Here is a 52,148-nt window from a genome sequence, read left to right on the forward strand (position 1 = left end):
CGACGCGGCTCATGCGTTGGCCCCTCGTCGCTCGCACACCGTCAGCGGACAGACGCCCGGAACCCGTGCCGCGTCGTCCAGCGCGTGGCCCCTCATGCAGTACCAGCGGTGCGGGTGTGGGTCCTTGCACACCGGGTCGGGCGTGCAGATGACGATTGGTCCACCTCCCGCGCTCATGCGTCGGTCCCGATGGTCGGCGCGACCTCGTGCTCCTGGCAGCGGAAGCACCATCGGCGGGCCATCGGAATGCCTCGGGCGTCGCTGACCAACCAGTCGGCCCAGTCATGGCCGACCGTGGCGCAGGCCCTCTTAGCTCGACAGTGCGGGCAAGTGTGCTCGCCAGCAGCCATGAGCCAGTCGCTCTCCTCCGACCCGCCCAGGAACTTCACCGCCTCGTCCAGGTTCTCGAAGTGGATGGGGTTGTCCTCGATCTCACCTACCCTGGTGCAGGTGTCGCACTTGATGATCAGGCAGGTCACCTCCGCCGCGCTCATGCGTCGGTCCCGAACGGGATCAGTGTCGAGTCGCCCGGCATGTAGAGCGGGTGCCTCGGTGCGCCGGACTTCGTGAGCCCGAGCGCCTGCATTCGATCGGCACCCGGCAGCGACAGCACAGCGTCCACCCGGTCCTGTTGGGCGTTCGCACCCCACGCGGCAACGACCGGGCCAGCCGTCACCCGGAGCGCGTGCTCGATCCACATGTCGTTCTCCGGCCCAACGATGTCGATGCCGACCTCGGCTCTCGCGTTGAACATCGCATCCGGCTTCGTCGCCCTGTAGGCGTAGAGGTTCACGACTCGCAGGCGGACGCATCCCCACGTCTGGGCGAACCCGATGCAGCGACGGATCGTGGGGTCATCCGTGGTCGCGTCGGCTGTCGAAGGGTTCAGCATGATGAACGTCGCGCCGATGCGACCACGGCCCGGCGCGGTCGGGTCGGACCAGCCGCGGCTGAGCCAGTACCTGTAGACGCTGTCGTCTGAGATCAGGGCGCCGCTAGAGGCCACGGCCGGTGGTGGCGCAGGGAACAGGCCCTCCGACGCGCTCATGCGTCGGTCCCGTGCGTGCGGACGTCTCCAGGGGCAGCGGGCTCGGACCAGTGGTACTGACAGGTCGGGCACGTGAACAACGTTCGTCCGTTGAACTCGTAGGACTGTGATCGGTCGTGCCCGCCTGCCGCCTCGCACCGATCGGCGGCACCTTGGTCCCGTCCGTTCACCATCCAGTCGCGGTAGGTGTCGTGTCGGTCGCTGCGTGCCTCGTAGTCGTCGCCCAGCAGTTGCCGGATAGCCGACGCTGCGTGCTCCCACGCGCCGGCCGCGTCGCGGTCGTGGCGACTGTGGGCGCCTTGGAGTCCCATGCACCTGTCGCGCTTGCGCAGCCAGTCGTCGTCACACAGTGACGCGAGACGGTTGATCCAGGACAGCCGCTCGACCTCGATCGCTTGCGCCAGTGCATCGCGGTCCACGGTCGGCACGGGCTCGAATGTTGCGGGGACCTGGCGACAGCGGGCGTCGTGACCGCGCCATGCGTTCGCGTGGGGGCCGCACTCCCAGGTCAACCCGGTCGGCACGGGCTCGGACGGCAGCGCGAGGTTCTCACGTGCGATCGGTTCGGCACTGATGTCATCCACGATCTGTCCATGCCTCAGAGCCTCGGTCTGAACGCGATCTATCTCGGCACGCACCGCTGCCCGCTCACCACCCGGCAGGGAGTCGAGGATGGCGCGGAGATCGGACAGTCGCAGCGCCGGGGAACCGCTGCCCCCATCGACGTAGTCCAGCACGTCGTCCGGCTTCTCGTCGTCGCCGTAGAAATCAGCGATGCCGTCGACGTACCTACGGATCGGCTCCGCCAACTCCCGCAGCGGCTTCACCACCTCGGCCACCAGCAACGGCAACGCGGCGGTCAGGGCAGCCCGCTGTTCATCGATCCGCTCGATACGTGCAGCCGCCCACAGATCGTCCCAAGACAGGTTCGGCAGCCACTCGACTGCCGCCCGTGCTCCCGCCTCGACCGCAGCCTCCGACGGCACTAGGCCCTTCGTCTCGTTCGTGGTCATGACTTCTCCTTGGGGGTGGTATTGATGAAGTGGGTGCGGATCCATTGCTTCTGCCACGTGGCCAGCTCGACGTCGGCGAGGGCGCCGAGGGCCTCGAAGCGCGAGGGGGCTTGTTCGGCGACCTGTGCGGCGCGTTGGGCTTCGATCTGTTCGCGGACGGCGAGCCAGTAGCCGCCTTCGCTGTAGCGCCAGTGGCAGCGGGAGCAGACGTAGGTGTCTGCGCGGCCGCCCTGATTGCAGGACTGGTGCGCCTTGTACTCGGCCGGGTGCCACTGCTCGAGATACCTCATCGCGTGACGGGTCGTGAAGTCGGGCTCCTCCCAGTGAGCTGCAGCCTGGGCTGCGAGGCGCGCGTGCGCGCAGGGCTTCGGGTCGGCCGCGGACCGGACGAGGTCGCCGGCGCAGCGGAAGCAGGGTGCGTTGCCGGCCTCGTTGCGGGCTCCGTCGTGCAGGATCCGCTCGAGGACGGCGACCTGTCCGCCGAGGGCGGTGACGTAGCCGGGGAAGTTGGGGTCGTGGTTCGCGGCCCATGAGGTGTAGGTCATGAGGAAGTCGACGGTGCCGAGCAGGTCGGGGGTTGGGCGGGCGAACGGTGTGATGCCGAGGCGGTCTGCCCAGCTCTTCGCCCACTCGCGGAGCATGTGCTCGGTCGGGACGGGGTCGGTGTCGCGCTCGAGTGCCTTGTGGCTGGTGTCGAGGCGCTGCTTGGGGTTGGTGACGCTGCGGTTGTATGCCTCGCGCCAGTCGACGGCGCGGCCGTCGGAGGCGCCTGCACGCAGGACGACGGCGTCGCCGCCTGGGATGGGTGCGCCGGCGACGAGGCGGCCGTCGTTGCCGCCGAGCACGGCTTGGGTGGAGAGGTGCTTGTGGAGGCCGTAGACCTCGCGGAGTCGCTTCTTCGCGATGGCGATGCAGTCGGGGCAGGTGGACTCGTGGACGACGTGCTCGACGTGGCAGACCATGCAGTGGTCGTCCGGGCACGGGAGGCAGCCTGGGCAGTCGGGGTCGTGCTCGAGCGTGTCGGCGGCATCCGAGTCGGTGTGGCGGCCCGGGAGGACGCGGGGCTGGCCGTTGCCGGCATACGTGCAGGTGGTCATGCAGCTCCTACAGTGGCGCGCACGATGTCGGGGGTGAACGCCTCGACGCGTGGCGGGGTGGTGATGACGTCGCAGCCGCCTGGGCGCGAGCAGACGAACACGGGGCCGAGCTCGGGTGGCGGCTTGTCGTGGAGGAAGAACGCGACGGGGTAGTCGGTCAGCTGGGCGAGGCGCTGCAGTTGCTCCCATGTGGGGTACAGGACGCCGGCCTCCCACCAGTCGACCTCCGGTTCGGTGGCACCGCACGCGGCGTCGACGTCGGGCCCGTGGAGGCTGCGCGTGTCGAGTGCTTGGGTGATTCGCCAGGGGCGGACCTCGCCGGCCTCCCACAGCAGGCGCTCGAACTCGGCGTGGTCGCTCACTTGGACGTGACCCATTGGACGAGCTCGATCAGCGCCCAGATCGTGACGGCGACGATCGCGAGCCGGACCAGCAGTACGACGGCGCCGATCCCGACCATCAGGCCGCTGAAGCGGTCCGCCGAGGCGTCGTGGTTGAAGCAGTAGTCGCTGTCCATGAAGGTGCGGTGGCGGCAGCCGGCCTTCATGCAGGTGCCGATCACGATGCGCTCCCAGCGAGCACAGCCTTGGCGGCCTCGTCCAGCTGGTTCTTGAGGTACCAGACGAGCCGGCAGCCAGGCTTGTCCTCGTCGCCGTGGAGGGGGCAATCAGGTGCGAACTCGAGCAGTGCAGAGGCCGCGACAGCGCGGTCGTGCTCGAGCGCCGACTCGTTGGGCGGGGCCGGCTGGTCGGGGTCCCTGGGCTCGGTGTGGAGGACGACTGGCCCGTCGACGAGCAGAGGAAGGTGCACGATCGACATGTCGCTCGCGCCCTCGACGGGCTCGATCGTGATGCCCGATTGGTCCAGGTAGAACGGGAACTCGTGTCCGGCGATGCGGATCTGTGCTCGGTTCGCGACGAAGCTCGAAGCGAGTCGGTGGGTACTCATGAGGTGGTGACCTTTCGACGGTTGCGGTAGCGGTTGCGTTGGAAGGCGCTCTCACCGACACGGCAGGCGTAGCAGGGTTCTTCGCCGTGGCTGCGGTGCCGGTTGAACGCTGCGTGGGTTCCGCACGGCAGCAGCGGGGTGCGGGGCTTCGGAGGCTCGACGGGCTTGGGTGTCTCGAACCACACGAGGGTTGGGCCGCGGCGCGCCCACACCCCATCGGCGTGCTCGAGCGGAGCTGCCATCACCACCGACGGCGCGGTCATGAGGTCAGCCCCAGCACTCGTGCGGCTTCCTCGTCGTGGGTCATGCCGCCGAGCGCGATGCCACCAGTGCCGGCCCGGGAGGGCGGCGTAGCCGGCGTACTGGTCGCCGCCTTGTCCGACCTCGTACCGGTCGACCTTGCGGAGCTCCTCGAGCGCGAGCGCGATCGCGCGGACGTTGTCCTGCCACTTCGTGAACGCGTCCGTGGCGTAGGTCAGGTGACCGTGGGGGGAGTCGAAGTGCAGCCGGACCGCGGGTGTGCGGGCCTTCGCCGTGGCGTACAGCTCGCCGTCGAGCCGGATCTGGCCCGGGAGCACGTCGACCTCGAGGACGGCGTTCGTCGCCTTGAGGCTCCTGAGCTCGCGTGCCAGCAGCTCGCGGGTCTCGGAGAACGGGATCGACTCACGGCGCCACGACCCGTCACCGGCGCGGCGCGTGAACGCCGACGGCTTGGGCTTGCCCTTGAAGCCGGTCCGGTCGTCGAGCGGCCTAATCGTGTAGAGCGACATCAGACGGTCTCCTTGAACAGGGTCGGGCTGATGGCGTGGCGTGCCCGGTAGCGGGCTCCGACCGGCTCGAGCTTCCCGCTGCTCGTCGACTGCAGCGGCAGCAGGCGGGCCGTAGGCGGCGAGCTGCTGCAGCTGCTCGTCGAGTGCCTCTCCGGGGAGCAGGCAGCGGCTCGGCTCGCCTGCGTTCGCTTCACGCCAGGCGGAGCCGGGCATGTTGCAGACGGACCCGAACTGGTGGGCGTCCTGGGTGTGGCCTTCCTCGACGGCGGCGCGGTAGTGCTTCTCGCACAGTGGCGCGGCGGCGCAGACGCCGAGGGTGACGCGGACCTCGAACAGGACGTGCCAGACGGAGTAGACGGTGCAGTCGGTCGCGTGGCAGCGCGGTGACCCGTTCGGCGTCGAGATCGGGCCGATGAAGTCGGGCTGCGGCTCACCCATTGGGCTCACCTGCATCGCCACCGGGGTTCAGCATCTTCCCGAGCACGGCGTCGACGAGGTCCTCGACGTTGTCGACCAGAGGCGAGTCGGGGGCGACCTCGGCGGCTTCGGCGAGGCGCTGCGCGAACCCGAGGAACGCATCGAGCGAAGCCTTGGTCTGCTCGAGCTCGGCAGCCAGAGCTTCGTCGTCGACCTTCGCGTCGAAGTACCCGCCGGCAGCGACCGCTTGAGCGATCGCCGGCGCGAGGCTGTACTGCTCGAGAGCGTCATAGAGCCCGACACGGTCCGGGCCGGTCAGGTCAGCGGACTGCGTGTCGGCGATCTTGTAGGCGGCCTGGTGGATGACCTGTACGACGGCCTCGTCGGGAACGCTGGTCATCAAGCCACCTCCCGCGGGAAGCGGTCTGACAGGTCGCCGTAGGTGAACCCGAGGCGAGTCGTGTTGGCCGCGGGGTCGTGGGTGGCGGAGACGCAGGTGAGCAGCTGGTGGGAGCCGAGCATCGGCCCGACGACCTGCCCGGGACCGGTGGCCTCGAGGTTGCCGGGGTAGGTGGCGAACTGGACCGCGGCCGGGATGGGCAGAGCGGGCAGTTCCTCGGGGATCCGGTCGCTTCGGCGCGTCACTGGACGGCCCTCTGGGTGGTGTCGGTGGTCATATGGCTTCCTTCCCTTGGGTGCATCTGTCGGCGGGTGAGAGCTTGAGGTTGATCGCGGTGCAGGCCGCGAGGGGCTGCTGGCACTCGGGGCACACCGGGCCGGCGGGACGCAGCGAACGAGGTGGGGCGTGGGGCGCGAGGCCGCGCCACGTCTCGAGGAACGCGGTGACCCGGCGCACGGGGCCGGTCTTGGTGTCCTGGGCGGCGCGGACGAGTCGCCTGCAGCCGTGCGTGCGGACGAGGCCGGCGATCTCGGCGCGCTGCTCGGGGCGCATCGTGAACGCGATCGAGTCGAGAGCGGACGCTGCCGCGAAGTGGCTGCGGAGCTCGTCGACGAGCTCCGCGTCGGAGTCAGCGTCGGCGCCGCCGCGCGCTGCTGCAGGTTCTGGTTGGTTCTTGGATGGTTCGGGTGCAGGTTCCTGCACCCCGTCAGTACGTGATCCTGTACCCCGTACGACGTGATCCTGCACCCCGTCGATGTGACGGGGTGCAGGAACCTGCACCCCGTCAGTCGGGTTGTCCACAAGCCGGTGCTGGCGGGATCCGTCGCACTCGGGTGGGCACTCGAGGGTGATGGTGTACCGGTTGGGGCGCTGGTCGTTGCGGGTGCGATGGGTGCCGCCGGCGTTCAGGTCGACCTGCACTTCGCCGAGCTCGACGAGGGTGCGAATGTGCGCCTGGACGGACCGCTCCGAGGTGTTCGCGACCCGCGCCAGCGTCGCGATCGACGGCCAGGCGCCACCGTCGCCGTCGTGGTTCGCGATCCCGAGCAGCACGTTCCTCGCGGTGCCCTTCGACGCCGAGTGGTACAGCACGACCGCCATCGACTCGACGCTCATGAGTCGCCACGCCCAGCGAAGCGCGACGGGCAGAGGTGGCGTGCGTGGGTCGGCATCCCACGGGTGCGTTCGGTCGCGACGTCGGTGGACACGTTCAGCTCGGCCTTGATGGCGTCGAGCAGGCGTCGCGGCTCCCACGCGAACGCGCCGACGAGGACGGCGACGATGCGCGGCTGGGACGTTCCCACCGGTACGGCCTCCAGGGCCGTGTAGCCGCCCTCGGGGCGGGCTCGTGGCGCGATGAGGATCGGGGCGCCGCAGGACTCGCAGTCCTTCTCGATCGGCTTTCTCATGAGGTGCTCCTGGGGGCGATGTTGCGGGGATCGGTGGTCGGGTACTTCGACGCGCACGAGAAGCACAGACGCATCGTGTGGGGGCGGCCGTCGTCGGCGGCCCCGGAGTCGTGGCCGGGGAACGCGACCGCGCGGACGTACTTCTGGCCCGGGCGGATCCCGCCAGCCAGATGGCCGCCGCCGTCGCAGGGGTGCAGCTTTCTCGCGGTCCGGATCGACGCCGTGGCGTTGGGGTTGGGTGGGTCCGGCAGCTGTCGCTCGACCAGCACCAGGTCGCGGGGGCTGGCGCGCACGAGGGACCGGTCGTCGGTCGCGACCGTGAGCCCGATGAACCCGTCGGCCTCGTCGGGAATGTCCCAGACCTGGCCGGTGCGGCCGTCGGTGAGCTGCACGGTGTCTCCGAGGCGCAGCGGCCCCTGGTCGGTGATCTTCATCGGCGTCCACCGCTGCGGCGAGTTGCGATCGCGTCACGGGGCATGTCGCCGGCGACGACACGAGACGGCAGGTGGCCGATGTGGAAGTACTCGCCACACCGGTAGGCGGACATCCGCTCGCCGGGGAAGTCGACGCGGATCTTTGCTCGCGCGTCGCGCCGTGACAGGTACCGGCGCTTCCCGCATTCGGGGCAGAGCGCGACGTAGCCGCCGGTGGCGTGTGCGCGCGCGTCGTTGGCCGTCACGCCGCACCACCGCCGGCGATCTCGTCGAGGCGGATGATCGCTTCCCAGCACTGCCCGCACCCGGTCATGCCGACCTTCGGCCGCGTGGAGTGGTCGCAACGTTCGGTGACCTTGGCGGCGAGCGGGTGGCTCCTCGTGAAGTGGGCCAGCTCGACCTGCACAGGTCGTCCCGGGGTGGGAGTCCCAGCAGATTCACGCGCCTGCGCGCGGTTCGCTCGGACGGCCTCCCGTGCCTTCATCACAGGCAGGTCGCCGGTCTCGATGGCCTCGAGGTCGGGGGCGTCGAGCTCGAGCAGCATCAGGTACGTGTTGACCGTCGGAGGCTTCACCCCGATCCGGCGTGCGACCTCGGACTGCGTCAGCCCACCGTCGATCAGCTTCTTCAGCGCCCGGGCCTTCTCGACCGGAGAGAGGTCGCGGCGCTGCATGTTCTCCACGAGCATCAGCTCGAGCTGCTCGTCCGGCTCGTACACGTCATGGCGGATCACCACGGGCACGCGAGGGAGGGCGGCGAGGCGGGCTGCGGCGTGCCGGCGGTGCCCGGCGAGGATCAGCCACCGGTCACGCACGCTGGGGTGCTCAGTCACGACGAGCGGCTGCAGGATGCCCTTCTGGCGGATCGAGGCGGCGAGCTCGGACACGTCGCCGACCCGGTCGCGGACGTTCTCGGTGTGGGCGAGCAGGTGGTCGACCGGGAGCATGCGCGCCGACTGGCGCTCGCCGCTCACAGCACACCGCCAGTGGTCGTGTTCGTGACGACAGCGCGCGGGCCCAGGTCGACGTGCACCGGCCACGACTCGTCCTCGGCGGCGATCGCTACAGCATCGTGGGCGCCGGCCACGAGCCCGCGGACCTCGGCGGGGGTCGGCCCGGCGCCGAGGGCACGGTTCGCTCGGGCGGTGAGAGACTCGGCCGCCGCGATCGCCGCCTCGCGCTGCAGGTCGTCGGCACCCGTTCGGAGGCCGCGCAGGACCGCGAACCAGTCGTTGGACTCGGTGATGTTCACGCGACACGCTCCTCGACGTTGGCGTCCTCGATCGGGTCTCGGGTGCGGCCGGACCACCCGCGGGACTGGACTAGGTAGTCGTGGAACGTGAGCAGCGGGTTGGCCTCGAGGAACTCCGCGTACTCGGCGTCCCACCCGTTCGCTGTCTCGCGGGCGTGGTCCTCCTGCCTGATTCGCTCGTCCTGGTACGCGCGGACGTGCGCCCGGTGCAGGCAGCCGGCGTAGCACTTCGACATGCGTGGCGAGCAGGGCATCAGCGCACCGCCTGGAGCGAAGCGGGGCCGGTGACGTCGTCGGGAATCACAGGGCCACCTGCCTCGCGCGCGTCGGGTCGGCGCCGTGAGGGCAGCGGCGGGCGAGCTCCTTCATCTGGGGTTCGGCTTCGATGGTGGCGGCCCACTCGTCGGGCTCGAGCACGCCGCACCAGCAGCGGACTCGCCACCTTCCGTCGAGGCGTTCGAGCCCGACGCTGTACGCAGCGATCAGTGCGTCGCCGGCGGCCTCCTGTGACGGCCAGGTCGTGGTGGACATGCCGCCGGTCAGGGGCCAGACGATGATCCAGCGGCGGCTGCGCGGCAGCTGCTGCGGCCTCGCGATCGTGACTCCGCCGATGAGGATGTCGCCGGTGTCGGTGCACAAGGGTGCGCCGGGTGGGCGGCGTCGCCACGTGGTGTTTTTCGACGTCAGCACGACGGTCACCCTCGGCGTGCCTGGATCGCCTCGGCGAGGCTGTCGCCCTTGGCGATCGCGATGACCTTCCAGGCGGGCTCCTGATCGAGGGCGTAGTCCGCGGCCGGTTCCTTCCGCCCGTAGATCCGCAGATCGTCCAGAGCGCCGGACTCGGTGAGGCGGTAGGCAACGAACAGGGTGTCGGCCGCGCGGCGACGGGGTGCGGTGTTGGCGGGGGCCGCGGTCGGCTCCTGTGGCGGCTTGGTGCTGGCGGTCTTGGACGCTGGCTTGTCGGTGGCCATGAGTGGGTCCTTTCAGTGAGTGGTGGTGGTGCCAGACAGGGAGAACCCGTCGGTGAAGTCGCGGCGCAGCTCGAAGGGTCGGCTGGCGTTGTGGGCGTCGGCCATGTGCTGGTCGATCAGCAGGACCTGCTCGGATGCGATCGAGACATTGATCCCGGTCTCGCCGTCGGGCTCGGCCGACGCAGTCGCGACATGCGCGGCGCACACCGGGCACGCGACGGGGACGGTCGCGGGGAGCTCAGCCACGGGTGACCGCCCGGTAGGCGAGGGCGCACACCGCGACGAACGCAGCGGCGCCGATGGCGGGGGTGGTGCTGTTCTGGACGACCTGCCACATGGCGTCGGCGACGATCAGCAGCTCAGTCATGGAGAACCTCGATGAACAGGGCGAGCACCGCGCCGGCGAGCAGGGGCATTGCGACTGCGACGGCCGCCGTGGTCGGGAGGGCCCCGAGCGTGCCGGCGGCGACGGTCGCGACGCCGCCGATGAACAGGGGCCACGTCAGCCACCGGGCCAGCAGGCGGGTCATGCGCGTGCCGCCTTGGCGAGTCGGGCGGCCTCGCGACGGGTCCGCTTGGGCGCGAGAGCGGCCATGTCGTCGGAGCACTTCTCGCACTCGGCGCCCTCGGGCGGCGTCGCCGGCTCGAGGCGGACACGCCATGCATGTCGGCCCTGGGAGTGTGCGGTGGCGTGCGCTGCGCCGATCGTGAGGCGCCGCTTCGACACCAGCGCGATGTGGCCGCAGTGGGCGTGCTGCAGGACGTAGCGCTTCGGTTGGCCGTCGGCCCGAGTCTCGGTGCCGGTGTTGTTCAGCGCGTTGCGCATGGCCTGGACGACGTTGGGGATCTGCATGGTGGTGGTGCTCCGTTCTGGGGTGTGGGTCAGTCGGCGACTAGCCCGCGGGTCGCGAACACGTCGGACCACTCGGGGTGGCGCTGCCGGATCAGCCGCGCGTACCGGGAGGGGTAGTTGTTGTTCAGGCGGAACTGGTCGCCTGTGGTCTGCATGTCGAAGTCCCAGCGGAGACGCTCGACGAGGGCCTTCATCCCGCAGCGGCGGCGACCAGCGGCAAGGCGGCGACGGATCAGTTCCTCGAGGGCATCGAGGACCCACGGGTTCAGGGCGTGGAACGCTTCGAACCGCTCCTGGATCGTCGCGCCCTCGACATGTGGCGGGACGACGAACGGACGAACATCAAGCTCGAAGCTGGTCCCCAGCGACGACCGCGTTCACACGAGGCTCCGGCGCCCAAGGGTGGACCGAGTCTCGGCGGAGTCACCCTCGTTGCTGACCGCCATGAACGCGACCAGGTCGTGCTCGGTGATTCGCCATTCGCGGCCGAGCTTCTTCGCCCGGATCTCACCTCGGGCGCACCGTCGCGACACGTTCTCGGGCGACTCCTGAATCGCTTCGGCCACCTCCGCCGTCGTCAGCCACTTCATGGTCAGGCCGACCTTGAAGGCGCAGAGTTGACGATTTGACTACGAGATCCCGACAGTGATGGCACGAAAAGGATCGACAGGGGCACCTCGAGGGCCTCCGCGATACGAGTGGCAAGTTCGGGCGTGCAGGTGGCCTTTCGGCCAGCTGTCAGGTGACTGATGAAGGACTTGCTGCACCCGGCGTAGCGGGCGAGTCTCTCCATCGAGAACCCCTTCTGGGCCATCAAGGCCCGCAGCGTGTCGCCGGACATCAGTCGCATCCAGGTACCCCTAGGCCATCGCTTCTTGCGGTTCATCGGTCGATCACACTCTCTCTTGGTAGACGGCATGATGTCAACAACATCCCGACAAGAATGAGTCATTAGGTAGACGGTTGTCAAGAAGTAGACGCAGCAATTTCCCGGTGCGCCCGCTGATACGAGCGCGATTTCGGCACTACTCTTGGTAGACGATTTCTTCACTTCGGGCGTCTACGTTCGGTAGACGATTGAGTCAACCGGTTTGTTGCTCCGATCGAGCAAGCGCGGAAAGGATGCTGAGCATGAAGAACCTGCCGCGCCTGCGCGAGATCGTCGAGCGCTACACCAGCGAATTCGGATCATCGGATTCCTGGGTGTCCAACGAGATCGGACTCTCGCGTCAGGCGCTGAGCTCATGGTGGGTCCGTGGCTTGTCAGAGATGCCGAGCGCGTTCCTTCTCCATCGCCTCGCGGTCGTCACCAGGACGCCCTACCGCGATGTTCTCGACGCGGCGCTGCACGACTTCGCCTACCTGCCCGAGTCAGGGCTCTTGAACCTCGAGCCGCCGGCGCGCATGCAGCGGAAGGGGCAGTCGACTGGCCGAGCTTCTAGGTCGGCTCAGGACGACGCGGCCACCGCGCCAGACGTCGAAGGACCAGAGGGAGGAGCCTGATGACGACGAGTGCCAACGAGGTGCCGATCCTGTTCTTCCAGGCACACGTCCTCGACAAGGCCGAGAAGCGGTCATTCAACCAGGACTGGCGGCCTGCCCTGGAGGAAGCAGCGCAGCTTCCTCTGGTCGAGCGGACTCACGACGATGATGTGTACGACGTGCAGGTCGGGGGTGACCTGATCCTCGTCGGCGCTCACCGCGTGTTGAACACGGCGTTCATGACGGCCATCGATCGGACCAGCGAGCAGATCACTGATCTGATGGACGATGCGGCGAACCAGACCGACGTGAAGCGGTTCGCTCACACCACGGTGATGGCGTTCATGCCACGACACAACGCGATCGCGATCGCTCGCGGTGGGACCAACGCGCCGCGGCACAAGTCGGCCGCGGAGTCGTTCTTGGAGCGGCACGTTCCGCTCGAGCGGGGCCAGCACTGGCAGGTCGACCCGGTGTACGCGCCGGACCAGACGCCTGACCTGCGGCGAGCCAAGGGCGTGAGCATGCTGGAAGCGCGGTACGAGACCCTCCGGATCCTCGATGACATGGAACCGGGGCGCGCTGGCTTGGCGGCCCACTTCGACCAGCTGGCCAGCGAGCTCGGTGGTGAGCTCGTCGTCGACGTGACTGTCCGCCTGCGCGCTGACTCCCAGCACACTGGCAGTTTGGCCGGGTTCAAGAGCCTGGTGTTCAACGACCTGCCGAGACTCACTGGCCGACGCAAGCGGGTGCGTGCGCAGGCGGTCTACGATGACGACAGCAAGGAGATCATCGACTTGGTCGCTGGGAAGTTGGCCACTTCGATGGAAGCTTCCAGAGGATGGGACCGAGAGCCGTAGGTACACGGCGCTGGTCCAGGGTCTGCGAGATGTCGGTGTCGAGATGCAGGATCGGTTGGACAAGATCCTGGGAGGGTGACTCACGTGGCCGGAACGTCCTACAGTGTGCGGGACCTTCTTGCCGAGCGTCCCGGCCTTGACCACGCCGCTGGCCTGATCGCCGCCGGTGTGTGGTTCGTGGGCCTGCGGCAGATCGACGTGTCCAACGTTCCTGAGTTCCTGCTCGGCCTGGCTACTGTCTCTGCGTTGGTCCTCGCCGCGGCGACGTTCGTGTGCACCCTGACTTACCAGAGCCAGTCCGATCGGATCGAGGACGTCCGAGTCATGTACGGGACTGAGCTGCGCCGGAACTGGGTCTCGATCTTCCGGATCATGTTCGTGACGTCCACGGCGCCTCTCGTCGTGCTCCTCCTCGTGGGGCAGGTCGGAGTGGTCGTCCCGCTCGTGGCCACCTGGTGCTCCGGGATGCTCGTCGCGAAGGCCGCGAGGACCGTGTACTGGCTCGAGAAGATTCTCTTCGCTCAGAACGTCGACGACCGCCGCCCGCGCGCGGTCAAGGGCCCGACCTCGTTGTCTGCGTGACGTTCTGTCCGACCGGGTACGTAGGTTCGCCAGATCATGTCGTTCCATCCCTGGCGGGCGCTCCGTGCGCTGACCCACATCGACCAGGTGTGGCGTGACCTCGGGGACGACCAGCTCGGCCACTACGACCACGGGTGTCAGCGGATCACGCTGAACGTGGGCCTCACGCAGGCCGAGCGGCGGTGCACGCTGACGCACGAGCTGGTGCACGTCGAACGCGGGCCTGTGCCGGTGGCGATGCGGGAGCGGGAGGAAGCGATCGTCGACGAGCTCGCCGCGCGTCGGCTGATCAGCATGGACGCGCTGGTGAACGCGATGCTGTGGTCGTTCGACCACGACGAGCTCGCCGAAGAGCTGTGGGTCGACGTCCCAACCGTGCTGGCCAGGCTGACGACGCTGACCGCTGGCGAGCGGGCCCACGTCGAGGCCGAGCTCGACCGGCGTGAGGCGTCGCTCTAGTCCTCGAGCTCGGGTGGCAGGTCCACCGGTCCGAGGGCGTCGGTGAACACCATGCCGGCGGCGTCGGCCGCCGCGCGCTGTGCCTCGTTCGAGAGGTGGCCGTAGGTGTCGACGGTGACCTTGATGGAGTGGTGGCCAAGGCGCGCGGACACGACGTAGAGGTTCACCCCGCGCTCGATGAGCCACGACGCGTGGGTGTGGCGGGCGTCGTGCGGGCGCGGCCGCGGGTCGTTCAGTCCGGCCCGCTCGCACGCCGGCACCCACGCCTCCCAGAACGCCTTGTGTCGCAGCGGCCCGCCGCGCGGTGCGACGAACAGGCGCGCGTTCCTCGGCCGGCCCAGCGTCAGGGGCAGGAGCGCGGCGAGGACGTAGTCGTCGATCGTGACGGTGCGGTCACTGTTCTTCGTCTTGGTCGGGCCGACGATCCGGGTCGTGGACCGGGTGTCCCACTTCGCGGCCTTGCTGATCCGTAGGGTGCGGGCCTTCGGGTTGAGGTCACGCACCTCGAGGGCCTCGGCCTCGCCCCACCGGATCCCCGTGCCGAACAGGGTGAGCACGAGGGGTCGGTAGTGCTCGGGGATCTCGCCGAGGAGGCGGACGAAGTCGGTCTCGGACATCAGGACCATCTCGGCCCGCTCGTGCGACGTCGACCGGCCCAGCTTGATCCGCGCGCACGGGTTCGCCGCGATCACCCCGTCGGCCTGCGCCTCCTTCAGCATCGACGCGAGGAGGCCGTGGGCGTTCGCGATCGTCTTGTCGGAGTACCCCTTGTCGTGGCGGCCGCCGCGACTGCGCAACCGGTTCAGCGCAGCCGCGATCTGACCACGGTCGAGATCGCCGATCGGCACGTGCCCGAGCAAGGGACCGTAGTAGAGGGCATGGGTGCGCTCGTAGCCGTGGCGGGTGCCGTCGGTCACCGCGGTCCGCCCGGTGATGTAGGTCGCGGCCCACTCGTCAAGCGTCGGGGTGGTCTGCTGCGCTGCAGGCCCGGCTTCCTCATCGCGGACCCACTGAAGCGCTTCGGTCGATGACGAGGCGTCGAGTCGCTTCGCGAACTCGACGGCGCGCTTCTTCGCCGCGGCCGGATTGCCGCGGAAGGTCAGCGTGGTGTGCTCGCCGTTGTGGCGGAACCGGACACGGTAGGTGACCGTCCCGTCCTTCGCCTGGTGCTTGATCGGCGTCCTCATGGGGCGAACCTAGGGTCGACCTCTGACGTTCGCGTGCGCGATTTGGGCACACCGTGGGCACACGGTTTTGGGCTATGGCCGTTTCTTGCTGCCATTGTTGAGCACCCCCAACGGGATTCGAACCCGTGCTACCGCCGTGAAAGGGCGGCGTCCTAGGCCGCTAGACGATGGGGGCCGGGACCCGAACAGCATACGGGGTGCCGTGGGGGAGGATGGCTGCATGGTCGAGGTCAGCGAGGAGCGGTTCGCCGCGTTGGCCGAGCAGGCACTCGCCGACGTGCCCGACGAGCTGGCCGCGCTGCTGGACAACGTCGTGCTGTTCATCGAGGACGACGCCCCCGCCGACGAACCCGACCTGCTCGGCTTCTACGACGGCATCCCCCTCACCGAGCGCGACACCACGTACGGCGGCGCGCTGCCCGACCGCATCGTGGTCTTCCGCAATCCCACCCTCGCGATCTGCGACACCGAGGCCGAGGTGGTCGCGGAGGTCGCGATCACCGTGGTGCACGAGATCGCCCACCACTTCGGCATCGACGACGACCGCCTCCACGACCTCGGGTGGGCCTGACGTGACGAGATGCGAGATCCACGTCGTCCGCGACGCCGAACGATTCTGCACCGACGCCGGCGACATCGTGACGCGGCACAGCTTCTCGTACGGTGCGCACTACGACGCCGAGCGGACCGGGTTCGGCCCGATCCGCGCGATCAACACCGAGCGCCTGGAGCCCCGGGCCGGGTACGCGGCGCATCGTCATGCGGACGTCGAGATCGTGACCTGGGTGGTCGAGGGAACGCTGCGGCACGCCGACAACACCGGTGGTGGGGGACTCGTGCGCCGCGGCACCGCGCAGCGGCTCAGCGCAGGCACGGGTGTGGAGCACTCGGAGGTCAACGACTCGACCTCCGAGCCACTCGTGTTCGTGCAGATGATGCTCGACAGCGACCACGACGGCCGGCCCGCGTACGAGCAGGTGGAGGTCCCGGACGGTGACGGACTGCTGCGTTCGGTGACCGTCCACTCGACCGCCGAGATGTTCGTCGCGCGACTCGCTGCCGGGCAGTCGCTGCCCGTTCCGGCCGCAGCGCGAAGCCTCGTGCACGTCGTGCGCGGCGCTCTGCGCCTGGGCGACACCGATCTGTTCCCCGGCGATGAGGCCCACCTGACGGACGCCGGCCCGTACGATCTGAGTGCTGCCACACCAGGCGGCGAAGCCCTGATCTGGCAGCTGGAGACCTGATGACCGTCCTCGTCCTCAACGGACCGAACCTCGGCCGCCTCGGCGTGCGCGAGCCCGACGTCTACGGCACGGCCACCTACGCCGATCTCGTCGCGCGGTGCGAGCAGGTCGCCGCCGAGGTCGGCCTCGAGGTCGAGGTGCGTCAGACCGACGACGAGGCCGAGATGATCGGCTGGCTGCACGAGGCCGCCGACGCGCGGTCGGCGGTCGTGCTCAACGCCGGCGCGTGGACCCACACCTCCGTGGCCGTCCGCGACGCCGCCAGCCAGCTCGGCGAACCGCTCATCGAGGTGCACCTGTCGAACGTGCACGCACGTGAGGCGTTCCGCCACACGTCGTACCTCAGCGACATCGCTGCGGCCGTGGTCGTCGGCATGGGCCTCGACGGCTACTCCGCGGCTCTGCGCCACCTCGCCGGCTCGGGGTAGCTCTCGGTTGCGGAAGGCAACTCACCCCCGGGTCTCTCATCGGATCTTCAGGTCTAACCTGTTCAGGTGAAGGATTGGGAGCAGCACGCGCAGGCGGTTCAGGCGCTGGTGGCCTCGTACGCCGCCATTCCTGCAGGCGAGCGCGTGCGCCTGGCGAAGAAGACGTCGAACCTCTTCCGCCCCCGCTCGTCCTCGGACACCCCCGGCCTGGACGTGTCCGGCCTCGACGGCGTCATCGAGATCGACACCGTGGCGAAGACCGCCGACGTGCAGGGCATCTGCACCTACGAGCAGCTGGTCGACGAGACGCTGCCGCACGGCTTCATCCCCTACGTGGTCCCGCAGCTGCGCACCATCACCCTCGGCGGCGCGGTCACCGGCCTCGGCATCGAGTCCACGTCGTTTCGCAACGGTCTGCCGCACGAGTCCGTGCTCGAGATGGACATCCTCACCGGCGCCGGCGACATCATCACCGCGACGCCCGACAACGAGCACTCCCAGCTGTTCGAGGCGTTCCCCAACTCCTACGGCAGCCTCGGCTACGCCACCCGGCTGAAGATCAAGCTGGAGAAGGTCCCGCCGTTCGTCACGCTGCGGCACGTGCAGATGGCCGACGCCGCGGCTGCGGTCAAGGCGATCGAGGAGATCTGCCACAGCGGCGAGTGGCACGGCGAGCGCGTGGACGGGCTGGACGGAACCGCCTTCAGCCCCGACGAGATCTACCTCACCCTCGCGCACTTCACCGACGAGCGGCCGCGCGTGAGCGACTACACCGGTCAGCGGGTGTTCTACCGCTCCATCGCCGAGCGTGAGACCGACGCACTGACCATGAACGACTACATCTGGCGCTGGGACACCGACTGGTTCTGGTGCTCAGGTGCCTTCGGCGCGCAGAACAAGATCGTGCGTCGGCTCTGGCCCAGCCGCTGGCGTCGCAGCGACGTCTTCCACAAGATCGTGGGCCTGGACGAGCGCTTCGGCATCATCAGGACGCTCGACAAGATCAAGAAGGTGCCGGGCCGCGAGCGCGTCATCCAGGACGTCGAGGTCCCCGTAGCGCGCATGCCGGAGTTCCTCGAGTGGTTCGACGCCGAGGTCGGCATGCGTCCGGTGTGGCTGTGCCCGCTGCGCACCACCCGCGCGTGGCCGGTGTACCCGCTCGCCGCCGGCGAGCCCTACGTCAACATCGGCTTCTGGGGCACCGTCGTGGTGCCGGCCGACGCACCGCCGGGATTCATCAACCGCAAGGTCGAGGACGCCGTCAGCAGCATGGGCGGACACAAGTCGTTGTACTCCGAGGCGTTCTACGACCAGCAGACCTTCGACACGATGTACGGCGGCGAGCTCCTCGCCGCCGCCCGCCGTCGGTACGACCCCGACGCCCGACTCAGCACCCTGTTCGAGAAAGCAGTGAGGAACTCATGACCGACACCGCAGTCGCCGCCAAGCTCAGCATCGCCGAGGCTCTCGAGCGCCTGATGAAGGACGGCATGCCGTTCCGCTTCGAGGCGTTCGACGGCAGCACCGCCGGGCCCGAGGACGCCACGCTCACGCTGCGCCTCGTCAACGAGCGCGGCCTGGCCTACCTGATGACCGCCCCCGGTGATCTCGGCTTCGCCCGCGCCTACGTGTCGGGCGACCTGGAGGTCGAGGGCATCCACCCGGGCAACCCCTACGCCGCGATGGTGCTGATCATGAGCCAGCTGCGCTTCAAGGTGCCGTCGGCCGCCGAGATGCTGCAGATCGTGCGCAGCCTGGGCTTCGGCAACCTCAAGCCGCCGACGCCGCCGGCCGAGGAGCACCTGCCCAAGTGGCGCCGCGCCTTCGAGGGCCTGCGGCACAACAAGAAGCGCGACGCCGAGGCGATCCACCACCACTACGACGTCTCCAACCGCTTCTACGAGCTGGTCCTGGGCGAGTCGATGACCTACACCTGCGCGGTGTTCCCCACGGCGGAGTCCACGCTGGAGGAGGCGCAGTTCGAGAAGTACGACCTGATCTGCCGCAAGCTCGACCTGCAGCCCGGTCAGCGACTGCTCGACATCGGCTGCGGCTGGGGCGGCATGGTGCGCCACGCCGCCAAGCACTACGGCGTCACCGTCGTGGGCGTGACGCTCTCGCGCGAGCAGGCGGCGTGGGCGCAGGAGGAGATCAAGCGCCAGGGCCTGGACCACCTCGCCGAGGTGCGCTTCGGCGACTACCGCGACGTCGTCGAGACCGGCTTCGACGCCGTCAGCTCGATCGGCCTGACCGAGCACATCGGGGTGCGCAACTACCCGGCGTACTTCCAGTTCATCCACGACAAGCTCAAGCCCGGCGGACGCATGCTGAACCACTGCATCACCCGCCCCAACAACAAGACCACCAGCACCGGCGCGTTCATCGACCGCTACGTGTTCCCCGACGGTGAGCTCACCGGCGTCGGTCGCATCACCGTCGCGGCGCAGGAGACCGGCATCGAGGTGCGGCACGTGGAGAACCTGCGCGAGCACTACGCACTGACGCTCAAGGGCTGGTGCGAGAACCTGGTCGAGAACTGGGACGCGTGCCTCGGCGAGGTCAGCGAGGGTCGCGCCAAGGTGTGGGGCATCTACATGGCCGGATCGCGTCTGGCGTTCGAGCGCAACGAGATCGAGCTGCACCACGTGCTGGGCGTCAAGCCAGCTGCGCACGGCGACGCGCACTGGCCGCTGCGGCCCACCTGGCTGAGCTGATCAGGCGCGGTTGACCGCGATCGCCGCCTGCACCAGCGCGGTGAAGGAGGCGGCGTCGACCTCGTCGCCCTCGAACACGTCGATCGCGCGTCGGGTGCCGGCGGTCAGGCTGGCGTTGAACACGCCGGCCGGGTCGTCGAGCGCGGCGCCGCGGGCGAACGTCGTCTTCACCTTGTCGCGGTAGGTCTCCAGGGTGCAGACCAGGCCGTCGCACGAGAACGTGGGCACGCCGTCGGGGTTGCTGGGCTTGCGCCACTTGACCTCCTCGACCACGTCGGGGTCGGCGGCCAGGATCAGGGTGCGCAGGTGCTGCGCCACGTCGGCGCGCCAGTCGGTCGTCACGTTCCGGAGCGTACTGCGGCCGTGCCGCGATCAGTCAAGGTCGACCACGACGGGAGCGTGGTCGCTGGCGCCCTTGCCCTTGCGCTCCTCGCGGTCGATCCAGGCGTGCCCCACGCGAGCCGCGAGCGCCGGCGAGGCCAGCGCGAAGTCGATGCGCATGCCCTCCTTCTTGGGGAAGCGCAGGCGCTGGTAGTCCCAGTACGTGTACGTTCCAGGCCCGGGCGCGTGGGGGCGCACGACGTCGGCGTACCCGGCGTCGACCACGGCGTGGAACGCTGTCCGCTCGGGCTCCGAGACGTGGGTGTGGCCCTCGAAGGCGGCCATGTCCCAGACGTCCTCGTCCTGGGGAGCCACGTTCCAGTCGCCGGTCAGTGCGACCTGCGCATTCGGATCGTCGGCCAGCCACTGCGCACCGGCGGCCCGCAGGCTCTCGAGCCACTGGAGCTTGTAGTCGTAGTGCGGGTCGCCGAGCTCGCGGCCGTTGGGCACGTACAGGCTCCAGACCCGGACGCCGCCGCAGGTGGCGCCGATGGCCCGCGGCTCGAGGATGGCGGGATCGCCGAACTCGGGCTGGTCGTCGGCGAACCGGGTGGCGACGTCGTCGAGCCCGACGCGCGAGATCACGGCGACCCCGTTCCACTGGTTCACGCCGAAGTGGGCGACCTCGTACCCCATCGAGCTCAGCTCGAGAGCGGGGAACTGGTCCTCGCGGCACTTGGTCTCCTGGATGGCCAGCACGTCGACGTCGTGGCGCTCCAGGAAGCCGGTGACCCGATCGATGCGGCTCCGGACGGAGTTGACGTTCCAGGTGGCGATGCGCACCTCGCGAACCTATCGCGCCCGGACGACGGCTTCGGGCGCGGCCGGGTGCCATGATGTCGCCATGGCTCGCGACGACCAGCATGACGAGAAGACCTCCCGCGCCGGAGCACCACGCGACGGGGGATCGGCTGCCGACAACCCCGAGCACGAGGACGACGCGATCGACCGGCGGATCAGTGACCAGCCCACGGTGGCGCCGGGGCGATGGGTCCAGCGTCTCGTCCTGGCCCTCGTCCTGCTCGTGGTCGCGTACGTCGGCTGGCGGATCTCGGCCGCGTTCTTCCCCCGCTGGTGGGCGCAGCGGATGGCCGACCAGGTGCAGGGGCGCTTCATCGCCGGCACCCTCTGGGGCCTGTTCTACGGCTTCACCTTCACCTTCGTGCCCCTGCTGGTGCTGTTCCAGATCCGTCGCAGGTTCTTCTCCTGGACCTGGCGCGCCGTGGTGGCGATCGTCGCCGTGGTGCTCGCCGCGCCCAACTGGCTGACGCTCTCGGTGGTCGCCGGCACCAGCAACGCCGCCCACGCCGGCGAGCGCATCATGGACGTCGACGCCCCCAACTTCCGTGCGGCCTCGTTGATCGGCGTCCTGATCGGGGCGCTGCTGGCGGTGGCGATCACCGGCACGAGCATGCGCATGAAGCACCGCAAGAACCAGGTCGAGAAGCTCAAGGGCGAGCGCGACGAGCTACGCGCTCGCGACGGCGACGGCGACCAGGGGTGAGTCAGCCCGTTGCGGCCGCCGTGAGGACCTTCGAGAACCGCCGGTTGAGCCGGCGCATCACGCGCTCGTAGGCCCACGGCGCGTAGCGCTGCAGGTACCAGCCGGCGCGGATGTCGCGCGAGGTGAAGACCAGGTAGCGGCCGCGTTCGACGCCGTCGATGATGGCTCCGGCAGCGGCCTCGGGCGTGACGGCGTGCCGCTCGAACTGCTCGACGGTCCGCGCGACGGCCGGGTGGTCGCGGTCGACGCCCACGATGGTCACGGTGTCGACCAGCGGGGTCCTGACGCCGCCGGGGCACACCAGGGTGACGCCGATGCCGTGCTGCTCCAGGTCGAAGCGCAGCACCTCGCTGACACCGCGCAGCCCGAACTTGGCCGCACTGTAGGGCGCGTGCACCGGCAGCCCGAACAGTCCGGCCGCGGACGACACGTTGACCACGTGGCCGCCGGTTCCGTGCTCGATCATCGGCGGCACGAACGCCGAGAGCACCGCGATGGGCGCCATCAGGTCGATCTCGACGCAGTCGCGCCAGTGGTGGGCCTCCAGGTCCTGGATGCGCCCCCAGGTGGAGATGCCGGCCACGTTCATCACCACGTCGACCGCCGGCACGTGGCGGTGCACCTCGGCGGCGAACATGTCGAGGGCGTCCTGGTCGCGCAGGTCGAGCGCCGACCGGTGCAGGACCGCCGACGGGTCGGATAGCCGGGCGACGGTGGCGTCGAGGCTGTCGTCGGTGAGATCGGTCAGCACCAGCCGGGCACCACGGCGGGCGGCGAGCTCGGCCACGGCCCGCCCGATGCCGCTGCCGGCGCCGGTGATCACGGTGACGGCGCCGTCGAAGGAGAAGGAGGTCCGCGTCATGTCGAGATCGTAGAGCGATCGCGCCGTGCGAGGGCGCTCCGTGTGTCGTCACGATGATTGTCGGTGTCGCCACCTAGCGTGGTCTTCCGTGAAGACCAACTCCCTCGATGCCGCCTGCGACACGTGCTTCACGCACCTCATCGCGGGCAGCGGACGGCTGGTCGGACATCCCGGAGCCTGGCGGACGCTGTGCCTCACGTGCGAGCCGCAGCCTCCGGTCCGCGGGTCCCACCGGGGCTGGTTCGAGCGGCCGCTCGCGTCGCTGGACTTCGAGACCACCGGCGTCGACCCGCACCACGACCGCGTGCTCAGCTACGCGCTGCTCGATCCAGCGGGCGACCGATCAGGTCTCGTCGACGCCGGGGTGCCGGTGCCCGAGGCGTCCGCTCGGGTGCACGGTCTGAGCAACGCGGCTCTCGTCAGCGCGCCGCCGGCTCGCATCGCCATCGCGATGATCGCCGACTGGGTCCAGTCGCTCGTCGAGCGCGGCATCGGACTCGTCGTGTTCAACGCCCCGTACGACCTCACCATGCTGCGTGCCGAGGCCGAGCGGCACCAGGTGCGCCAGCCCGCGTGGGACCGGTTGATGGTCGTCGATCCCTACGTCATCGACTGGGGCCTGGAGCGCGGGGGGCTCGGACCGCGCCGCCTCACCGACGTCGCCACCTACTACGGGGTGCTGCTCGACCACGCTCACGACGCCACCGCCGATGCCCGCGCTGCCCGCGACGTCGCCGTCGAGATGGGTGCGCGGCACCGCGACGCCGGCGACTGCTCCCTGCCCGAGCTCATGCTGCGCCAGCACCTGTGGCACGCCGAGCGCGCCGCCGACTGGAACGCCTACGCCGCCATGGTCGGCCGCGATCTCGACGACCCCACCGGTTGGCCGCTGGTCTCCGCCCCCCGCGTCGAGCGCTCCGCCACCGCCTGACAGCGGGTCGCCAGGGAGCGGAGCGAGGTTCGCTGGCGCCTCGGTCGCTGGCGCTCCCTCACAGTCGGCCGCGGGCGGCCTCCTTGGCGACCGGGGTTGTTCGCCAGGGAGCGGAGCGACCGTGCCCTTCGCTCCGCTCACGCTCCGCTAGGGCCCGCTTCGCGAGGCGAACGACAGCCGACGAGCTTGCGGTGGTCTCGCCTCGGTCGCTGGCGCTCCCTCACAGTCGGCCGCAGGCGGCCTCCTTGGCGACCGGGGTTGTTCGCCAGGGAGCGGAGCGACCGTGCCCTTCGCTTCGCTCACGCTCCGCTAGGGCCCGCTTCGCGAGGCGAACCACAGCCGACGAGCTTGCGGTGGTCTCGCCTCGGTCGCTGGCGCTCCCTCACAGTCGGCCGCAGGCGGCCTCCTTGGCGAGCGGGTTGTTGGGCTTGCTGGCGCCTCGGTCAGGGGTCCTCGTCAGCTGACGCGGGCGAGGATGGCGGCGGCGAGGGCTTCGGGGGCCTGGTCGGGGATCCAGTGGGTGATGTCGGGCAGCTCGACGAACCGGTAGTCGGCGTCGACGAAGTCGCCGCACATCTCGGCGCCCTCGCGGCCCAGGGCGCGGTCGTCGGTGCTCCAGACGTAGGTGGTCGGCACGGTCACGGCGGGCAGGTCGCTCATCCACGGGGCCATCGCGCGGTAGTAGCTCAGGGCCGCCGTCAGCGCGGCCGGCTCGGAGAACCGCTGCACGTACTCCGCGACGTCGCCGGCGGGCACCTTGCCGTCGTAGAAGTCGACCAGCCGGTGCGCGCCGTCCTCGAGCAGCACCTCCTCGGCCCGCCCGCCGTCGCGGCGGAACAGCTGCATGTAGCGCGACATCTCTCGCTGGCGCTCGGAGGTCTGCAGGGCCTTGCCGAAGGCCGCCAGGTGCGGAACCGAGACGGCGGTGAGGCTCCGCAGGCGGTCGGTGTGGCGGGCCGCCACCACCCAGGCCACGGACGCGCCCCAGTCGTGCCCGACCAGGTGGAAGGTGTCGAGGCCGAGCACATCGGCCAGCTCGGCGACGTCGTCGGCCAGCACGTCGCTGCCGTAGTGCTCCACGCCGACAGGACGAGCCCCGGGCGAGTACCCGCGCTGGTCCGGCGCGATGACGCGGTACCCGGCGTCGACCAGGTGTGGAGCGACGCCGGCCCAGCTGAGCGAGGTCTGCGGGAAGCCGTGCAGGAGAACGACGGGCTCGCCGTCGTCGGGTCCGTCGACCCGCACGTCGAGGGTGCCGACCGTGATGTCGGCCGTGATGTGCTGTCCCCAGCTCATGGCGTTCCTCCAGCTCTCGTTGCTCGGCTGCTCACTCGAAGCTGTCGCCGATGCGGGCGACGGCCTCCCGGTCCAGTCTGGCGGCAGTCTCCACGTCGGGCGCGGTGCCGCCGTGGTCGAACGGCAGCCACCAGCGGTCCTCGTCGTCCCGCGGCGCCTCGGGGTAGGAGGTGATCGCGTCCTCCAGCAACGCCTCCATGACGGTGTGCAGTCGCGCCGAGAGCTCGTCGACGCTCTCGTCCGCGCCGGCGTGCAGCGGCTCGCCGACGGCGATCGTGATGGGGATGCGGCGGCGCAGGCTGCGGTGACCGTCCACGGTGAAGACGCGATGGCCGCCCCACACGATCACCGGCACGAGCGGCACCCGCCGGTTGACCGCGATCCCGGCGGCGCCGCGCTTGAACGGCTTGAGCAGCCACGAACGGCTGATCGTGGCCTCGGGGAAGACGCCGACCAGCTCGCCCTCGTCGACGAGGTGCAGTGCCCGCCGGTAGGCGCGGGCTCCCGACTTCCGGTCGACCGGGATGTGCCGCATCGCCCGCATGAGGCGACCCACGACGGGCGTCTCGAAGACCGACGTCTTGGACATGAACCGGATGCGTCGACCCCGCGCACGGGCGGCGTAGCCGATGAAGGTGAAGTCCAGGAACCCGATGTGGTTGCCGGCCACCACTCCCGCGCCGTCACGCGGCAGGTGCTCGGCCCCGCGCACGTCGAAGCGGTAGCCCATGAGACGGAACAACAGGCCGAACGTGGCGACGACGAGTCGGTAGGTGCGGTCCACGTCAGCTGGTACCGGGCAGACGCGGCCAGCAGTCGGTGCGCACGGTCGGGTCGAAGCCCGGTCCGGCGGCGACGGTGCGCCGCTCCTTGGCCATGATGCCGGCCGTCAGCTGCAGGATCGCCAGGATGTACAGCGTCATGATCGCCAGACCCGTCGCGGTGGCGTCGGGGTCGATGCGGCCCGCCTCGCCCAGGGCGATGATGCCGTCGGACACCAGGAACAGCGCACCGCCCACGCCGGCGCGGACGTCGACGGCCAGCGAGGTGGACGCCGTGCCGACCAGCAGGGCGGCGTAGATCGGGATGATCGGCCGCAGGCCGGCGTCGAGGCCGGTCCACGTCCACGTGATCAGGACGATCGCGGCGACCACGTAGCCGGCGAGGATCGAGGGCCGGGCCCTCAGGGCGGCGACGGCTCCGCGCTGGACGAAGAGCCGGATGAAGCACACGTGGGCGGCGGCGAAGGCAGCCATGCCCGCGACGAACAGGTCGTCGAGCTCGAGGAGCACGTCGCCGAGGAAGCAGAAGAAGAGTGCCGCGACCAGCAGGCGGGGCCCGTGCTGCTGGACCACCCACGCGAGGAGCAGCGGAGCGAGGAGTGCCTTGGAGATCGAGTCCCACGGCCCGAGGTCGGCCGCATTGAGCGCCAGGTGCACGACCGCCACGACGCCGAAGCCGGCCAGCCACGGACTCCGGATCGCAGGCGCCATGGGCTCACCGTACCGGGTGACGAGTTGTCAGCCGGCGCGTCCGCGTCTGGGATGATGGGCCCATGACGACCACGTCGGCCGCCGCGCTCGCCTCCCGCTGGACCACCGCAGTGCCGATCGCCGCACTCGTGCTGCTGGTCGCCGCGTGGGGACGTGACCTGCCGGTCGTCGTCGTGGTGGTCGTCTCGCTGTTGCTCGGGGGTGCCGTCCTCGCGGCCGTGCACCACGCGGAGGTGATCGCCCACCGGGTCGGTGAGCCGTTCGGGTCGCTGGTGCTGGCTGTCGCGGTCACCGTCATCGAGGTCGCGCTCATCGTCACCCTCGTGACCAGCGGCAGCAAGGGCGCCGAGACCCTGGCGCGCGACACCGTGTTCGCGGCGATCATGATCACCACCAACGGCGTGGTGGGCCTGTCCCTGCTGGCGGCCACGTTCAAGCGGGGCCGCATCGCGGTGTTCAACGCCGAGGGGACCGGCGGTGCGCTGGCCGCGGTGGCCACGGTGGCCACGTTGTGCCTGGTCGTCCCGCGCTTCACCGAGGGACGCAGCGGCGCCGAGTTCACCCCGGGGCAGCTGGCGTTCGCGGCGGTCAGCGCGCTGAGCCTGTACCTGTTGTTCGTGGGCGTGCAGACCGTCCGGCACCGCGACTACTTCCTGCCGGCGGAGACCCCTGCCGCGGGCACGGGACTCGACGACGAGGTGCACGCCGATCCGCCCAGCGATCGCACGGCGTTGCTCAGCCTCGGCCTGCTCGTCGCTGCGCTGGTGGCCGTGGTCGGCCTCGCCAAGTCGGTGTCGCCGGCCATCGAGTCCGGGGTGTCGTCGGCCGGCATGCCGCAAGCCGTCGTGGGCATCATCATCGCCCTGCTGATCCTCCTGCCGGAGACCATTGCGGCGGTGCGGGCCGCCCGACTGCGTCGGGTGCAGATCAGCCTGAACCTCGCCTACGGATCGGCCATGGCCAGCATCGGGCTGACCATCCCGGTGATGGCGATCGCGCAGATCTGGCTCGACGGACCGCTCGTCCTCGGGCTCGGTGACACCGAGATCGTGCTGCTGGTGCTGACCCTGGTCACCAGCGTCCTCACGGTCGTTCCCGGTCGCGCCACCGTGCTGCAGGGCGGCATCCACGTGGCGCTGCTGGCTGCCTTCCTGTTCCTGGCCGCCAGTCCCTGAGTCGATCGGCCCGCTCAGCCGGCCGGGTTGCTCCGTGGGGCCAGACGCACCGACGGCATCGGTGGCGCCGGGATGCGGTCGGTGGGGCCCACGTAACCCTCGACCGAACCGAAGCGCTCGCCCGCGGCCTCCCACTGCTCGCGGAACGCCACGATCTCGTCGTGGCTGCGGCCGACGAAGTTCCACCACATGACGATCTGCTCGGTGAACGGGGTGCCGCCGAGCAGCACCACTCGCGCGGTCTGGTCGGTCGGGTTCTCCAGCGTGAGCCGGTCCTCGCCGACGGCCCGGTAGGCCATCTGCCCGCGCGTGATCGCGGTGCCCTCGACCACGGCTCGTTCGGTGTCGACCAGCACGCCGTGCTCGAACGCGGGGTCCACGTCCAGCGACACGCTCGCGCCGGCATCGAGCAGGATCTCGGCGCCGAGCAGGGGCGTGAACGTGCTGACCGGGGACGTCGAGCCCAGCAGCGACCCGAGGAACACCCGGACGGTCGCGCCGGCCACCTGGACCGGCCGGGGCACGTGGTGCTGGAAGTCCCGGGGAGCGTGACGGTGGGCGTCGGGAAGCGCCACCCACAGCTGCACCCCGTGCAGCACCGACGTGTCGGGCGTCGACACCTCGGAGTGGCAGATGCCGGAGCCGCCGGTCATCAGGTTCATCTCGCCCGCCCGCACGGTGGCGACCACCCCGGCGCTGTCGCGGTGCTCGATCTCGCCGGCGAACAGCCAGCTGACCGTCTGCAGCCCGGTGTGCGGGTGCGGCGCGACGTCCATCCCGCCGGTGCTCGCGACGTCGTCGGGGCCGTAGTGGTCGGCGAAGCACCAGGCGCCGACGAAGGACCGCTCGCGCTGGGGCAGGGTGCGGCGCACGGTCATGGCGCGAAGTCCGCCCAGCGGCACCTCGCGGGTGGAGAGCACCTCGGTCCGGGTCATGCGACCAGCCTAGTTCGGCTTCCTGCGGTGATGCGTCCGCGCGGCTACCTTCGACCCATGGTGCGGTTGCGGCGGGTCAACGCGGCGATGCCCGGTTGGCGCCGGTTGCGGCGTGGGCGGGGGTTCAGCTATCTCGACGACACCGGCGAGCCGCTCTCCGATCTCGACGTCGTCCGCGTCAAGGAGCTGGTCATCCCACCGGCGTGGACCGACGTGTGGATCTGTCCGCTGCCGAACGGGCACCTGCAGGCCGTCGGCACCGACGCGGCGGGACGTCGCCAGTACCTGTACCACCCCGACTGGCGGGTGCAGCGGGACCTGGCCAAGTTCGAGCACATGGAGGCGTTCGCCCGCGCACTGCTGCGCCGGCGCACCACCGTGCGCCGCGATCTCGGTGGGGACCAGCTGGACCGCACCCGCGTCTGCGCGGCCGTGTTCGGTCTGCTGGACCTGGGCATGTTCCGGGTGGGGTCCGACCGCTACGCCGACGAGAACGGCAGCCACGGCCTGACCACGCTCGAGCGGCCGCACGTGTCGGTCGTGCCTCGCGGCATCGACTTCGACTACCCGGCCAAGTCCGGCCAGACCGTGCAGGTGACGGTCCGCGACGAACGTGTCGTGGCGGTGCTCGCGGCCCTGCGCCGACGTCGCAGCGGCGGTGACCGGCTGATCGAGTTCAAGGAGAACCGACGGTGGCGGGGACTGGACGCCTCCGACGTCAACGAGTACGTCAAGGAGTCGCTCGGCGGCGACTTCACCGCGAAGGACTTCCGCACCTGGCGCGCCAACGTGGTGGCTGCGCGATCCCTCGCAGTGGTCGAGGCGGACACGCCCACGGCCCGCAAGCGTGCCGTCGCCGCCACGATGCGCGAGGTGTCGGAGCACCTGGGCAACACCCCGGCCATCGCCCGGTCCTCCTACGTGGACCCGCGGGTGGTGGACCTGTTCGACGACGGGGTCGTGGTCACCGGGCAGCACCGGCGGGTGGCGCCCGGTGCGCCCGTGAGCCGCACGCTCGAGCGCTCGGTGCTGCGCCTGCTCAAGCGGGGCTGAGCGTCAGTCCAGGCCGAGCTCGGCCTCGAGCCGCTTGGCGAATCCGTTGCCCATGGTGGCGATGACGCCCTTCATGGCGCCCTGGACGCCCGACGACGCCAGCTTGGGCAGCGGCAGGTCGACCGAGACCTCGAGCCGGATGGCCAGGTGGGTGCCGTCGTCGGTGTCGGTGAGCGTGTAAGTGCCGTCGGCGCCGGCCTTCTCGTCGCGGCCCTGCGGCGGGGCGTGCGTGAAGTCGATGCGGTGGCCGTCCTCGTAGGACATCTGCTCGGTGAAGCTGGGCGAGATCTCGTGCCCCAGCACGTCGAGGCCGCCGAGGTGCCAGACCCAGGTGTCGCCGGACGCGTCGATGCGCTCCAGGAACGGGGTCAGCCGCACGATCGCGTCCGGATCGGTGAGGATCTCCCAGATGGCGGAGCGCTCGGCAGCCAGCACTGCCTCGGACTCCCGGCCGGAGGTGAACCAGGTCATCGCACGACGGTAGCGGTCCTGGCGGCCTTCGCGTCGTACATCGCGCGGTCCGCGGCCACGAAGGCGTCGACGACCGAGAGGCTGCCGGGAGCCGCCACCGCGTGACCGACCGAGGCGTCGACGCCGGCAGACTCCAGCGCTCGCTCGAACGCCTCGACGTGCGCCGCCACGTCGATCGAGCCGACGTTGTTGACCAAGATGGCGAACTCGTCTCCGCCGAAGCGTGCGACCCGGTCGCCGCGGCCGGCCACCGACGTCAGCGCCCGCGCCGCCGTGACGATCAGCTCGTCCCCGGCGTGATGTCCCTCGGCGTCGTTGATCGCCTTGAGGCCGTCGAGGTCCACGACGGCGATCGTGACGAGGTCGCCGTAGGCGTTCATGCGCTGCTCGGCGTCGGCGACCAGCACGTCCCACCCACGACGGTTGGTGAGCCCGGTGAGCGCGTCGGTCTGGGCGAGCGCCTCGGCGATCTCGGTCTTGCGGCGTCCCCGGTCGGCGGCACGCGCCGCCACCAGGTTGGAGGACAGCAGACCACCCATCAGGTTCACGAGGTCGCCGTCCACGGCGTCGACGTCCGCCAGCGGCTCGGTGCCGAAGCCGCACAGCACGCCGAACAGCGTGCCGTTGTCGTCGGTCAGCGGCACCCCGGCGTACGAGCGAACCTGGTCGGCGGCCTCGTGGTCGGCGTAGTCCGGGTCGGCCAGGGTGTCCACCACGACCTGCGCGGCGCCCTCCACCATGCGCACGCAGAAGCTGTCCTGCCACGCCACGCGCATGCCGGACCCGATCAGCGTGCCGCCTTGGGTGTGCAGGTGGACCTGCTCGCCGCCTGCCACCCGGGTGACGGACCAGTCGTCGAGAGGGGTGTGCTCGTTGAGGTAGTCCACGACTCGTTGCGCCGACGCGGTGAACAGGTCGGCGCCGCGGTGGGAGTCAGCCGGGGGCACGTCCCCATTGTGCGGGGGGCCGCCTGACGGCGCAGGCGAATGGGATCAGGATCCTTGGGCGATCCATGCGTCGAGCGAGGGCTTCTCGGCACCGATCGAGGTGTCGTCGCCGTGTCCGGTGTGCACCGTGGTGTCGTCCGGCAGCGTGAACAGCCGGGTGCTGATGGACTCGATGATCGTGTCGAAGCTCGAGTACGACCGCCCGGTGGCCCCGGGACCGCCGTTGAAGAGCGTGTCGCCGCTGAACAGCACGCCGAGGTCCTCGGCGTACAGGCAGGTGCTGCCGGGGGAGTGCCCCGGCGTGGCGATGGCGCGCAACGTGCTGCCCGCGATCTCGAAGGTCTCACCGTCGGCCAGGTCGTGGTCGGGCGCCTGGTCGTGCTCGACGTCCCACAGCATGCGGTCGGCCGCCGGGAACCAGATCGGTGCGCCGGTGAGGGCGGCCAGCTCGACCGCCGCGTTGACGTGGTCGTTGTGGCCGTGGGTGAGGACGATGGCCTGCACCGTCCGGTCGCCGACCGCGGCGAAGATCGCCGCCGCGTCGTGGGGTGCGTCGATCACGATCACGTCGGTGTCGTCGCCGACGATCCAGACGTTGTTGTCGACGTCCCACTCGCCGCCGTCGAGCGCGAACGTGCCCGACGTGACGACCTTCTCGACCCGTGCGCTCACAGCTGCACCACCGATCGCAGCACGCCTCCGCCATGCATCTTGTCGAACGCGGCCTCGACGTCGTCGATGCCGATCGTCTCGGTGATGAAGGCGTCGAGGTCGAGTCGGCCCTGCTGGTACAGGTCGACCAGCATCGGGAAGTCGCGGCTGGGCAGGCAGTCGCCGTACCAGCTGCTCTTGAGCGATCCGCCGCGGCCGAACACGTCGATCAGCGGCAGCTCGAGCTGCATGTCGGGGGTGGGCACACCGACCAGCACGACGGTGCCGGCGAGGTCGCGACCGTAGAAGGCCTGCTTCCAGGTCTCGGGCCGTCCGACCGCGTCGATCACGACGTCGGCACCGAAGCCGTCGGTGAGCGACTGGATCGCCTCGACGACGTCTCCGTCCTTCGCGTTGATGGTGTGGGTGGCGCCCATGTGGGTGGCCGTCTCCAGCTTGCCCGGGTCGATGTCGATCGCGATGATCTTCGCTGCGTTGGCGAGCCGGGCGCCGGCGATCGCTGCAGCGCCGACTCCGCCGCAGCCGATGACGGCCACGGAGTCGCCGCGCTGCACGTTGCCGGTGTTGATGGCGGCCCCGAGCCCGGCCATCACGCCACACCCGAGCAGCCCGACGGCGGCCGGAGAGGCCGACGGGTCGACCTTCGTGCACTGGCCTGCGGCCACGAGGGTCTTGTCCGCGAACGCGCCGATGCCCAGTGCGGGAGACAGCTCGGTGCCGTCCTCCAGCGTCATCTTCTGCGTCGCGTTGTGGGTGTCGAAGCAGTACCACGGTCGGCCGCGCAGGCAGGCACGGCAGCTTCCGCACACGGCACGCCAGTTGAGCACCACGAAGTCACCGGGAGCGACGTCCGTGACGCCCTCACCGACCGATTCGACGATGCCGGCGGCCTCGTGCCCGAGCAGGAACGGGAACTCGTCGTTGATGCCGCCCTCGCGATAGTGCAGGTCGGTGTGGCACACGCCGCAGGCCTGGATGTCCACGACCGCCTCACCGGGACCCGGATCGGGGATGACGATGTTCTCGACGGTGACGGGCGCCCCCTTCTCACGGGCGATCACTCCACGGACGGTCTGCGGCATGTGCGGCTCCTGTTCGACGAACGGCTTGGCACGAGACAACCACATCACGGTCGGGCGCGCGTGGCGGCCGTTCGCCAGCGACGAGCTCTGCGAGGAGCGTGAGCGAAGCGAGGCGAACGTCAGTCGGGCGGCTTGCGGTGGTCCCGCCTCGGTCGCTGGCGCTCCCGGCCCCTAGCGAAGCGTGAGCGAAGCGAAGGGCACGGTCGGCCGCAGACGGCCTCCCTGGCGAGCAGGTTCCGTTTGCCAGCGACGAGCAGGCTGTGTCCGGCGGTTCAGGCGCGGGTGGCGTTGCTCGACGGGTCGACGAGGATCTTGGCGTGCTGCTCGGGGTCGGCCAGCTGGTCGAAGGCGGTGGCCACGCCCTCCAGCCCCACGGTGCCGGTGAGCAGCGGCGACGGGTCGACGGTTCCGTCCGCGATCATCTCCAGGGTGCGATGGAACTCGACGGGGTCGTAGGCGAACACGAACCGCAGCTCGAGCTCCTTGTTGAGCGCCATCACCGGACGGAACGTGTCGGGCTCCATGCACACGCCCACCATCACGACCCGCGAGAGCAGCGGTGCGTGGCTGACGATGTCCTCGAGCACGCCGGGCATGCCGACGCACTCGAAGACCACCGGCCCCCGCGGTGCGGCTCCGAGCTTCTGTCCGACCTCCATGACCCGACGCCACGGCACGAGCGGCAGCCTGCGCAGCTGCTTCATGGTGTCGAGACCGAGCTGGCCGAGCTCGGTCGGCCCCATCAGGTACCTGCTCTCGGCGAACGACGCCCAGGGCGACTCGGCGGCGGCATTGACGACCACGTCGGCGCCGCAGCGGACGGCCAGTGCGCGGCGCCCGGCGGAGTAGTCGCTGGCGATCACGTGGCGCACGCCGGTGGCCTTGAGCATGAGGATGACGGCGAGGCCGATCGGTCCGCAGCCGATGACGACGGCGGTGTCCTTGGCCTTCACCTCGCCGCGGTTGACGGCGTGCAGGGCGACCGCCAGCGGCTCGGTCATTGCGGCGTGGTCGGGGCTGACACCGTCGGGCACCTCGAACGTGACCGACTCGTCGACCAGCACCTGCTCGGCATAGCCGCCGCCGGCGTGGCGGGTCAGGCCGGTGAGGTGGATGCCATCCGGCGTGCCGAGGATCGGCAGAGCGACGACGGGGGTGCCGATCGGCCACTTCCGCCGAGTCTTCGGCCCGTAGGAAGCGACGCGGCCGGTGAACTCGTGCCCCATCACGACGTGGTGGCCCGACCGCATGAAGTGCTCGTAGCCGACCTCGGCCACCGCGTCGGCCGTCGCGTCGGCGTGCTGCTTGGCGTGCAGGTCGGAGCCGCAGATGCCGCAGCGGGTGACGTCGACCAGGATCTGGCCGGGACCGGGCTCCGGGGTCGGCACGTCCTCGACGGTCAGCTGGCCTTCGTGGAGGGTCACGGCTCGCATGGACGAACGGTACCCGCCGGCGTCTCGTGACAGGGTGTAGTCATGTCGGCGTCGAGTTGCTAGCGTGCGTGGAATGAGGTTCATCGGGGTGGTGATGGTAGGCGTTCTTGCGCTGACGACGGCAGGATGCTCCAGCGAGGCGCCGAACGACGCGCAGGCCGCGGAGACGGTGGCGCCGAGCGCGACATCGCCGGAGCCGCAGCTGCACCAGTTCGCGGTGACCGTGCGCGACGAGGGCGGCTCGGTCTGGAAGGTCGACGGCGACGCGTGCGTCGACGGGTCGGAGTTCGGGCCCCCGTCGCTGTCCGTCACGGACGAGAGCGGCACCAAGCCCCTGAGCGACGAGGTCCGTCTTCCCGAGTCGGGCGCCACTCTCGTCGACGGGGCCTGCCAGGTCGAGGCGAACATCTTCGCCGAGCCGGCGGATCGCTACGCGTTCGGTGTGTCGTTGGAGGGCCGGGGCATCGCGACCGGCGACGAGCAGCCTCCCCAGGTGTTCGAGGCCACCGACGACGAGCCGCAGTCCTTCACCGTGGTCCTGCCCTAGCCTCGGACCCGGCCACGGAGTCGCAGACGCGAACGCGTCGTCGCGGTGTCGTGGATCGCGCCATGACAGGCTGGGCCGGTGCCCCAGACGTCTCGCGTGATCAGGGCCACCGTCACGCCGCTTGCGTCGATCCTGGGCTCCGGGCTGCTGATCATCGTGCCGGTCATGGAGCGCACGCTCGGGTCGTTGTCGGTGCTCGGCGTGGCCGCGGTCTGTGCTCTCGCCTGGTTGGTCGGCACGGCCGTGCGGCACTGTGTCCGGGTGGTGGAGCCGGCGCTCGACGACGGCAGCCTCGGCCGGTTCGACCTGCGACTCGACCGGGTGGGGGACGCGGTCATCGCCGTCGCCTACATCATCTCGGTGGCGCTGTACCTGCGCATCATGGCGCAGTACGTGATCGAGTACGTCGGAGTGTCCGGCTCGGTTCCGTGGGAGCGGATCCTCGCATGTGTGGTCGTGGTGCTGATCGTCGGCATCGGGATCACGCGCGGCTTCGACGGACTGGACGAGCTCGACCGGTTCAGCCTCGTGGCGGTGCTGGTCCTGACGGCCGTGCTCGCTGGTGCGTTGCTGGTGCAGGACGTGCAGCAGCTGAGCAGCGGCGGGCTCGACCTTCCTCCCGTGGCCCACACCGGCCTGCTGGAGACGTTGCTCGTGCTCGGTGGTGTGGTGATCACGGCGCAGGGCTTCGAGACCGTGCGCTACCTCGGCGACCAGTTCGACACCGAGACCCGCGTCCAGGCATCGCGGCTCGCACAGCTGACGGCGGCAGGTATCTATCTCGTCTTCGTGCTGGTGGCCACGCCGGTGCTCGGCATCGGGTCCTCGGCCGGGCCGGACCGGACGCTGCTCGATCTCACCGCGAGGGTGGCGCCGTTCCTGGCGTTGCCGCTGGTGCTGTCCGCGGTGCTCAGCCAGTTCAGCGCCGCCGTGGCCGACACCGTGTCGGCCGAGGGCAACCTTCGCAGCCTGACCTCGGTGATGAAGGGGGCGCGGCCGTACCTGGTCAGCGGAACCGCGGCGGTGCTGCTCGCAGCCACCGTCCCGACCTTCACGATCGTGGCGGTGGCGTCGCGCGCGTTCGCCGTCTACTACGCGATCCAAGCGGTGCTCGCGCTGAGGACGTCGACCGGCTGGCCGCGCAGGGTCGGATACGGCGCGCTGGCGCTGGTGATGGTGGCCATCGCCCTGTTCGCCAGGTCCGCCGGCTAGCGGGAATCGTCCGCCCCGGACCGCGGTTGCACCCTGCATGAGCACATCGACCCTGGCCGTGACCGGATCGACCGGAGCCGTCGGTGGCCACGTGGCCCGCATGCTGGCCGACGCGGGCCGGGAGCAACGCCTGCTGGTCCGCACGCCGGCCAAGGCGCCGCGACTGACCGGCTCGGTCGTGCACCCGTTCTCCTACGCCGATCGGGATGCCTCGGTGCGCGCGCTCGACGGGGTGGAGACGTTGTTCATGGTCTCGGCGGCCGAGAACGAGCGCCGGCTCGACGAGCACCGCACGTTCGTCGACGCCGCCCGCGACGCGGGGGTCCAGCACGTGGTCTACACGTCGTTCCTCGGCGCGGCCGAGGACTCGGTGTTCACGCTGGGCCGCGACCACTGGGCCACGGAGGAGCACGTGAAGGCGTCGGGCATGGAATGGACCTTCCTGCGCGACTCCTTCTACGCGGACTTCATGCCGATGACGGTCGGCGACGACGGGGTGATCCGCGGACCGGCCGGTGACGGTCGGGTCTCGGTGGTCACGCAGCTGGACGTGGCCCGGGCCGCGTTCGCGATCCTGGAGGATCCGGGCGCACACCGCGGCGCCACCTACGACGTCACGGGACCTGAGGCGCTGACGTTCGCCGAGATCGCTGCCACCATCGCGTCGGCCACCGGCCGTGACGTCACCTTCCACGACGAGACGGTCGAGGAGGCGTGGCGGTCACGTGCTCCCTACGGGGCTCCGGACTGGCAGGTAAAGGCGTGGGTCAGCACGTACACAGCGATCCGCGACGGCGAGGTCGCGGCGGTCAGCGACGACGTCGAGCGTCTCACCGGGCGCCGTCCCATGTCGCTGGCCGAGCTGCTGGCGGGCGCGCGTGGCTGAACCCACCTTCGTCATTCGTCCGGAGACGCGGGCCGACGCCGAGGCGACGCTCGAGGTGTTCAGGCGGGCCGTGCACGAGACGGCGGCGGCCCACTACACGCCCGAGCAGCGAGCGGCGTGGGCGCCGGGCGACCTCGATCCGGCCGAGTGGGCCGAGCGTCGAGCCGCGGTGCGTGGGTGGGTGGCCGTGGTCGAGGGGCGCGTGGTGGGTTTTGTGGACATGGATGCCCCTGACCACCTCGGAATGCTGTACGTGGATCCGACGGTGGGTCGGCGGGGGATCGGTGCGGCGCTGGTGGCCACGGTGGTCGATGCAGCAGGGAGAGAGCTGACGGTGGAGGCCAGCCACACCGCTCGGCCCGTGCTGGAGCGCGCCGGGTTCACGGTGGAGCGTGAGCAGCTGGTGCAGCGAGGTGGCATCGGCCTCACCAACACGGTGATGAGCAGGCCGGCGGATCAGCCGTCGGGCCAGGGTGGAGATCCCGCCCGGGGCGGAGACTCGCCGGGCCGGTAGCGATGGTTGCGCTGCCAGTGTCGGTGTCCGGGCAAGCGCATCTGGACGTGCCCGGTGTCGGGGTCTAGCCGCAGCTGCCAGCCGTGGTCGTGCACGACGTGGTGGTGGAACGGGCAGAGCAGGGCGCCGTGCGACAGGTCGGTGGGACCGCCGTCGGACCACGGGCGCAGGTGGTGTGCCTCGCACCACGCGGGTGGCCGGTCGCAGCCCGGGAAGGTGCATCCGCCGTCGCGCAGGGCGAGCGCGTGGCGCTGGGCCGGGGTGAACAGTCGCTGGGTGCGACCGACGTCGAGCACGCGGGATGCTCCGCCGAGCACGGCGGGCAGGATGCCGGTGCGGCAGGCGAGCTGCCGGGCCTGGCCGGCCGAGAGTCGTGTGCCGGTGGAGAGGGTGGCGGCGCGCAGCCGCCCGAGCAGGGTGTCGAGGTCGACGGTGGCGACGACCGTGGCGCCTGCTCCGCCGGCCGACGGGAGGCCGTCGGTGGGCAGGTGGTCGCAGAGGTCGGCCAGGGCCATGCCCATGCGGTGCACGGTGTCGGTGGGTCGGGCCTCGGGGTCGGCGAGGTGGGCCCGGCGGGGTGCGCCGATGGAGTCGACTGCGGCCTTGAGGCGGTCGGCCTGGGCCTCGGGGATGCGGAAGTCGCCGGAGCGGGTTCCGTCGTGGTTGTCCCACATGCGGAACCTTGCGGTGGCGCGGGCGCGACGCTCGCGCTGCTGGATGGTCTCGTTCTCGGCCGCGTCGGCCTCGCGCGGTGGTGCGTAGGTGTCGGCGACCCGGTCGGCGCGGCGCCGCAGGTCCTTGAGCGACAGGGTGCGTGCGTCGCGCAGCAGTGCGGCCTCGGCGAGCGGCCGGTGCTGCTCGGGGACGTCGGCCAGGGCGCGACCGATGACCTGGGTCTGCGGGAAGGAGATGTCGCCGGCGGCGAGGGCGGCCTGGGTGGCGGACTCGGGGGCGACCTGACGGCTGGTGCGCACGAACGCGTCGGCACCGGTGCGGTCACCGCCGAAGTCTCCGGCCAGCAGGTCGCCCGTGGAGGTCTTGCCGGCCTTGCGTGCGGCGCCGGAGGACTCGAGCCGCGCGGCGCCCCGAAGCTGCTGGGCCTGCACCCGCGCCTGCACGCGCGACAGGTCGGCGACCAGTGCGCGGACGGTGGTGTCGTCGAGGTCGTCCCACGAGGCTTGGCCCATGTCGTCGAGCACACGATGCAGCGCGCCGGCGCACGCCACCACCGGATGCGGCTCCACGACCTCAGCTGCCATCGTTCCCCCGGATAGTGCTCGAACGTATGTTCGAGTATAGGTGACAGGCTTGACAGAATCAAGAGGCTCCCGCACATCGACACGACTTTCTTTGCGTCTCATGCACTCGCGAAGAACGCCACGCCGACCCGGTGGACGGCATACGGTGAACCAGTCGGCCGGGGCGCGGTGCCCCGTGGCGGAAGGAGCGCGGTGAGCAGTCTCGGGAACTTTGTGTGGTCGATCGCCGACCAGCTGCGCGGGGTTTACAAGCCTCACCAGTACGGCGGCGTGATCTTGCCGTTCACGATCCTTCGGCGGCTCGACTGCATCCTCGAGCCCACGCGCGACGAGGTCCGCGCCCTCGCGCAGCAGTACGAAGGCGGTGCGCTCGACCTGCAGGTCAAGCGGGCCACGGGCCTGACGTTCCACAACGCGTCGCCGTTCGACTTCGGCCGCCTGCTGGCCGATCCCGAGGGGTTGCGCGCCAACCTGCTGGAGTACGTCAACGGCTTCTCGGCGTCGATCGACGTGTTCGAGCGGTTCGGCTTCGAGACCGAGGTGGCCAAGCTCGACGAGAAGAACCGTCTCTACCTGGTGGTCAGCAAGTTCGCCGAGGTAGACCTGCACCCCAGCGCGTTGAGCAACGCCGACATGGGTGACCTGTTTGAGGAGCTGATCCGCAAGTTCGCGGAGGCCTCCAACGAGGAGGCGGGCGAGCACTACACGCCGCGGGACGCGATCCGCCTGATGGTCGACCTGCTGTTCGCCGAGGACGCGACGAGCCTGATCGAGCCCGGTGCGGTGCGGACCATCTACGACCCCACGGCCGGCACGGGCGGCATGTTGTCGGTGGCCGAGGAGCGGTTGCTGGAGCGCAACCCCGACGCCCGCCTGCGTCTGTACGGGCAGGAGATCAACGACCAGTCGTACGCCATCTGCAAGTCCGACATGATCGCCAAGGGCCAGGACGCCACCAACATCAAGCTGGGCGACACGTTGGCCGAGGACCTGTTCTGGGACCGCCGGTTCGACTTCTGCCTCGCGAACCCGCCGTACGGCGTGGACTGGAAGGCGTCGGAGGCGGCGGTCAAGGAGGAGCGTCAGCGCACGGGCCCGGACGGCCGGTTCGGGCCGGGGCTGCCGGCGGTGTCGGACGGGCAGATGCTGTTCCTCACCCACCTGGCGGCCAAGATGCGTCCGCGGTCGGAGGGCGGCGGCCGCGCTGGCATCGTGCTCAACGGCTCGCCACTGTTCAACGGCGGGGCCGGGTCGGGACCCTCGGAGATCCGTCGCTGGCTGCTGGAGAACGACCTGGTCGAGGCGATCGTGGCGCTGCCGACCGACATGTTCTTCAACACCGGCATCGCCACCTACATCTGGCTGCTCGACAACTCCAGGGCCGAGCACCGTCGCGGCTACGTGCAGCTGATCGACGCCACCAGCTTCTGGACCAAGATGCGCAAGAGCCTCGGCTCCAAGCGCCGCGAGCTGGACGAGGCCGCCCGCACGAGAATCGTGGCCATCCACGACGCGTTCGACGACCAGCCCGATGCCGATGCGGAGTTCTCCAAGATCTTCACGGCCGCCGACTTCGGCTACTGGACCATCACCGTCGAGCGGCCGCTGCTCGACGACGACGGCAACCCGGTCACCGACCGCAAGGGCCAGCCCAAGCCGGACAGCAAGAAGCGCGACACCGAGAACGTGCCCTTCACCTACGGCGGCAACACCCTCGGAGCCGACGGCGCCGAGGCCACCATCAAGGCCTACCTGGACGCCGAGGTGCTGCCTCACGTGCCCGACGCCTGGTTTGACCCCAAAAAGACCAAGGTCGGCTACGAAATCCCGTTCACGCGCCACTTCTACACGTACGTGCCGCCGAGGCCGCTGTCCGAGATCGACGCCGACCTGGAGAAGCAGGTCGCGAAGATCCTTGAGTTGCTGCGAGGTGTGGAGGGATGACGCACCGATGGGAGCGCACTCGGCTGAAGTACGTAGCAGCCTGCAACGTCCGAACGCTGCCGGAGAACACCCCCGTCGACCAAGAGTTTGCCTACGTCGACGTCAGCAACGTGATGCAGGGGCGGATGACGATCCCATCCGAACCCATTCGTTTCGGCGAGGCACCATCTCGTGCGCGGCGCTTGGCCGAACGGGGAGACTCCGTCGTTTCCACTGTTCGGACATACCTGCGCGCCGTCGCTACCGTCCCAGCGGCGCCGGAGAACGTGGTGTTCTCCACCGCGTTCGCCGTACTGCATCCCAGCGCGGCTGTAGACGGTCGATTTTTGGCCTGGTATCTCCAGGGCGACGAGTTTGTCTCTCGGGTCGAGAGTCGCAGTGTCGGTGTGTCCTATCCGGCCATCACCAGCACAGACCTGATGACTATGGAGCTCAGGCTGCCGCCCCTCCCCGAACAACGCGCCATCGCCGACTACCTCGACCACGAGACCGCGCAGATCGACACGCTCATCGAGGATCAGCAGCGGCTTCGCGAGCTTCTCGTTGAACGTCGAGCTCAAGCCATCGCCACACTCGTCTCAAGGGGAGTCAGACCATCCCAGCGGATGAAGCCGTCAGGCCTTCTGTGGGCGCAAGAGGTCCCCGATCACTGGACGGTGGCACACCTGTCGCGGTTTGCCTCGATGAAGACGGGCCACACGCCGAGCCGTACGAATCCCGACTACTGGATCGACTGCAGTATTCCTTGGTTCACGCTCGCGGACGTCTGGCAACTCCGATCCGGGCGGACCACTCATCTCGGCGAGACGAGCGCGAGCATCAGTCAAGTTGGGCTCGACAACTCGTCTGCCGAACTACTTCCTGCCGGCACGGTAGTGCTGTCTCGAACCGCCTCGGTCGGCTACAGCGGGATCATGCCACGCCCCATGGCTACGAGTCAGGACTTCTGGAACTGGATCCCTGGCCCGCATCTCAACTCCGAGTACCTGCTGTGGGTGCTGCGTGCCATGCGGCCGGTTTTCGACTCCCTCATGGCGGGCTCGACCCACAAGACGATCTACCAAGCTGACGCTGCAGCGCTTCGGGTGCCAGTTCCCCCTCTCGACGAACAGGTCGAGATCGCAGCCAATCTCCGAGAAGCGGTGGCCAAAATCGACGCACTCGTAGACGAGACTCAGCGTTTCGTAGGCCTCTCCGTGGAGCGCCGTGCCGCACTCATCACCGCCGCCGTCACCGGCCAGATTGATGTCAAGGTTCCAGCATGACTGACGGAAGCGATGCCGCCGGCCGCGCCGATGAGATCCAGCGAGCGCTCAAGGAATCGGGCCAGTACACCGAGCGCATCCCTGCCAGCGATGAGGACGCCATCAAGGAGCTTCGGTCGCTGGGGCGGCGGGTTGCGCGAGACCTCGGGTGGAAGGCGCGAACTCTGGTGACCGACGGTGGGAATCGCAGCGACGGCATGAGTGTGGTGTGGATCGTCGTGATCGAGTCGAGCCCGCTGCATCAGCAGCTGATGGAGGTGCGAGGTCAGAACGCGATTCGGCGGGCTTTCAGATCGGGCTTCATGGAGGGCGACTACTGATGGCGCAGCACAACGAGATCGAGTTCGAGAACCTGATCTGTGAGCATCTTGCCTCCCACGGCTGGGAGTACTCACCCAACGACAGCGGCTACGACCGCGAGCGGGCGCTGTTTCCCGCCGACCTGTTCGGGTGGCTCGAGGACACTCAGCCGGATGCGCTGGCGAAGGTGGTCAACACCGACGCTGCGGACGCCGACAAGCAGCGGGGGCAGGTGCTCGACCGGCTGGTCAAGGTGCTGGACACGCCCATGGCCAACGGCGGCGGCACCCTGCACGCGCTGCGGCACGGGTTCCGGCACGTGGGCGCTGCGTTCCGGCTGTGCCAGTTCCGACCCGAGTCCACGCTCAACCCGACCACGGTCGAGGCGTATGACAGGGTGCGCCTGCGGGTGATGCGGCAGGTGCACTTCTCGACCGGCGATCAGCGGTCGGTCGACCTGGTCTTCTTCGTCAACGGGCTGCCCGTGGCCACCGCCGAGCTGAAGACCGACTTCACCCAGAGCGTCGGCGACGCGATCGCCCAGTACCGCACCACTCGGCAGCCGCAGGACCCCAAGACCCGCAAGCGGCAGCCGCTGTTCGAGTCCGGTGCGCGTGCCCTGGTGCACTTCGCGGTGTCCAACGACGAGGTGTGGATGACCACCCGCCTGCGCGGCGACGCGACACGGTTCCTGCCGTTCAACCGCGGCACCGAGTCCGGGGGAGCGGGCAACCCGCTCAACGCGAACGGCTCGGCCACCTCTTACCTGTGGGAGCGGGTGCTGCAGCGCGACGCGTGGCTGGAGATCCTCGGCCGGTTCATGTACGTCAAGACCGACCGCAGCATCGACCCCATCAGCGGCAAGCGGTCGGTCACCTCCGAGCTCCGGTTCCCGCGGTTCCACCAGTGGGAGGCGGTGACATCGCTTGTCGCGGCGGCCGCCACCGAGGGACCTGGCCACCGGTACCTCGTGCAGCACTCGGCCGGCTCGGGCAAGACCGACTCCATCGCCTGGTTGTCGCACCGGCTCGCGCGCCTGCAGGTCGACAACGCCAAGGTGTTCGACTCCGTCATCGTGGTCACCGACCGCAACGTGCTCGACGCCCAGCTGCAGGACGCCATCAAGCAGATCGACAACGACCAGGGAATCGTCGCCAGCATCGACCGCGACGCCGCCGCCCGCGAGGGCAAGGCCAAGTCGGGGCTGCTCGCCACGTCGCTGACCGACGGCAAGCTGATCATCGTCGTCACCATCCAGACGTTCCCGTTCGCGCTGGCCGAGATCCGCGCCAACGCCGGGCTCGCCGGCAAGCGCTTCGCCGTCATCGCCGACGAGGCACACTCCTCGCAGTCCGGCCAGGTCGCCGCCAAGCTCAAGCAGGTGCTCACCGCCGACGAGCTGCAGCAGCTGGAGGACGGTGGCGACATCGACGCCGAGTCCGTCCTGCTCGCCGAGGCCAGTGACCGCGCCGATGCCAGCACCATCTCGTACTTCGCGTTCACCGCCACGCCCAAGGCCAAGACGCTCGAGCTGTTCGGGCGGCCTCCGGCCGACGACCCGTCCGGGCTGCCCGAGCCGTACCACCTGTACACGATGAAGCAGGCCATCGAGGAGGGATACATCCTCGACGTCCTGCGCGGCTACCACTCCTACGAGATCGCGTTCCAGGTCGGCCAGAACGCCACCAGCGGGAGTGAAGAGGTCGACCAGGCCGAGGCCAGCAAGCAGGTCATGCGGTGGGTCAAGCTCAACCCGCAGACCATCGCGCAGAAGGCCGCCATCATGGTCGAGCACTTCCACGCCAACGTCGCCCACCTGCTCGACGGCCATGCCAAGGCCATGGTCGTCTCGGACTCGCGGAAGGCCGCCGTCCGCTACAAGCGGGCCATCGACGCCTACATCGCCGAGAAGGGATACGACTTCGGCACGCTGGTGGCGTTCTCCGGCAGTGTGCAGGACCCCGAGACCGGACCCGACGACTTCACCGAGTCGTCCATGAACCGCGACGCCCAGGGCCGCGCCGTGCACGACCTGCGCAACGCCTTCACCGGCGACGAGTACGCGTTCATGATCGTGGCCAACAAGTTCCAGACCGGCTTCGACCAGCCGCTGCTGTGCGCCATGTACGTCGACCGGCTGCTGTCCGGCGTCACTGCGGTGCAGACCCTGTCGCGCCTCAACCGCACCTACGTCACCCCGGACGGGGAGCCCAAGACCGCACAGATGACCCAGGTGCTGGACTTCGTCAACGACCCCGAGCAGATCCGCGAGTCGTTCGAGCCCTACTTCGTAGGCGCCTACCTCGAGACCGCCACCGACCCGAACCTGGTGCACGACATCGCGGCCAAGCTGGACACCGCCGCCATCTACACGCCCGAGGACGTCCGGCTGTGCGCCGAGGCGTTCGTCAAGAACCAGCACGGCCGCATCGACGCCGCGGTCGCGCCGGGGCAGCGTGAGTTTGCCCGCCGCTGGACCGACGCCCTGGCCGCCGACGACCGCACCGAGCTGGACACGCTGACCATGTTCCGCCGCGACGTCGCGTCGTTCGTCAACGTCTACGCGTTCATGAGCCAGATCATCGACTACGGCAGCGTCGAGCTCGAGCAGCTGCACATCTACCTGTCGCTGCTGCAGCGGCGCATCCAGCCCGACACCTTCAGCACCGAGATCGACCTGACCGATCTCGAGCTGCGAGCCGTCAAGCAGGTCGACCGCGGCCCTGCCGACATCAAGCTCATCGACCCGCAGGGCTTGGTCGGCATGACGGCGGCGGGTTCGGCCGAGCAGCGCGATCCCACCATGGTCGCCTTCGCCCAGGTGCTGGAGCGTCTGAACGACCTGTTCGGCGACCAGCTCACCGACGCGCAGGCGCGCTCGTACACCGAGGGGACGGCGCGCACGATGCTGGAGAACGAGGCACTCGTGCAGCAGGCGCGGGTCAACTCGCCGGCCCAGTTCGCCGAGTCGCCGGACTTCGAGGAAGCGCTGCAGAGTGCGGTCGCCGACAACCAGGGCGCCCACAACCTGCTGGCCGACTACCTGTTCTCCGACACTCCCGGCCGGGCCCAGCTCGTCGTCGAGATGGCGGAGCTGTTCTACCGGATGGCCACCGCCGAACGCTGAGCCGGCAGTGCCTAGTCTGTCTGCGACATCGACGGAAGGGGTCGATCGTGTGCTTCTCGCCCGAGGCCGACATGGTGGCCGGAGTCGTGCTGCTGCCGGTGGGGGTCGCGTCCCTGCGCGAGGTGCGGCACGTCCGCGAGGTTCCGTTCGCGGCGTTGCCCCTGTTGTTCGCCCTGCACCAGCTGGTCGAGTCGCTGGTCTGGTTCGGCGACTCCGGCACGGTGTCGACCTGCACGGCCGAGGCCGCGACCACGGCCTACGTCCTGTTCGCGCTGCCGGTGCTGCCCCTTCTCCTGCCGCTCGCGGTCCTGCTGCTGGAGCCGAGAGGCGCCCGCCTGCGCGTCGCGCCGTTCGTGGTGCTCGGGGCGGTCGTCTCGGCCGTGATGGCGGTGGCGGTGCTCGACGGTCCGATCAGTGTCCGGGTGGAGGCCCACGCCATCGTCTACGGCGTCGGACTGCCCGACGCCCCGCTCTGGACGGCTCTGTACGTCGTGGCCGTGATCGGCCCGTCGGTGCTGTCGGGCTACCGGTCGATCGTGTGGTTCGGCGTCCTCAACCTGGTCGGGCTGACGGTGGTGGGCCTGCTGTACCTGTCGGCGTTCGCCTCGCTGTGGTGCGTGTTCGCGGCGGCCAGCTCGGTGCTCGTGCTGGTGCACATGCGGCTGCGACGACGACTGCCCGACCCGCACCGTCTGCGCGCCGAACCCCTGGTGCGCAGCTGAGCGCACCCGGCGGGTTCAGCCCACCGGGACCCGCTCCGGCTCGCGCTGCGGAACGGGGGAGCGGTCGATGATCAGCCCCAGCACGCTGGCGAGCGCCGCCGACACCGCGCAGATCACGAACAGGATGCGGTACGCGCCCAATGAGGCGATCTCTGCCGGGCCGAGGGCGATGGTGACCGAGGCCAGGATGCTGCCGCCGACCGCGCTGGCCAGGGTGCTGCCGAGGGCGCGGGCGAGGGTGTTGATGCCGTTCGCGGCGCCGAGCGCGTGGGCGGGCGAGTGCGCGTTGATCAGGGTGGGCAGCGTGGCGTACCCGATGCCGGTGCCGGCGCCGACGATCGTGGCGCCGAGCACGATCTGCCACAGGTCGTCGACCAGGAAGATCCGGACGACCAGGCCCGCTGCGACGATGAGACCCGCGACGGCGAGCACCTTGCCGCCTCCCCAGACGCCGGCGATGCGAGCGGCGAAGGGGGACAGCAGCAGCATCAGGATGCCACTGGGCAGCAGGGTGAGGCCGGCGGTCAGCACGGTGGCGTCGAACCCGTAGCCGGTGGCCTCAGGAGCCTGGACGTAGTTCGCGGTGCCGACGAAGCTCGCGAACAGCGCGAAGCCGAAGAACACGCTCGCGATGTTGGTCATCGCGACCGGGGGATTGCGCAGGGCGGTCAGGTCGACGAGCGGCGTGCGGGTCCGGGACTCGACGAGCACCAGCACCCCGAGCAGGATCGGCGAGGCGACCAGCAGGCCGACGACCCGCAGCGATCCCCAGCCCCACGCCCCACCCTGGGACAGGGGCAGCACCAGCGCGACGATGCCGGCGGCCAGCAGCACGATGCCAGGCAGGTCCACCCTCTGGTTCTTCTCGGTGCCGGGCTCGCCGACGAGCGTGGCGACCAGGACCAGACTGACGGCGGCGCCGATCGCCCCGATCCAGTACAGGGCGTGGTAGTCGGCGTTGTCGGCCACCAGGCCCGCGAGCGGCAGACCCAGGGCGCCGCCGACGCCGAGCATGGCGCTGACGAGGCCCACGGCCGAGCTCTTGCGCTCGGCCGGAAGCACTGCCGACAGCAGGCTGATGCCCAGCGGGATGGCCGCGGAGGACAGCCCGGCGATGGCGCGTCCGGTGATCATGATGGTCGGGTTGGAGGTGAGGGCGGCCATCAGCGAGCCGGCGACGAGCGCGCCGAGCGCGATCAGCAGCACGAGTCGGCGGCCGACGATGTCGGCGACACGGCCGAGGATCGGCACCGAGACCGCGCCCACGAGGAGGGTCGAGGTGAGCAGCCACTGCGCCTGCGTGGGCGAGGCGCCGATGTCGGCGGCGATGTCGGGGATGACCGGCAGCACGAGGGTCTGGCTCAGTGCGGCCATCAGGGCGCCGAGGCCGACGGCCACGATCTCGGCGTTGGCCCGCAGCCTCGACGGCGTGTGCGTCGGGTCGATCGGCGACGTCGCGGCGTCGGTTGACATGCCACCTCCGGTAAGTAATCGTTTGTTTACTCACGGTAGCAACCATGTCGTTGCGCTGTCCAACCAAGTGACGCGCCTCGCGAAGGAGGCGGCCCATGACCGCGACAAGACGCTCGAGGACCCATGTCCCGCACCGTCGCGACGCGGCTGCGACGCGGCAACGGCTCCTGGAGGCCGCCCGTCGACGCTTCGGTGTGCTCGGCCTCGACGGCACCACCACTCGCGACATCGCCGCCGACGCGGGGGTGAACGTGTCGCTGATCAGCCGGTACTTCGGCTCCAAGGACGGGCTCTACCAAGCGGTCCTCGCCGAGTCGGCCGCCGTCATCGACCCGGCCGTGGGCGACGCCGAGATCGATCGTGGCCAGCTGGTCGACCGACTGCTCGACAGCCTGCGCTCCGGCTCGTGGCCCGAGTACGGCGACGAGCACCCGCTGATGCTGATGCTGCGCGACACCGGCGCCGACCCGGCGATCGACACGCTCCGCCGCACCTCCATGCTCGGCTGGATCACGTCGGTCGGCCAACGGCTCCGGGCTGGTGACGATGCCGACGACCGCGGAGACGACGAGGTGATCGACGTCGTGCGGGCCGAGCTGACCACAGCGCTGCTCACCGGTGTCGTGGTCCTGCACGCCCTCGTGGGCGACGACCTGGCGCTCGCCGGGGACGAGGCGGTCCTGCGCCGCGAGCTCACCCGGATCATCGACCGGCTGGCCGACGGCTGAGCTCGAGCCGCGTCGAGCGGACCTGGGTCAGCGGACGGTGACGGCGGCCTCGACCGCCTTGGCCACCGCTGCCATGCCCTCGGCGTCGGGGTGCAGGCTGGCGCCTCCGCCGAGGGTCTGTGGGGCGATGCCGTTGGTCCACGGGTCGCTGGAGCAGGCGTCGTGGCCCTCGGACGGGCCGTTCATCGACACGTAGGTGGCGCCGGCGTCCGCTGCCGCCTTCGACAGCATGGTGTCGATCGCCTTCTCGCCCTGCGAGACGCCCTTGGTGTCCAGGGCGTCGCCTCCGAGCTGGGCGCACCCGGCGCCGGTCGGGGCCACTCGCAGGTATCCGACGAGGATCACCTCGGCCTTCGGCGCCTTCTGCTGGATCGCCGTGAGGGTCGTCTCGACGTTCTTCTGGGTCCTGTCCAGCACGCTGGGCAGCTTGTCGTTCAGGTAGTCGGCGCAGGCGGTGCCCTGCTCGGTGCAGGCCTTCGACAGGAACGAGAAGAGTCCGTCGTCGTTGCCGCCGATGCCGATGGTGACCAGCTGGGTGTCCGCGCTGAGCGCGTCGAGCTGCGCCGGGACCGGGGCGCCCTCGTCGCCGATGGGGGCAGACTCCAGCACGTTCGTGGTGGTGGCGCCCGAGCAGCTGACGTCGGTGAACGAGGAGGCGTCGATCGCCTTGGCGACCAGCTGCGGGTAGTTGCGCAGCGACCGGTCACAGACCCCGGAGTCGCCGTCGGTCTGGGCCAGCTCGGGCCCGGCGGAGTACGAGTCGCCCATCGCGACGTACCTCGGGCCCGACGGCGCCGGAGCTCCTCGTCGGAGGAACCGGAACCGCAGCCGGCCGTGATCAGGAGAGCGGCCAGGGCGACGAGAGCAGATCGGATGCGCATCTGCGCAATGTACGACTGCTGGTGGGTCACCACGATGCGGCCTCGTCGCCACACCGTTCCGTGGGTGGGCCCGTGGCGTGCCCGGTCGGCCGGTGTCGCAGGGCGTGGCCGGGGTCGTGCTGACGGTCGAGGGCCGTGCGCCTCGGTGTGGGTCGATCGCTGCTTGACACGCTCCTGCTGTTGACTGAAGATATATTCAGTTACGAATGGAGATTCACATGACGGCGGTCCACGACGTCCACGAGCACCTGCACCACGAGTCCGGTGCGTTGCCGGGGGAGCACACGGGTCGGCATCGCGACCCCGTGATCAAGGTGCACGACATCGCCTGGCTCGAGTTCGAGAAGCCCGACCTCGCCGCGGCCGAGGTGTTCGCCCACGCGTTCGGCTTCACCACCTCGAGCCGGACGGCCAGCGAGCTGACGCTGCGCGGATCCGACGCCGGGCCGCCGTGCGTCATCATCCGCAAGAGCCCCGACCGCCGCTCGCGGTTCGTCGGACCGGCGTTCCGCGCCGCCGACCCGGCCGACCTGCTGCGCCTGGCGGAGGCGACCGACGCGAGCGTGCAGAGGCTGCCCGAGCACCTCGGCGGCCTCACGGTCGACGTGCGGGAGCCCGCTGGCGCCCGGGTGCGGGTGGTCGCCGACGTCGACGACCTGCCGGAGCTTGCGGCTCCGCCCACCCAGGAGGTCAACGTCGGTCACCAGGTGAACCGGGTCAACGACACGGTCAGGCCGTTGCGCCGCCCGGCCGCGGTCCAGCGGCTCGGGCACGTGGTGCTGCAGTCGAACCGCTACCGCGCCTCGCTGGACTGGTACCTCGAGCACCTCGGCATGATCGTGAGCGACTTCCTGTACTTTCCCGGTCAGCGCGACCGCGGACCGGCCATGAGCTTCATCCGGTGCGACCAGGGCGCCGTCCCGACCGACCACCACACGCTCGCGATGACCCTCGGTCCCCGCAACCGCTACGTCCACTCGGCGTACCAGGTCGCCGACCTCGATGCCCTCGCCGCCGGTGGTGAGCACCTGGCGGACCGTGGCTACGACCGCTCGTGGGGGATCGGCCGCCACATCCAGGGCAGCCAGATCTTCGACTACTGGCGCGACCCGGACGGCTTCCTCGTCGAGCACTTCACCGACGGCGACCTCTTCGACTCCTCGCTCGAGCCGGGCTGGGGCGAGATGACGGCCTCCAACCTGGCCCAGTGGGGCCCGCCCGCGACCGCCGACTTCCTCGGCATCGCTCCGGGACGCGAGTCCCTGCACGAAGTCCTGTCCATGATCGCCTCCGTGCGAGGCGGTACCGAGTTCGATCTCGACCGCCTCCGAGGCCTGCTGAAGGTGGCCCGCTCATGACCCTGTCCGTCCTCCGAACCGCCGACCGCTGGTGGCTCCAGCGTCCCGATGGTGCCGTGCCGATCGACACGGCCGCCGCCACCACCGGCGAGCTGGTGGCCGACCGCGACGCGGTCCTCGCCGCTCGGACCTCCACGGCGGCGCCGATCCCCGTCGCCGACCTCGAGCTGCAGTCCCCGGTGACCGCGCCGTGTCGCGTCGTGGCGCAGATGACCAACTTCGCGTCGCACGCCGCCGACTCCGGCTTCGACCCGGCCAGCGTGCCGATGGCGTTCTTTCGCAAGGCATCCGGATCGATCAGCGGACCCCACGACTACATCGTCAGGCCGGCCCACGTGCGCCTGCTCGACTACGAGGTGGAGATCGGACTGGTCATCGGTCGCGACGTCCCGGTCGGGTCCACCCTCGCCGAGGCCGACCTGCAGGACGTCGTCGCCGGTCTGGTCATCACCAACGACGTCTCGGCACGCGACCTGCAGCTGCCCAAGACCCAGTTCTACGAGGGCAAGTCGTACCCGACCTTCACCCCGGTCGGACCCGCGCTCGTCCTGCTGGAGCCCGGCGATCTCGAGCGCTTCGACGACCTGGTGCTGCGGCTGTGGGTGAACGGCGAGATCCGTCAGGACATGTCGGTGACCGACATGATCTACCGTCCCTTGGCCTCGCTCCGCGCGCTCACCGGCTTCCAGCGGCTCGAGCCGGGAGACCTGCTGATGACCGGCACGCCGGTGGGCACCGCCCTGAGTGCACCGCCCAAGCCGATCGAGATCATCGGGCACCTGCTGCCGCCTGCGGTGAAGTGGAAGTCGTTCTTCGGTCGTCAGGCCAAGAACCCCAAGTACCTGCAGGACGGCGACCTGGTCGAGGTGGCGGTGGCCACGCCGGACGGCGCGATCGACCTCGGCGTCCAGCGCACGTCGGTCCGATGGGCGCGGTGACTGGTCGGTCCGCGGCGCCGCTGCCGGTGGTGGTCGTCGGAGCGGGCCCGACCGGCGCGTCGGCGGCCATCGCGCTGGGACAGGCGGGAGTCGAGTGCCTGGTGCTCGATCGCTGGGACGACGTCTATCCCCAGCCGCGGGCGGTGCACCTCGACGACGAGGTGCACCGCATCCTGGCGCGCCTCGGCGTCGCCGACGACTTCGCCCGCATCTCACGGCCCGGTGGCGGGCTCCGGCTGGTGGACCGCCGCCACCGTGTGCTCGGCGAGTTCGGGCGCGAGGGGCTGTCCGAGCTGCACGGGTCGGCCGCGCGCGAACATGTTCGACCAGCCCGAGCTGGAGCACGTGCTGCGGCGCCGTCTGGCCCAGCTCGACACCGTCACCCTGCGCGGTGGCGTCGAGGTGGTCGACGTCCAGGTCCTGTCGCCCACGCGCGCCTCGGTGCGGTGGGTCGACACGAAGTCCGGTGAGTCCGAGACGATCGAGTGTGCCTTCGTGCTCGGCTGCGACGGCGCCAACAGCCTCGTCCGTGACCGCATCGGTGCGGTCATGGAGCCGCTGGGTTTCGAGCAGCGCTGGATGGTGATCGACGTCGTGACCGACGTGGACCTGCAGCAGTGGGACGGCGTCCACCAGGTGTGCGACACCCGTCGTGCGGCCACGTTCATGCGCATCGGCGAGCAGCGTTACCGGTGGGAGTTCCGACTGCTCGACGGCGAGAGCGCGGCCGACTTCGCCACGATCGACCGGCTGCTGCCGCTGCTGCGCCCGTGGACCGCCACCACGCCGGGGGACCGGCTCGAGCTGGTGCGCGTCACCGACTACGTCTTCCGTGCCGCCGTCGCCGACCGGTGGCGTGACGGACCGGTCTTCCTGCTCGGTGACGCCTGCCACCTGACGCCGCCGTTCATCGGTCAGGGTCTGGGGGCCGGCGTTCGTGACGCGGCGAACCTGGCCTGGAAGATCGACGGCGTGCTGCGGGGGAGCCTGGCCCCGACGGCCCTCGACACGTACCAGCAGGAGCGCGCCCCGCACGCCCGCGACCTGATCGTCGTGGCCCGGAGCATGGGTCGGGCCATGACGTCCGGCGGGCGATTCGGTGACGCCGCTCGCCGGGTGCTGCTCCCCGGACTCTCGCTGCTGCCCGCCGTCCGTTCGGCCGTCACCGACAGCGTCACGCCGCCGCTGACCT

Annotated in this window: 68 protein-coding genes, 1 tRNA gene and 1 pseudogene (2 of these 70 cut by a window edge); 28 read left to right on the forward strand and 42 right to left on the reverse strand. The window is 69.9% G+C overall.

Going from position 1 to position 52,148, the window contains the following annotated elements; all coding sequences use genetic code 11:
* The 24 genes from AC0L5F_RS12500 to AC0L5F_RS12615 form a co-directional block, all read right to left on the reverse strand.
* A protein-coding gene (locus AC0L5F_RS12500; protein ID WP_473313717.1) for a hypothetical protein crosses the window boundary here: on the reverse strand, nt 1-13 show its start. The gene continues 140 nt to the left of window position 1, outside the view; 13 of the gene's 153 nt are visible here — the first part of the coding sequence; the start codon lies at nt 11-13; its stop codon lies beyond the left edge, outside the window.
* Nucleotides 14-173: 160 nt separating this feature from the next.
* On the reverse strand, nt 174-494 hold the full coding sequence (locus tag AC0L5F_RS12505) for a hypothetical protein (protein WP_473313719.1): 321 nt from the start codon (nt 492-494) through the stop codon (nt 174-176).
* Nucleotides 491-1,048, reverse strand: a complete 558-nt coding sequence (locus tag AC0L5F_RS12510) for a DUF1643 domain-containing protein (protein ID WP_473313720.1) — start codon at nt 1,046-1,048, stop codon at nt 491-493. Before AC0L5F_RS12510 ends, AC0L5F_RS12505 begins: the two co-directional genes overlap by 4 nt.
* Nucleotides 1,045-2,061, reverse strand: a complete 1,017-nt coding sequence (locus tag AC0L5F_RS12515) for a hypothetical protein (RefSeq protein WP_473313721.1) — start codon at nt 2,059-2,061, stop codon at nt 1,045-1,047. The genes AC0L5F_RS12510 and AC0L5F_RS12515 overlap by 4 nt, the downstream gene beginning before the upstream one ends.
* Nucleotides 2,058-3,158 (reverse strand): hypothetical protein, encoded by a 1,101-nt coding sequence (locus AC0L5F_RS12520; RefSeq protein WP_473313722.1) that lies wholly within the window; start codon nt 3,156-3,158, stop codon nt 2,058-2,060. Before AC0L5F_RS12520 ends, AC0L5F_RS12515 begins: the two co-directional genes overlap by 4 nt.
* Nucleotides 3,155-3,520, reverse strand: a complete 366-nt coding sequence (locus AC0L5F_RS12525; protein ID WP_473313723.1) for a hypothetical protein — start codon at nt 3,518-3,520, stop codon at nt 3,155-3,157. Before AC0L5F_RS12525 ends, AC0L5F_RS12520 begins: the two co-directional genes overlap by 4 nt.
* The gene (locus tag AC0L5F_RS12530) at nt 3,517-3,720 is read right to left on the reverse strand and encodes a hypothetical protein (protein ID WP_473313724.1); all 204 of its coding nucleotides are present in this window, start codon (nt 3,718-3,720) and stop codon (nt 3,517-3,519) included. Before AC0L5F_RS12530 ends, AC0L5F_RS12525 begins: the two co-directional genes overlap by 4 nt.
* Nucleotides 3,717-4,106: a hypothetical protein gene (locus AC0L5F_RS12535; protein WP_473313726.1), complete on the reverse strand. Its 390-nt coding sequence runs from the start codon at nt 4,104-4,106 to the stop codon at nt 3,717-3,719. The genes AC0L5F_RS12530 and AC0L5F_RS12535 overlap by 4 nt, the downstream gene beginning before the upstream one ends.
* Nucleotides 4,103-5,314: a hypothetical protein gene (locus AC0L5F_RS12540; protein WP_473313727.1), complete on the reverse strand. Its 1,212-nt coding sequence runs from the start codon at nt 5,312-5,314 to the stop codon at nt 4,103-4,105. Before AC0L5F_RS12540 ends, AC0L5F_RS12535 begins: the two co-directional genes overlap by 4 nt.
* Nucleotides 5,307-5,693 carry a hypothetical protein gene (locus tag AC0L5F_RS12545; protein WP_473313728.1) on the reverse strand — a complete coding sequence of 129 codons (387 nt, stop codon included), beginning with the start codon at nt 5,691-5,693 and terminating at the stop codon, nt 5,307-5,309. Before AC0L5F_RS12545 ends, AC0L5F_RS12540 begins: the two co-directional genes overlap by 8 nt.
* Nucleotides 5,693-5,938: a hypothetical protein gene (locus tag AC0L5F_RS12550; RefSeq protein ID WP_473313729.1), complete on the reverse strand. Its 246-nt coding sequence runs from the start codon at nt 5,936-5,938 to the stop codon at nt 5,693-5,695. The genes AC0L5F_RS12545 and AC0L5F_RS12550 overlap by 1 nt, the downstream gene beginning before the upstream one ends.
* A gap of 28 nt (nt 5,939-5,966) precedes the next feature.
* Nucleotides 5,967-6,794, reverse strand: coding sequence for a helix-turn-helix domain-containing protein (locus AC0L5F_RS12555; RefSeq protein ID WP_473313730.1), 828 nt, complete (start codon nt 6,792-6,794; stop codon nt 5,967-5,969).
* An 11-nt stretch (nt 6,795-6,805) separates the two neighbouring features.
* On the reverse strand, nt 6,806-7,102 hold the full coding sequence (locus AC0L5F_RS12560; protein WP_473313731.1) for a hypothetical protein: 297 nt from the start codon (nt 7,100-7,102) through the stop codon (nt 6,806-6,808).
* Nucleotides 7,099-7,536 carry a hypothetical protein gene (locus tag AC0L5F_RS12565; RefSeq protein WP_473313732.1) on the reverse strand — a complete coding sequence of 146 codons (438 nt, stop codon included), beginning with the start codon at nt 7,534-7,536 and terminating at the stop codon, nt 7,099-7,101. The genes AC0L5F_RS12560 and AC0L5F_RS12565 overlap by 4 nt, the downstream gene beginning before the upstream one ends.
* Complete coding sequence (locus AC0L5F_RS12570; RefSeq protein WP_473313733.1) at nt 7,533-7,781, reverse strand: hypothetical protein; 249 nt, start codon at nt 7,779-7,781, stop codon at nt 7,533-7,535. Before AC0L5F_RS12570 ends, AC0L5F_RS12565 begins: the two co-directional genes overlap by 4 nt.
* Nucleotides 7,778-8,482, reverse strand: a complete 705-nt coding sequence (locus AC0L5F_RS12575; protein ID WP_473313734.1) for a ParB/RepB/Spo0J family partition protein — start codon at nt 8,480-8,482, stop codon at nt 7,778-7,780. The genes AC0L5F_RS12570 and AC0L5F_RS12575 overlap by 4 nt, the downstream gene beginning before the upstream one ends.
* 23 nt (nt 8,483-8,505) lie before the next feature.
* Nucleotides 8,506-8,787 (reverse strand): hypothetical protein, encoded by a 282-nt coding sequence (locus AC0L5F_RS12580; protein ID WP_473313735.1) that lies wholly within the window; start codon nt 8,785-8,787, stop codon nt 8,506-8,508.
* A complete protein-coding gene (locus tag AC0L5F_RS12585) occupies nt 8,784-9,023 on the reverse strand; it encodes a hypothetical protein (RefSeq protein ID WP_473313736.1) in 240 nt (79 codons plus the stop codon). Before AC0L5F_RS12585 ends, AC0L5F_RS12580 begins: the two co-directional genes overlap by 4 nt.
* 64 nt (nt 9,024-9,087) lie before the next feature.
* Nucleotides 9,088-9,477: a hypothetical protein gene (locus tag AC0L5F_RS12590; protein ID WP_473313737.1), complete on the reverse strand. Its 390-nt coding sequence runs from the start codon at nt 9,475-9,477 to the stop codon at nt 9,088-9,090.
* A 5-nt stretch (nt 9,478-9,482) separates the two neighbouring features.
* Nucleotides 9,483-9,758, reverse strand: coding sequence for a hypothetical protein (locus tag AC0L5F_RS12595; RefSeq protein ID WP_473313738.1), 276 nt, complete (start codon nt 9,756-9,758; stop codon nt 9,483-9,485).
* A 12-nt stretch (nt 9,759-9,770) separates the two neighbouring features.
* Nucleotides 9,771-10,004, reverse strand: coding sequence for a hypothetical protein (locus tag AC0L5F_RS12600; protein ID WP_473313739.1), 234 nt, complete (start codon nt 10,002-10,004; stop codon nt 9,771-9,773).
* Nucleotides 9,997-10,125 (reverse strand): hypothetical protein, encoded by a 129-nt coding sequence (locus AC0L5F_RS12605; protein WP_473313740.1) that lies wholly within the window; start codon nt 10,123-10,125, stop codon nt 9,997-9,999. The genes AC0L5F_RS12600 and AC0L5F_RS12605 overlap by 8 nt, the downstream gene beginning before the upstream one ends.
* A complete protein-coding gene (locus AC0L5F_RS12610; RefSeq protein ID WP_473313741.1) occupies nt 10,118-10,288 on the reverse strand; it encodes a hypothetical protein in 171 nt (56 codons plus the stop codon). The genes AC0L5F_RS12605 and AC0L5F_RS12610 overlap by 8 nt, the downstream gene beginning before the upstream one ends.
* A complete protein-coding gene (locus AC0L5F_RS12615) occupies nt 10,285-10,611 on the reverse strand; it encodes a hypothetical protein (protein ID WP_473313742.1) in 327 nt (108 codons plus the stop codon). Before AC0L5F_RS12615 ends, AC0L5F_RS12610 begins: the two co-directional genes overlap by 4 nt.
* 77 nt (nt 10,612-10,688) lie before the next feature.
* Between AC0L5F_RS12615 and AC0L5F_RS12620 the strand changes: the two genes are divergently transcribed.
* Nucleotides 10,689-11,240: a hypothetical protein gene (locus AC0L5F_RS12620; protein ID WP_473313743.1), complete on the forward strand. Its 552-nt coding sequence runs from the start codon at nt 10,689-10,691 to the stop codon at nt 11,238-11,240.
* On the opposite strand, the gene AC0L5F_RS12625 is transcribed toward AC0L5F_RS12620, so the two are convergent.
* A complete protein-coding gene (locus AC0L5F_RS12625; RefSeq protein WP_473316192.1) occupies nt 11,204-11,563 on the reverse strand; it encodes a helix-turn-helix domain-containing protein in 360 nt (119 codons plus the stop codon). The two genes, AC0L5F_RS12620 and AC0L5F_RS12625, sit on opposite strands and share 37 nt — an antisense overlap.
* A gap of 179 nt (nt 11,564-11,742) precedes the next feature.
* Between AC0L5F_RS12625 and AC0L5F_RS12630 the strand changes: the two genes are divergently transcribed.
* The 4 genes from AC0L5F_RS12630 (at nt 11,743) to AC0L5F_RS12645 (ending at nt 13,994) form a co-directional block, all read left to right on the forward strand.
* A complete protein-coding gene (locus AC0L5F_RS12630) occupies nt 11,743-12,114 on the forward strand; it encodes a hypothetical protein (protein WP_473313744.1) in 372 nt (123 codons plus the stop codon).
* Nucleotides 12,115-12,134: 20 nt separating this feature from the next.
* Nucleotides 12,135-12,953, forward strand: coding sequence for a hypothetical protein (locus tag AC0L5F_RS12635; RefSeq protein ID WP_473313745.1), 819 nt, complete (start codon nt 12,135-12,137; stop codon nt 12,951-12,953).
* A gap of 84 nt (nt 12,954-13,037) precedes the next feature.
* Entirely contained in the window at nt 13,038-13,535 is a 498-nt protein-coding gene (locus tag AC0L5F_RS12640; protein WP_473313746.1) for a hypothetical protein, read from the forward strand.
* A 36-nt stretch (nt 13,536-13,571) separates the two neighbouring features.
* On the forward strand, nt 13,572-13,994 hold the full coding sequence (locus AC0L5F_RS12645) for an ImmA/IrrE family metallo-endopeptidase (RefSeq protein WP_473313747.1): 423 nt from the start codon (nt 13,572-13,574) through the stop codon (nt 13,992-13,994).
* Here the strand turns inward: AC0L5F_RS12645 and AC0L5F_RS12650 are convergent.
* Together AC0L5F_RS12650 and AC0L5F_RS12655 are read right to left on the reverse strand one after the other, a co-directional pair.
* Nucleotides 13,991-15,181, reverse strand: coding sequence for a tyrosine-type recombinase/integrase (locus tag AC0L5F_RS12650; RefSeq protein ID WP_473313748.1), 1,191 nt, complete (start codon nt 15,179-15,181; stop codon nt 13,991-13,993). The two genes, AC0L5F_RS12645 and AC0L5F_RS12650, sit on opposite strands and share 4 nt — an antisense overlap.
* A 102-nt stretch (nt 15,182-15,283) precedes the next feature.
* Nucleotides 15,284-15,356 (reverse strand) — tRNA-Glu (locus AC0L5F_RS12655).
* Between the two features lie 45 nt (nt 15,357-15,401).
* On the opposite strand from AC0L5F_RS12655, the gene AC0L5F_RS12660 reads away from it, so the two are divergent.
* The 5 genes from AC0L5F_RS12660 to AC0L5F_RS12680 all read left to right on the forward strand — a co-directional run bounded on the left by AC0L5F_RS12660 (nt 15,402) and on the right by AC0L5F_RS12680 (nt 19,567).
* A complete protein-coding gene (locus AC0L5F_RS12660) occupies nt 15,402-15,752 on the forward strand; it encodes a metallopeptidase family protein (protein ID WP_473313749.1) in 351 nt (116 codons plus the stop codon).
* Nucleotide 15,753: 1 nt separating this feature from the next.
* The gene (locus AC0L5F_RS12665) at nt 15,754-16,425 is read left to right on the forward strand and encodes a pirin family protein (RefSeq protein ID WP_473313750.1); all 672 of its coding nucleotides are present in this window, start codon (nt 15,754-15,756) and stop codon (nt 16,423-16,425) included.
* Nucleotides 16,425-16,853, forward strand: coding sequence for a type II 3-dehydroquinate dehydratase (aroQ, locus tag AC0L5F_RS12670; protein ID WP_473313751.1), 429 nt, complete (start codon nt 16,425-16,427; stop codon nt 16,851-16,853). The genes AC0L5F_RS12665 and aroQ overlap by 1 nt, the downstream gene beginning before the upstream one ends.
* Before the next feature lie 66 nt (nt 16,854-16,919).
* The gene (locus AC0L5F_RS12675; RefSeq protein WP_473313752.1) at nt 16,920-18,278 is read left to right on the forward strand and encodes an FAD-binding oxidoreductase; all 1,359 of its coding nucleotides are present in this window, start codon (nt 16,920-16,922) and stop codon (nt 18,276-18,278) included.
* A complete protein-coding gene (locus AC0L5F_RS12680; protein WP_473313753.1) occupies nt 18,275-19,567 on the forward strand; it encodes a class I SAM-dependent methyltransferase in 1,293 nt (430 codons plus the stop codon). Before AC0L5F_RS12675 ends, AC0L5F_RS12680 begins: the two co-directional genes overlap by 4 nt.
* On the opposite strand, the gene AC0L5F_RS12685 is transcribed toward AC0L5F_RS12680, so the two are convergent.
* A complete protein-coding gene (locus AC0L5F_RS12685; protein ID WP_473313754.1) occupies nt 19,568-19,909 on the reverse strand; it encodes a DUF1801 domain-containing protein in 342 nt (113 codons plus the stop codon).
* A gap of 30 nt (nt 19,910-19,939) precedes the next feature.
* Nucleotides 19,940-20,731: an exodeoxyribonuclease III gene (locus AC0L5F_RS12690; protein WP_473313755.1), complete on the reverse strand. Its 792-nt coding sequence runs from the start codon at nt 20,729-20,731 to the stop codon at nt 19,940-19,942.
* A 61-nt stretch (nt 20,732-20,792) separates the two neighbouring features.
* On the opposite strand from AC0L5F_RS12690, the gene AC0L5F_RS12695 reads away from it, so the two are divergent.
* The gene (locus tag AC0L5F_RS12695) at nt 20,793-21,452 is read left to right on the forward strand and encodes a hypothetical protein (RefSeq protein ID WP_473313756.1); all 660 of its coding nucleotides are present in this window, start codon (nt 20,793-20,795) and stop codon (nt 21,450-21,452) included.
* Nucleotide 21,453: 1 nt separating this feature from the next.
* Here the strand turns inward: AC0L5F_RS12695 and AC0L5F_RS12700 are convergent, their stop codons facing one another.
* Entirely contained in the window at nt 21,454-22,314 is an 861-nt protein-coding gene (locus AC0L5F_RS12700; protein ID WP_473313757.1) for an SDR family oxidoreductase, read from the reverse strand.
* Nucleotides 22,315-22,402: 88 nt separating this feature from the next.
* On the opposite strand from AC0L5F_RS12700, the gene AC0L5F_RS12705 reads away from it, so the two are divergent.
* Nucleotides 22,403-23,245, forward strand: coding sequence for an exonuclease domain-containing protein (locus AC0L5F_RS12705; protein WP_473313758.1), 843 nt, complete (start codon nt 22,403-22,405; stop codon nt 23,243-23,245).
* Nucleotides 23,246-23,701: 456 nt separating this feature from the next.
* On the opposite strand, the gene AC0L5F_RS12710 is transcribed toward AC0L5F_RS12705, so the two are convergent.
* From AC0L5F_RS12710 to AC0L5F_RS12720, 3 genes are read right to left on the reverse strand one after another with little or no spacing between them, the layout of a single operon-like run.
* Nucleotides 23,702-24,541 carry an alpha/beta fold hydrolase gene (locus tag AC0L5F_RS12710; protein WP_473313759.1) on the reverse strand — a complete coding sequence of 280 codons (840 nt, stop codon included), beginning with the start codon at nt 24,539-24,541 and terminating at the stop codon, nt 23,702-23,704.
* A gap of 31 nt (nt 24,542-24,572) precedes the next feature.
* Entirely contained in the window at nt 24,573-25,325 is a 753-nt protein-coding gene (locus tag AC0L5F_RS12715; RefSeq protein WP_473313760.1) for a lysophospholipid acyltransferase family protein, read from the reverse strand.
* A gap of 1 nt (nt 25,326) precedes the next feature.
* Nucleotides 25,327-26,034, reverse strand: a complete 708-nt coding sequence (locus AC0L5F_RS12720) for a lysoplasmalogenase family protein (protein WP_473313761.1) — start codon at nt 26,032-26,034, stop codon at nt 25,327-25,329.
* Between the two features lie 62 nt (nt 26,035-26,096).
* Here AC0L5F_RS12720 and AC0L5F_RS12725 point away from each other — a divergent pair, with 62 nt between their 5' ends.
* On the forward strand, nt 26,097-27,209 hold the full coding sequence (locus tag AC0L5F_RS12725; protein WP_473313762.1) for a calcium:cation antiporter: 1,113 nt from the start codon (nt 26,097-26,099) through the stop codon (nt 27,207-27,209).
* 14 nt (nt 27,210-27,223) lie between these two features.
* Here AC0L5F_RS12725 and AC0L5F_RS12730 read toward each other — a convergent pair whose 3' ends face one another.
* Nucleotides 27,224-28,144, reverse strand: a complete 921-nt coding sequence (locus tag AC0L5F_RS12730) for a pirin family protein (RefSeq protein WP_473313763.1) — start codon at nt 28,142-28,144, stop codon at nt 27,224-27,226.
* A gap of 57 nt (nt 28,145-28,201) precedes the next feature.
* On the opposite strand from AC0L5F_RS12730, the gene AC0L5F_RS12735 reads away from it, so the two are divergent.
* Nucleotides 28,202-29,197 (forward strand): DNA topoisomerase IB, encoded by a 996-nt coding sequence (locus AC0L5F_RS12735; RefSeq protein ID WP_473313764.1) that lies wholly within the window; start codon nt 28,202-28,204, stop codon nt 29,195-29,197.
* A gap of 3 nt (nt 29,198-29,200) precedes the next feature.
* Here AC0L5F_RS12735 and AC0L5F_RS12740 read toward each other — a convergent pair whose 3' ends face one another.
* The 5 genes from AC0L5F_RS12740 to AC0L5F_RS12760 form a co-directional block, all read right to left on the reverse strand.
* Nucleotides 29,201-29,668, reverse strand: a complete 468-nt coding sequence (locus AC0L5F_RS12740) for a CoxG family protein (protein ID WP_473313765.1) — start codon at nt 29,666-29,668, stop codon at nt 29,201-29,203.
* Nucleotides 29,665-30,615 (reverse strand): sensor domain-containing diguanylate cyclase, encoded by a 951-nt coding sequence (locus AC0L5F_RS12745; RefSeq protein WP_473313766.1) that lies wholly within the window; start codon nt 30,613-30,615, stop codon nt 29,665-29,667. The genes AC0L5F_RS12740 and AC0L5F_RS12745 overlap by 4 nt, the downstream gene beginning before the upstream one ends.
* 45 nt (nt 30,616-30,660) lie before the next feature.
* Complete coding sequence (locus tag AC0L5F_RS12750; protein WP_473313767.1) at nt 30,661-31,287, reverse strand: MBL fold metallo-hydrolase; 627 nt, start codon at nt 31,285-31,287, stop codon at nt 30,661-30,663.
* Complete coding sequence (locus AC0L5F_RS12755; protein WP_473313768.1) at nt 31,284-32,369, reverse strand: S-(hydroxymethyl)mycothiol dehydrogenase; 1,086 nt, start codon at nt 32,367-32,369, stop codon at nt 31,284-31,286. Before AC0L5F_RS12755 ends, AC0L5F_RS12750 begins: the two co-directional genes overlap by 4 nt.
* Before the next feature lie 272 nt (nt 32,370-32,641).
* Complete coding sequence (locus AC0L5F_RS12760; protein ID WP_473313769.1) at nt 32,642-33,802, reverse strand: zinc-binding dehydrogenase; 1,161 nt, start codon at nt 33,800-33,802, stop codon at nt 32,642-32,644.
* A 73-nt stretch (nt 33,803-33,875) separates the two neighbouring features.
* Here AC0L5F_RS12760 and AC0L5F_RS12765 point away from each other — a divergent pair, with 73 nt between their 5' ends.
* From AC0L5F_RS12765 to AC0L5F_RS12780, 4 genes are all read left to right on the forward strand, one after another.
* Nucleotides 33,876-34,349: a hypothetical protein gene (locus tag AC0L5F_RS12765; protein WP_473313771.1), complete on the forward strand. Its 474-nt coding sequence runs from the start codon at nt 33,876-33,878 to the stop codon at nt 34,347-34,349.
* Between the two features lie 78 nt (nt 34,350-34,427).
* Nucleotides 34,428-35,561 (forward strand): hypothetical protein, encoded by a 1,134-nt coding sequence (locus AC0L5F_RS12770; protein ID WP_473313772.1) that lies wholly within the window; start codon nt 34,428-34,430, stop codon nt 35,559-35,561.
* A gap of 37 nt (nt 35,562-35,598) precedes the next feature.
* On the forward strand, nt 35,599-36,447 hold the full coding sequence (locus tag AC0L5F_RS12775; RefSeq protein WP_473313773.1) for an SDR family oxidoreductase: 849 nt from the start codon (nt 35,599-35,601) through the stop codon (nt 36,445-36,447).
* Complete coding sequence (locus AC0L5F_RS12780; protein ID WP_473313774.1) at nt 36,440-36,961, forward strand: GNAT family N-acetyltransferase; 522 nt, start codon at nt 36,440-36,442, stop codon at nt 36,959-36,961. The genes AC0L5F_RS12775 and AC0L5F_RS12780 overlap by 8 nt, the downstream gene beginning before the upstream one ends.
* Here AC0L5F_RS12780 and AC0L5F_RS12785 read toward each other — a convergent pair.
* Nucleotides 36,904-38,220: an HNH endonuclease signature motif containing protein gene (locus AC0L5F_RS12785; protein ID WP_473313775.1), complete on the reverse strand. Its 1,317-nt coding sequence runs from the start codon at nt 38,218-38,220 to the stop codon at nt 36,904-36,906. The genes AC0L5F_RS12780 and AC0L5F_RS12785 overlap by 58 nt on opposite strands.
* Nucleotides 38,221-38,412: 192 nt before the next feature.
* On the opposite strand from AC0L5F_RS12785, the gene AC0L5F_RS12790 reads away from it, so the two are divergent.
* From AC0L5F_RS12790 to AC0L5F_RS12810, 5 genes are read left to right on the forward strand one after another with little or no spacing between them, the layout of a single operon-like run.
* Nucleotides 38,413-40,164 (forward strand): type I restriction-modification system subunit M, encoded by a 1,752-nt coding sequence (locus AC0L5F_RS12790; protein ID WP_473313776.1) that lies wholly within the window; start codon nt 38,413-38,415, stop codon nt 40,162-40,164.
* On the forward strand, nt 40,161-41,429 hold the full coding sequence (locus tag AC0L5F_RS12795) for a restriction endonuclease subunit S (RefSeq protein WP_473313777.1): 1,269 nt from the start codon (nt 40,161-40,163) through the stop codon (nt 41,427-41,429). Before AC0L5F_RS12790 ends, AC0L5F_RS12795 begins: the two co-directional genes overlap by 4 nt.
* A complete protein-coding gene (locus tag AC0L5F_RS12800) occupies nt 41,426-41,749 on the forward strand; it encodes a hypothetical protein (RefSeq protein ID WP_473313778.1) in 324 nt (107 codons plus the stop codon). The genes AC0L5F_RS12795 and AC0L5F_RS12800 overlap by 4 nt, the downstream gene beginning before the upstream one ends.
* Nucleotides 41,749-44,856, forward strand: coding sequence for a type I restriction endonuclease subunit R (locus AC0L5F_RS12805; RefSeq protein WP_473313780.1), 3,108 nt, complete (start codon nt 41,749-41,751; stop codon nt 44,854-44,856). The genes AC0L5F_RS12800 and AC0L5F_RS12805 overlap by 1 nt, the downstream gene beginning before the upstream one ends.
* A gap of 47 nt (nt 44,857-44,903) precedes the next feature.
* Nucleotides 44,904-45,578 carry a DUF6629 family protein gene (locus AC0L5F_RS12810; RefSeq protein WP_473313782.1) on the forward strand — a complete coding sequence of 225 codons (675 nt, stop codon included), beginning with the start codon at nt 44,904-44,906 and terminating at the stop codon, nt 45,576-45,578.
* A 15-nt stretch (nt 45,579-45,593) separates the two neighbouring features.
* On the opposite strand, the gene AC0L5F_RS12815 is transcribed toward AC0L5F_RS12810, so the two are convergent.
* Nucleotides 45,594-47,051, reverse strand: coding sequence for an MFS transporter (locus tag AC0L5F_RS12815; RefSeq protein ID WP_473313783.1), 1,458 nt, complete (start codon nt 47,049-47,051; stop codon nt 45,594-45,596).
* 95 nt (nt 47,052-47,146) lie between these two features.
* On the opposite strand from AC0L5F_RS12815, the gene AC0L5F_RS12820 reads away from it, so the two are divergent.
* Nucleotides 47,147-47,779 (forward strand): TetR/AcrR family transcriptional regulator, encoded by a 633-nt coding sequence (locus tag AC0L5F_RS12820; RefSeq protein WP_473313784.1) that lies wholly within the window; start codon nt 47,147-47,149, stop codon nt 47,777-47,779.
* A gap of 27 nt (nt 47,780-47,806) precedes the next feature.
* Here the strand turns inward: AC0L5F_RS12820 and AC0L5F_RS12825 are convergent, their stop codons facing one another.
* Nucleotides 47,807-48,547, reverse strand: a complete 741-nt coding sequence (locus AC0L5F_RS12825) for an SGNH/GDSL hydrolase family protein (protein ID WP_473313785.1) — start codon at nt 48,545-48,547, stop codon at nt 47,807-47,809.
* Between the two features lie 331 nt (nt 48,548-48,878).
* On the opposite strand from AC0L5F_RS12825, the gene AC0L5F_RS12830 reads away from it, so the two are divergent.
* From AC0L5F_RS12830 to AC0L5F_RS12845, 4 genes and pseudogenes are all read left to right on the forward strand, one after another.
* Nucleotides 48,879-50,018 carry a VOC family protein gene (locus tag AC0L5F_RS12830; protein WP_473313786.1) on the forward strand — a complete coding sequence of 380 codons (1,140 nt, stop codon included), beginning with the start codon at nt 48,879-48,881 and terminating at the stop codon, nt 50,016-50,018.
* Nucleotides 50,015-50,956: a fumarylacetoacetate hydrolase family protein gene (locus AC0L5F_RS12835; RefSeq protein WP_473313787.1), complete on the forward strand. Its 942-nt coding sequence runs from the start codon at nt 50,015-50,017 to the stop codon at nt 50,954-50,956. Before AC0L5F_RS12830 ends, AC0L5F_RS12835 begins: the two co-directional genes overlap by 4 nt.
* Nucleotides 50,944-51,117, forward strand: a pseudogene (locus AC0L5F_RS12840) (FAD-dependent monooxygenase); the annotation flags it as partial. The gene AC0L5F_RS12835 and the pseudogene AC0L5F_RS12840, both read left to right, overlap by 13 nt.
* A 157-nt stretch (nt 51,118-51,274) precedes the next feature.
* Nucleotides 51,275-52,148: the 5' portion of a bifunctional 3-(3-hydroxy-phenyl)propionate/3-hydroxycinnamic acid hydroxylase gene (locus tag AC0L5F_RS12845; RefSeq protein ID WP_473313788.1), read on the forward strand. The gene runs 341 nt beyond the window's last position; the window shows 874 of its 1,215 coding nt (coding positions 1-874); it begins with the start codon at nt 51,275-51,277; its stop codon lies beyond the right edge, outside the window.

This window comes from Aeromicrobium sp. 10G20-16 (assembly GCF_055809665.1).

Coding starts and splice junctions, on each gene's coding strand:
- AC0L5F_RS12510 (WP_473313720.1), bottom strand. CDS start 1,048: ATGAGCGCGTCGGAGGGCCTGTTCCCTGCGCCACCACCGGCCGTGGCC.
- AC0L5F_RS12560 (WP_473313731.1), bottom strand. CDS start 7,102: ATGAGAAAGCCGATCGAGAAGGACTGCGAGTCCTGCGGCGCCCCGATC.
- AC0L5F_RS12615 (WP_473313742.1), bottom strand. CDS start 10,611: ATGCAGATCCCCAACGTCGTCCAGGCCATGCGCAACGCGCTGAACAAC.
- AC0L5F_RS12660 (WP_473313749.1), top strand. CDS start 15,402: ATGGTCGAGGTCAGCGAGGAGCGGTTCGCCGCGTTGGCCGAGCAGGCA.
- AC0L5F_RS12575 (WP_473313734.1), bottom strand. CDS start 8,482: ATGCTCCCGGTCGACCACCTGCTCGCCCACACCGAGAACGTCCGCGAC.
- AC0L5F_RS12555 (WP_473313730.1), bottom strand. CDS start 6,794: ATGGCGGTCGTGCTGTACCACTCGGCGTCGAAGGGCACCGCGAGGAAC.
- AC0L5F_RS12585 (WP_473313736.1), bottom strand. CDS start 9,023: ATGTCGAAGTGCTACGCCGGCTGCCTGCACCGGGCGCACGTCCGCGCG.
- aroQ (WP_473313751.1), top strand. CDS start 16,425: ATGACCGTCCTCGTCCTCAACGGACCGAACCTCGGCCGCCTCGGCGTG.
- AC0L5F_RS12760 (WP_473313769.1), bottom strand. CDS start 33,802: ATGCGAGCCGTGACCCTCCACGAAGGCCAGCTGACCGTCGAGGACGTG.
- AC0L5F_RS12610 (WP_473313741.1), bottom strand. CDS start 10,288: ATGACCCGCCTGCTGGCCCGGTGGCTGACGTGGCCCCTGTTCATCGGC.
- AC0L5F_RS12650 (WP_473313748.1), bottom strand. CDS start 15,181: ATGAGGACGCCGATCAAGCACCAGGCGAAGGACGGGACGGTCACCTAC.
- AC0L5F_RS12765 (WP_473313771.1), top strand. CDS start 33,876: ATGAGGTTCATCGGGGTGGTGATGGTAGGCGTTCTTGCGCTGACGACG.
- AC0L5F_RS12630 (WP_473313744.1), top strand. CDS start 11,743: ATGAAGAACCTGCCGCGCCTGCGCGAGATCGTCGAGCGCTACACCAGC.
- AC0L5F_RS12595 (WP_473313738.1), bottom strand. CDS start 9,758: ATGGCCACCGACAAGCCAGCGTCCAAGACCGCCAGCACCAAGCCGCCA.
- AC0L5F_RS12795 (WP_473313777.1), top strand. CDS start 40,161: ATGACGCACCGATGGGAGCGCACTCGGCTGAAGTACGTAGCAGCCTGC.
- AC0L5F_RS12825 (WP_473313785.1), bottom strand. CDS start 48,547: ATGGGCGACTCGTACTCCGCCGGGCCCGAGCTGGCCCAGACCGACGGC.
- AC0L5F_RS12565 (WP_473313732.1), bottom strand. CDS start 7,536: ATGAAGATCACCGACCAGGGGCCGCTGCGCCTCGGAGACACCGTGCAG.
- AC0L5F_RS12800 (WP_473313778.1), top strand. CDS start 41,426: ATGACTGACGGAAGCGATGCCGCCGGCCGCGCCGATGAGATCCAGCGA.
- AC0L5F_RS12680 (WP_473313753.1), top strand. CDS start 18,275: ATGACCGACACCGCAGTCGCCGCCAAGCTCAGCATCGCCGAGGCTCTC.
- AC0L5F_RS12540 (WP_473313727.1), bottom strand. CDS start 5,314: ATGGGTGAGCCGCAGCCCGACTTCATCGGCCCGATCTCGACGCCGAAC.
- AC0L5F_RS12755 (WP_473313768.1), bottom strand. CDS start 32,369: ATGCCGCAGACCGTCCGTGGAGTGATCGCCCGTGAGAAGGGGGCGCCC.
- AC0L5F_RS12785 (WP_473313775.1), bottom strand. CDS start 38,220: ATGGCAGCTGAGGTCGTGGAGCCGCATCCGGTGGTGGCGTGCGCCGGC.
- AC0L5F_RS12535 (WP_473313726.1), bottom strand. CDS start 4,106: ATGAGTACCCACCGACTCGCTTCGAGCTTCGTCGCGAACCGAGCACAG.
- AC0L5F_RS12520 (WP_473313722.1), bottom strand. CDS start 3,158: ATGACCACCTGCACGTATGCCGGCAACGGCCAGCCCCGCGTCCTCCCG.
- AC0L5F_RS12700 (WP_473313757.1), bottom strand. CDS start 22,314: ATGACGCGGACCTCCTTCTCCTTCGACGGCGCCGTCACCGTGATCACC.
- AC0L5F_RS12605 (WP_473313740.1), bottom strand. CDS start 10,125: ATGACTGAGCTGCTGATCGTCGCCGACGCCATGTGGCAGGTCGTCCAG.
- AC0L5F_RS12730 (WP_473313763.1), bottom strand. CDS start 28,144: ATGACCCGGACCGAGGTGCTCTCCACCCGCGAGGTGCCGCTGGGCGGA.
- AC0L5F_RS12830 (WP_473313786.1), top strand. CDS start 48,879: ATGACGGCGGTCCACGACGTCCACGAGCACCTGCACCACGAGTCCGGT.
- AC0L5F_RS12740 (WP_473313765.1), bottom strand. CDS start 29,668: ATGACCTGGTTCACCTCCGGCCGGGAGTCCGAGGCAGTGCTGGCTGCC.
- AC0L5F_RS12545 (WP_473313728.1), bottom strand. CDS start 5,693: ATGACCAGCGTTCCCGACGAGGCCGTCGTACAGGTCATCCACCAGGCC.
- AC0L5F_RS12835 (WP_473313787.1), top strand. CDS start 50,015: ATGACCCTGTCCGTCCTCCGAACCGCCGACCGCTGGTGGCTCCAGCGT.
- AC0L5F_RS12735 (WP_473313764.1), top strand. CDS start 28,202: ATGGTGCGGTTGCGGCGGGTCAACGCGGCGATGCCCGGTTGGCGCCGG.
- AC0L5F_RS12720 (WP_473313761.1), bottom strand. CDS start 26,034: ATGGCGCCTGCGATCCGGAGTCCGTGGCTGGCCGGCTTCGGCGTCGTG.
- AC0L5F_RS12695 (WP_473313756.1), top strand. CDS start 20,793: ATGGCTCGCGACGACCAGCATGACGAGAAGACCTCCCGCGCCGGAGCA.
- AC0L5F_RS12505 (WP_473313719.1), bottom strand. CDS start 494: ATGAGCGCGGCGGAGGTGACCTGCCTGATCATCAAGTGCGACACCTGC.
- AC0L5F_RS12710 (WP_473313759.1), bottom strand. CDS start 24,541: ATGAGCTGGGGACAGCACATCACGGCCGACATCACGGTCGGCACCCTC.
- AC0L5F_RS12820 (WP_473313784.1), top strand. CDS start 47,147: ATGACCGCGACAAGACGCTCGAGGACCCATGTCCCGCACCGTCGCGAC.
- AC0L5F_RS12515 (WP_473313721.1), bottom strand. CDS start 2,061: ATGACCACGAACGAGACGAAGGGCCTAGTGCCGTCGGAGGCTGCGGTC.
- AC0L5F_RS12775 (WP_473313773.1), top strand. CDS start 35,599: ATGAGCACATCGACCCTGGCCGTGACCGGATCGACCGGAGCCGTCGGT.
- AC0L5F_RS12805 (WP_473313780.1), top strand. CDS start 41,749: ATGGCGCAGCACAACGAGATCGAGTTCGAGAACCTGATCTGTGAGCAT.
- AC0L5F_RS12725 (WP_473313762.1), top strand. CDS start 26,097: ATGACGACCACGTCGGCCGCCGCGCTCGCCTCCCGCTGGACCACCGCA.
- AC0L5F_RS12625 (WP_473316192.1), bottom strand. CDS start 11,563: ATGACTCATTCTTGTCGGGATGTTGTTGACATCATGCCGTCTACCAAG.
- AC0L5F_RS12815 (WP_473313783.1), bottom strand. CDS start 47,051: ATGTCAACCGACGCCGCGACGTCGCCGATCGACCCGACGCACACGCCG.
- AC0L5F_RS12645 (WP_473313747.1), top strand. CDS start 13,572: ATGTCGTTCCATCCCTGGCGGGCGCTCCGTGCGCTGACCCACATCGAC.